The organism is Candidatus Glomeribacter gigasporarum BEG34 (assembly GCF_000227585.1).
GTDB lineage: Bacteria > Pseudomonadota > Gammaproteobacteria > Burkholderiales > Burkholderiaceae > Glomeribacter > Glomeribacter gigasporarum_B.
Genome location: NZ_CAFB01000047.1, coordinates 1 through 49770, shown reverse-complemented (window position 1 = coordinate 49770; position 49770 = coordinate 1). Strand labels below are relative to the sequence as shown.

Below are 49770 nucleotides of genomic sequence, written 5' to 3'. Positions count from 1 at the left end.
GCGGGCGGCGCAGTCCCATTGCCGCATTTGGCGAGTTCTGCAAGCTCATCTTCATTAAACACCGGGACGAGAAGGACCTGGAACGCGTAAATGGCGCGCCTTACGCCTTTCAGCGCGGCGGGAATGAAACCGCACAGCAGTTGGCCGCGCGTATCCANAGACTCTATCAAGCTGAGCAGGCACGGGAGCCTGGCGTGTTCACTGAGCAAATTAACACCGACCCGCCTGTTCTTGCCCAGTGTGTGGAACATCTGGAAGGCATTTCCCTTGACCGCACCGAACTCGACACCAAGGGCGTGGCTTTTGAGGAATTCATGGGCGGCTTTTTTAAAGGCGATTTCGGTCAATACTTTACGCCGCGCGAATTGATCGCTTTCGCGGTGGAAGTGCTTAACCCTGAACGCACGCATGTCGTGCTGGATCCCGCCTGCGGCTCCGGCGGGTTTCTGCTGTATGCGCTTGATCACGTGCGCCGCGAGGCAGATCACAAGAAGCAGGAGGACATCCTCGAGCATTACCGGTATTGGCATGAGTTCGCCCAAAATAATCTGTTCGGCCTGGAAATTAATGAAGAGCTAGCCCGCGTCGCCAAGATGAATATGATTATCCACGATGACGGCCATACGAATATTGTCGGTCATGATGCGCTGGATTTTTTCCCCAAGCTCACACATGAAAACCCTGGACTGGCTGAAGGCAAGTTTGACCTGGTGCTGACCAACCCGCCCTTTGGCGCCGCAGTCAAGCGCGTAGAAAAAAACGAAGGCTACTTGGAGCAGTTTGAATTAAGGCACTTCCTATCCAAAAACGCCACTGGAATCGAATCAAATGAATCCATCCCAGGCGAAGGAGGCGCTAAACGGAGGAGCAAGAGTATCAAACTCCGCGCTAGCATCAAGACCGAAATCGTGTTTCTGGAACGGGTACATGCTTCCCTTAAACCCGGCACGGGCCGAGTCGCCATTGTGTTGCCCGACGGCATCCTCAGCAATGCCTCACTGCAAGGGGTACGCAACTGGCTGTTGACCCATTTTCAGTTGCTGGCTGTGGTCTCGCTGCCGCAATTCGCTTTCGCGCATTATGACGCTGGCGTAAAGGCCAGCCTCGTCTTCATGCGCCGCCTGGCTGAAGGCGAGACTGTTCCCGACGATGCGCCTATTTTTATGGCATTGGCTGAGAATATCGGCTATGACGCTACCGGACGCAAAACCTTTAGCGTGACGGTGGAAAGCGAGACGCCTGAAAAAGAGAAGGTAGAAATCCAGCGGTGCGATTTGTTTGACTACCGCGTCTTTTACGAATGGAGCGCGGCCAACCCGAAGAAGCCTGACTGGAGCGAGCGGCATCGGGAAATCATCCCCGATACTGGCCTCGTTGCGCAGTGGCGGGCATTTCAGAAGGACCCCACGCCTTTTTTCGTCTAGGCCCTGCTGAAAACGGCCAAGCACAATGTTTTGCTGTGCAGCGGGGCAGTATCTCAGGCAGAGTAAATGCTGACTATTTTCATCCGGAACGCCTCCTCGCGCTGCGCGCCCTTCGACAGCTAGCCCAGGCGCTGGATTGCCCACGGCTGGCGCAGCTCGTCGATTTCATTCGCCACCCGATCCAGTCGCCTGGCCCCGGCTGCCTGAGCCTTGCCCATGTGCAAAGCCATACGGGCGAACTCGTGCCGACCAATAGGAAGGTAACGGGAAGCTGTTTTGTTTTCCAGCGCGGCGATGTGCTGTTTGCTCGGTTGGGAGCCTACTTGAATAAGGTTCACGCGGCGGAAAGCGACGGGGGGTGTTCGCCGGAGTTTCATGTTCTGCGTGTCAAGAATCACGAAGCGCTGCATCCTGATTACCTCGCGGCTATCCTCCGCAGCAACCTGACGCTTGCACAAACCCGACACATGATGACCGGTAACACTCACCCGCGTCTCACCTACGAGGACGTGGTGAATTTGGTGATTCCCTTACCCGATATCGGCAAACAGGCAAGACTCGTTTCAGAAATGGACGCCGCACGCGCAGAACGCCGTGCCAAGCTCGCAGAAGCTAACGCTCTGCTCGCTGACTTCGACAGTTATCTTCTTGCGACGCTCGGCCTTGCCCTACCCCCTAAGGATGAACGCAAGGTTTTTGCGGTGCGAAAGTTGGACTGCGGCAGCCAGGCGCGGCTCAATGCGGACTATTTCCATCCAGAACGCATCCTCGCGCTGCACGCCCTTGAACATTCAGCACAGGCGCTGGATTGTCCACGGCTGGCGCAGCTCGTCGATTTCATTCGCCACCCGATCCAGTCGCCTGGCCCCGGCTGCCTGAGTCTCGCTCATGTGCAAAGCCATACGGGCGAACTCGTGCTAACCAATAAGAAGGTAACGGGAACCTGTTTCGTTTTCCAGCGTGGCGATGTGCTGTTCGCACGGTTGGGGGCCTACCTGAACAAGGTGCATGCAGCGGAAAGCGGTGGGTGTTGTTCACCGGAGTTTTACGTTCTACGCATCAAGGACAGTAAAGCCCTGCATCCTGATTACCTTGCGGCCATCCTCCGCAGCAGCCTGACGCTTGCACAAACCCAGTATATGATGACGGGAAACACCCACCCGCGTCTCACCCACGAGGACGTCACGAATTTAGTGTTCCCAGTCCCAACCCCCGCCGTACAAGAAACCATTGCCGCCGAAGCGCGCCGCCGCCGCGAAGAAGCGCGCCGTCTACGTGCCGGAGCGGAAGCAGGCTGGCAGGCGGCGAAGTGCTGGTTTGAAGCGCAACTGCTCGGACCCGCTCCGCCATGATGAGCGGATTTACAATGGTCTGCCACTAGGCAGATGATACGAAATCGTTGATATCATTCCTCATTAGCTTACAGACGGTCTGAGCACTGATCAGTGACCATGCCAGGATGCCTCGGTACACTGTCTGTCGCTGCTTTATGAGGAGTAGAGCAGGTGCCCCTTTAGGCAAACTTTTTTTGTGGGGTCGTTAAAGCACACTGCTGGCGAAAGAGGGTAGTTGCGGGGGGATGGGGGCGAATGAGGGTGTTTGCGAATATCTAAGAAGCTGTTTTTAAGACAGTTTCTTAGAGAATTCAAACATACTGTTCACGTCTCTGAAGCGCTTTTCCAGCCTGAGTCAATGTGTTCTCGTGTACAATACGCTTAGCCCGCTTTATAGATGTTTGCACCTTGGCCTCGGCTTTCGGTGTCACAGGTTTATAAAGCGTGAAGTCGGTAATTGAAGTGTGCAATGGAAGCCCTATTTTCTCTTTAGGGTTTACAAAGTCACCCACGCGTTTGGTTCCTAGCTTGAAGCGGCGCAGAGTGGTTTTAATAGCTTCATTGCTACAATCAACACCAATCCACTGACGTTTAAGGTTAGATGCCACCGCAAGTGTGGTACCCGACCCAGCGTAGCAGTCCATAATAAGATCGCCTGGATTTGATGATGCCTTAATAATCCGAGCTAATAGTGCAAAGTTCTTCTCGGTTGGATAGCCAGTGATGCACATGTTCTGGTTGTGCGCATCGCGCATATCCATCCAGATATTCTGTAGCGGAATACCTGCACTGTTTTCAAGATAGATTTTTCGGCGTGGATTTCCAGTTGGTGACCAGTAAATTTCACCATGAGTATCCATCTCGTCTAGTACAGTTGGTGGGTACTGCCAATGTTTGCCGAGGGGCGGCATTTTCCCCCGCCACGCTTTTCCAGTCTCGCCGCTGTGCACGCCAGGGGCATGCACTGGCACCTTCTTGTACCGGCGCCCCTGCTCATCAATGTATTGATATTCTTTAGCTGCTCGGACATCATCCCAAAGTTCGACTGGACGATTCCAGATATAGGTGTCCGTCTTCGAGTAAAAGAGGATATAGTCAGCTACTCTGCCATAGGTCTTGCGAGTGTAGTTTTTCGGGTTGCATTTCTTCCGCGTAATGCAGCTGCGAAAATTTTTTACTCCGAATATCTCATCAAGGATGACACGCATGTGGAACATCATGCGATCATCAAGATGCAGGTAGAGTGATCCGTCATCGGCTAGCAGGCGGTGAATTAAAATTAGACGCTCTCGCAGGGCTTCAACAAATGCCGAGCCAATAAGATGGTCATCGTAAGCATGCTTTTGCTCACGCGACTCAAAGGTGGCTGAAGTGGCAAAGGGTGGATCAATATAAACCAGCTTGACCTTACCAGCCACAGTCTCATCCTGCATCAGTGCCGCGAGCACGTCCAGGTTTTCGCCATGATAAAGGCGGCTTTTGCCAGAATTATAGGCGGCACTCGGCTTATAGTGACCAGGTGGAGTCTCCAGAATGACCTCAGCTGGCTTCTTACCAGGGTATTCGAGGCGCATACCCTGCTCAGCAGGTTGCTTCTGCGCCCTAATAAAACAATTAACTTTACTGGGGAGGGGCACTGCCATATCAGGATCTCACCCATTCTGCGGTAGTGCGGTCTGGTATCATCCGCAGTGTCACTACCTTCACACGTCCCGGCCATTGGTCTTCGATATAAGCCTAGTCGTTCCACATTGAGCCAAGTAGGAGTCCAGGCCCATCGTTCACGCAGATGACTTTAATGCGTGGCATCCTATGGCGATCAGCATAACCGAGAATTTCTTGAGCAACCTCCCGGTACTGGCCAATACGGTCATCTTCCTGTGCACCGCCTCGGTCTGAGTCGTATCGAGCCAAACCGATAGCAAGTACCTTACCGTTGTCGATAATAACGAAATCAACAGGTCGATCCGGTTTCGGGTAGTCTTTGAATACCTTACCCATAAGCACGTCTTTCCCAGCTCGCTCCGGGCCAGCGATAACATATCCGATGTGCTGGCTACGCAGAATGTCAAACAGCCGTTCGGTCATGTCGTAGCCCTTCTTATCACGATCCTTGTACTCCTATAACACAGCGCATAACACCTCATCAGGCATGGAGCGACTCTCGAACTTTTGCTGTACCTCAACTATATTTCGAAAAGCATTGCCAAACTGCGTACAAATCTTGGCTACATCACTCTTGCGCTTTAGCATCTCAACTGGTATTTGCGGACTCACGTATTTCTTGAATATTCGGCAAAGTTGTGTCCTCATCCACTGATTCTGAATCTCCATGATTGATGTAAAAAAGAAGGTCGAGGAGTGAGCTGCCTTTAGCAGCCGTTCGAATTCAAGCAATACTGGCTCATAGAGTCGGCAGGCATCAGACAATATGTCCGGGTAATACTCGCCAGTCGCAAGGGTGATCCACGCTTCAGCCTCAGCTTTGTAGTCACGAAAGCTTTCTTTTGTTGTGATCATGTTCTGCTTTGTTGAGTGACTAAATTCCGTTGCTGCGCTAATACAACTTTTAATAGAGTGTCGTTACGACATCTTACAATTGACCGTGGATCGGCTCTCTAAACCTATCTTTCTGCGAAGGGTGAAATGACGTGGTTTGAGCGTCTTTTTTGAGAACGGAGAGTAAAGGAAATTATAAATCCCTCCGTTACGACGCCCTCAAAAAGGATCGCGCAGTCATCGCAGAATTGCTCGAATTCCCGCGCTGTTTGACGTTTCAAACATACTCAAAAACCAACAAGAGCAGTTGGCCTTGAATGAAGGGGGCAGAGTACATTCTTTTATCATAGCAAATTTCTCTGCAAAGACTGCAGACGTTTGCGGGCGCTTGGAGGTGAATGGCGGCACATGCGGGTCCTATCGGGAAATGCAGCGCCAGAGACCGTGAAGGATTTACAAGCGGCTTGTAATGCTTAGGCTATCCATAAGCGCATACGCGCCCCCTGTCTGGAAGAGGCGAGGTATCGGCACCGTGGATTTCAACACGCCCCAACTGCAGGATCATTACGTCTCTGTGCTGAAGCGGATTCGGAAGTGGATCGCATTGCTGGTCGGCTGGCTCGAAGACGCCACCTCCCACAACACGCCCGTGGGGACCAAGCGCTGGAGTGAAGCGAACCAGCGCTTCGAGCGCTTCGACGGCGCGGTCTGGCAGCCCTTGGCGAACCAGTACTGTAAAGTTCAGTTGAAAAATGTCCCCCTAGTGGAGTGACCCCCTGAGACTGGACAGCTTAGAGGAGAAAAATTGACCCACTTGCCGAGCGCGTTTTACTTCAAATGGATGGGGAGATAAATAGCCTAGAGCTGAATGTAAGCGCTTGGTATTGTAGACCTCCTCAATAAATATCGGCCGCCGCGTGGTTACGTCTACAAAGGACTCATAACCAGATAAATAGACTTCTTCCACCTTAAGGGTTTTCATAAAACTTTCTGCTTGCGCATTGTCGTAAGGGTTAGCCACTGAACTCATCGAACCCATCAAGCCATATTCATGCAGGGCGCGCCGATATTCTGCACTGGCATACTGACTTCCACGGTCACTATGGTGGATACAAGTCCCTGGCACCGGCTGGCGTTGACAACAGCTGCTTTCAGAGCGGCTAGAGTCAACTGGGTGTCAATCTGCCGTCCGATGGCATATCCAACCACTTTTCGACTACAGGCATCCAGAATCACTGCCAAATAGACAAATCCTGTGTCGATACGGTGAACGTAATATCAGCCACCCAAACCTGATCCGGTCGAGCAGGAACCTGATTGCAATACAGATTAGGAAATATTGGCCAATCATGCTGGCTATCTGTAGTACGAACAAATCGGCGTTTAGGTTTAATTCCCAAACCGTACTGCTTCATGATTCGAGCTATCCGCTTGTGGTTGACACTATAGCCTTGCGCTTGTAAAGCACGGGTGATGCGTCGATAGCCGTAGCCCGATAGCTCGTCCTGAATAGCCTCTATCCGCTCTACAAGCGGTTCATCGTTCAAGTTGGGCGCTTGCGTCTGGGCGCGATAATAAAAGGTACTGCGCGGAAGTTGAATCATTCGACACCCCCGCTGGATGGAGAGGCCAAGGGGCCGCTGACGATGGATGAGATGACGCTGTTGGTATCGAGAGGTCGCCGTGGCGTTTTTTTAAACCAGTCAATCTCCATCGTGAGTGGACCGACTTTGCGCTCCAACGCCGCAATTTGGGCTTCATATTCCGAAATCGTGGTGGCGGTCGCTTCTTCAGCGTTGAGTTCACCTCGATCATACTGGCTCAGCCACAACTGGATCAGATTGGCTGAAATCTGGTCAGTACGTCGCGCTTCGCGCCGCCCAATCTTGCCATTACGAATATCTGTGCACAGTGGCAACTTGAACTGCGCACTGTGCCGACGGTAGAGGCTTCTCGATGACATTATGCTGTTCCTTATAATAGGCTCAGCAAGCGTATCAATTTTTCTCCTCTAAGCTGTCCAGTCTCAGGGGTTCACTCCACACGGCGATAGCCGTAGCCTGACAGCTCGTCCTGAATGGCATCTATCCGCTCTACAACCTGTTCATCACTCAAACGAGGCGCTTGCGGCTGAGTACAATGAAAAAGTGCTCCGTGGGAGCTGAATCATCCGACACCCCCATTGGACTGAACAGGCAGCGGGCCGCTGACGATGGATGAGGTCTCGCTGCTGCTTTCGGATCGCAACCGTGGCATCTTTTTGAGCAGGTCGATCTCCATCGTGAGTTGCCCGGCTTTGCGCTCCAATGCTGCGATTTGGGTTTCGTATTCCGAGATCGTTGTGGCAGCCGCTTCTTCAGCATTCAGTTCGCCCGATCATATTGGCTCAGCCACAACTGAATGAGATTGGCTGAAATTGGGTAAGTGCTTCGCGCTTCGCGCCCTCCAATCTTGCCGTTCCGAATATCTGTGCACAGGGTCACTTGAACTGTGGACTGTGCCGATGATACGAGCCTGTCATGAATTTTGTGTGTCGAGGTCATGAGAAGATGAAACCCAAAAGGAATGCTCATGATCGAAATGAAGAAGCGCACAGCGGACAAAAAATATCCAGACAAAATATTTTCAGATGAACGGATAGACCCATTGCTCGCTCAAGTACAGAAATCACCGCAACGTCAATGGGAACAGGTCATTCCTTCTTCTCCTATCCGCTTGAAGTCCGGAAAATGATTTATACGGCCCATGCGATTGAAAGCCTGCATAGGCAACTGCGCAAAATCGTCAAAAACCGCGGCCATTTCCCCAATGATCAGGCCGCTAAACCACTCATTGCGCAAGCTCCGAAGATGCCTCTATTGTTTGCAGATCAGGAATATGACTCTGATGAATTCATCGCCTGGCTCAACAAATACGTCATACAGGCGCTCATCCCTCCCCAAACAATCGTCTATGCCCAAGAACAATTGACCGGCATCTGTATAAAGCCAGAAATCTGCTCGAGCGCACTTTTAACTGGATCAAGCACTTTCTATGCGTTGCAACACGTTTTGAAACGCTTGATTTTCATGATGCGGCTATCGTCAGTATCTCCTGTATTTGTATGCCTCGCCTAATTGAGAACACGACCTAATGAATATCTGGCGCAACCGTGCCCAGGCGGTTTTGCAGTGAGCCAGCGCGGCCTTCAAATAAAGCGGCGTAATACATCATGTTTGCCATCACCTTCTTCACATAGTCACGCGTTTCACTGAATGGGATGGCTTCCGTGAAGATTGCGCCTTCGACCGGGCGCGCCAGCGCCGCGCGCCAGCGCCGCACGCGCGCTGGCCCGGCATTGTAAGCGGCGGATGCCAGCGCCTCGGAGCCGCCGAACTGCGCCTTCATCATGGCAAGATATTGCGTGCCGAGCAGGATATTGGTATCGGCTGCATCGACCGTGGACGAGGGCAATGTGCCGAGTCCGATTTTGCGCGCCACCAGTTGCGCGGTTGCGGGCATGAGCTGCATCAGCCCGCCGGCGCCCGCGCTCGAACGCGCGTTCATGATAAAGCGCGACTCTTGCCGGATCAAACCGTAAATCCAGTGGAGGCCGAGCTGGGTCGAGCGCGCATAGCGCACCGTGAGTTCGCGCAGCGGCGCAAGATAGCGCAGGCTAAAGTCGTGCTGAACGCGGGTCCGGTCGGCGGTATTGATGGCGCGATGATAAAGCTGGATTCGCTTTGCATATTCCGCAGCCGCGAGCAGCTGGCGGTCATTCATTCCGCGCAGCGTCCAGTTCCATTCCCGATGGCCTTCAAAATACAGATTCAGCGCATAAAAACGCTGCGCCAGCGCAAATCCAGGCAGTGCGCGTATCGGTGCGATTTCGTCTTCGGTCACGGAGACGCGCGCCGGCAGCGTGACGGTACGGCCCAGCGCTTCAGTGGCCAGCTGTCCGTAAAAATCAAAATCTGAGGCAATCCGCTCAAAGCTCTGCGTCGCGCGCTCTTTATCGCTTGCCGCATCAAGCGCGCGGCCATACCAATAGACCCACGCGGATTGAGTGCGCAGTGAGTCCGGCATGGATTCAATCGCCCAGCGCACCATTGGCCAGTCGCCCGCCAGCAAGGCGGTGCGTATTCGCCATTCAAGGGCCGTGTTTGAAAGTTGTGCGTCTTTGGACAAGCGATACCAGCCAAGCGCATCTGGCATCTGTTCAAGCGCGGCACGCCAGGCAATGCCGCCCCAGCCGGCGGCGCGCAATGGCGGCGGCAATTGCGGCGCGATGCGGGAGAACGCCTGCGCCGCCTCGCCAGGCGAGGTGCGCGCCAGACGCGCAACGGCGAGCAGCGCAAGCTGCGCCTCGGAGGGATGGGTATCCGGTTGAATCCGCTCCAGCAAACGCGCGGGCTGCGATGCGGCCAGGCTTAAATACTCCGAATCCGGCTGTTGCGCGCCGAGTGCAGCGGCCATCCGGTTGCCGATTGCAATTTCGCCCATCTCATAGGCGAAGCGCAGGTACGGCCACACATCTTCTGGCGCGAACTGGCCCTGCTGCGCTAGGGTCATCACCAAGTCCGTGCAGCCTTCGCCGTATTTTTTAGGCGCGATACGCAATAGTGCATGCGCTTTCTGCGCAATATCTTCACCGCGCATAGCGCGGGGAATCAGCGCATAGCATTTGACCTGCGGATCGTCGTCGAGCGCGAATTGGGGATAATGCGCCTCAAAGTCGCGCCAGGCGCGGCGCGCGCCGAGTACGAGCAGATAATCGTTACGCATCCGGTCGGCGATTGCCGTGCCGGCGTATTTCTTCAGAAAAGCCAGCACCGGCGCATCGGGCGCGTCCAGACGCGCGCGTCCGGAAGCATCAAACAGCCGCGGCTTGATCGTAAAATAATCCAGATAAGAAGGCACGGGATAGTCCGGAATTTGCGCCGCCAGTTCGAGCGCGCGCCCGGCGTCATTTTTGTGCGCCGCAGCGCGCAGCGCGATAAAAATCTGGTCAGGATTCTGCGCGCCGGCGCGCAGCCGGCTATGCGCCGCGTGGCACGCAGGCAGTACATAAAGCGCAGCAACCGCCATCAAAAGCTGAATAAGGCGAAGGCGTCTGGACATAGGCGGGAACCCGGTGAAAGGAGTATTGAACTTTAAATAACGCATCGCATGCAAGTCTGCTATGTTTCAGGAGTTTCGCACCAAGGCCGCATTGCGCACTGCTTTACTGGCAATCCGTAAAAGGCGCGGCGAAGATGCTGGCCGGGATGCGGCGCTCTCGGCGCGTCTTGCGCAGCTTCTCATTGAATATGCGCCGCGCTGCGCGGCTTTTTACTGGCCAGTGGCCGGCGAATTCGATGCGCGCGCCGTGATTCAGCATTGGTTGCAGCAGGCGTCGGAGCGCAGCGCGGCGCTGCCGGCGGTGAGCAGCGTGCATGCGCCGTTGAGTTTTTATCGCTGGACACCGGCATCAAAAATGAAAAAAGGACGCTTCCAGATTCCGGCGCCCGCTGACGGGATGCCCGCCTATCCCGATCTGCTATTGATTCCGTGCCTTGGCTTTGACGCGGCGCGCATCCGGCTCGGCTACGGCGGCGGTTATTATGACCGCACCCTTGCCGCTTTGCAGCCGCGTCCGGTTGCAGTCGGAATCAGCTATGAATGCGGGCGCGTCAAGCAGTTGCCGCGCGAGGCGCACGATATTCCGCTGGACGTGATATTAAGCGAATGCGCACGCTATGAGTAAGACCGGCGTTTCACACAGCCGCGCTCGTCGGCGCAGCGCTCCTTGCCTACTCATTGGCTGGCAGCAAAGGCGCGCCTTGCCTAATTGAGAACACAGCCTAGAGCATCTTGCAAAAATGACGGTAGATCAGAATCAAAAGATCGATGCAGAAGTGAATGCCTGCGGACTGCACTGCCCGCTGCCAGTCCTGCGCCTTAAAAAGGCGCTCTCAAGCTTGCAGAGCGGACAGATTGTAAAAGTGCGCGTGACCGATCCGCAGTCTGTGCGCGATTTCGCGGCCTTTGCCAAACAGGCGGGGCATCAGATGATCGAAGTGCGCGCGCAGGATGGGGAGTGGAGTGTGTTGATTCAAAAATCATGATGCAGATCACCGCCTGGTTACCGTGGTTGCAGACGCTGGCCTTGTGCATGATGCGTCCTTTTGGAGTGATGGTTTTGCTGCCGGTGATGAGCGCTCGCTCCCTGGGCGGCGCGCTCGCCAGGAATGCGCTCGCTTTGTTGATCGCAACGCCGGTATTGCCCCATGCCTGGGTGGCCGCGCCGGAAGGTTTGGGCGCTTACAATGCTTCCGCGTTTCTAATCACGGGCATCAGCGAGCTATCCGCGGGCCTGGCGATTGGACTGATGGCGGCGGTTCCATTCTGGGCGATGAATGTGGCCGGCGAATTGATTGACACAGTGCGCGGCTCTGGTTTGTCTGAAATTATCAATCCGACGACCGGCGGGCAAGTCTCTTTATTTTCTCTGTTGTTAACGCAGTTGATCACTGCGCTTTTTTTTGTAGACGGCGGTTTTAACCAGTTGCTTGAGGCGATTTATCGTTCATATACGATATTGCCGATAGGCGCGCCTTTATCGCTCAGCCGCGCTACCGCGGCTTTCATCATTGCGCAGTGGCAGTTGATGGTGGATTTGGGCGTTCGTTTTGCGCTCCCTGCGGTTGCAGTGATGATGATGGTGGACTTCTCGCTCGGCTTGATCAATCAGACTGCCGAGCGTCTGGACGTGTTTTTTATCGCAATGCCCGTCAAGTCGTTGCTTGCCTGTCTGGCGCTGAGCATGAGTATGCGGCTGGCGCTGGAAGATTATTTTGAGTGGTTTAGCGCTATTGGGATGTTAATTCATCAGTTATTCACTTAGAACATTTTTCACTGATTTTCCCTATGTCGCTTCTTTGCTCCGTGTATTCGGGATCGCTGCGGGGTCGCCTCCATCGCTTTGCGATGGAGACCTGCTCCGCCCGCATCGATCCCCATACTGTCTTCGCGCTCGCTCCTCGGGCAAATCGACTGAAAAATGCTCTAAAGCTTCCCTCTCAGGCGCGGCAATGCAGCCGGTTCATTGCCTGTGCAGTATTGCCAGCCGCAATATCGGGCAATACTGAAAGCGCGCGGCGGATTGCATCGTGGATGAGCGCCTGTTCTTCAGGAGGCGGCGGACTGAGTACAAAATCGGCGACTTTGCTCTGGGCCTCTTTGGATAAGGAAGCACGCGGATGGCCAATACCGATGCGCAGCCGCCAGTAATCCGGCGTGGATAAGCGCAGCGTGATGTCCTTTAAACCATTGTGTCCGCCGCTGCCACCGCCCCGCTTGAGTTTGACCGCGCCGGGCGGAAGCTCAAGCTCATCATGCGCAATCAGAATTTCTTCGGGCAGGATTTTGTAGAACTGCGCCAGCGCGCACACAGAGAGGCCGGAACGGTTCATAAAAGTCTGAGGCTGCAGCAAGCGCAAACTCAGGCCGCAAAAGCTGATATGCGCGACATCGCTGTGAAAACGCGCTTCCGGGCGCAATATAGCGCCTGCGTTGCGCGCGATTGCGTGGATGACCCAGAAACCGGCGTTATGGCGCGTTGCCGCATATTCCCCGCCTGGATTGCCAAGACCGGCGATCAGCTTGATCACATCACTTCTCTAGAGCCTTTTTCAGCGGCTTGCCCTGTATCGCCAAGCGACTTTAGTTCGATACGGCGTCATCGCCGCTCACCGTATTACTCATACTGTCTTCGCGGCTGCTTCCTTGTCTCAAACTAAAGTCGCTTGGCTATATCGCTTCGCGCCCGCCGTATTGCTCATCCAAAAAGGCTCCCGCCAGTCATCTCTATGCAGCGGCTGACGTGTCATTTCCTTCGCTGGTTGCGCTCTCCGCGCCAGCCTCTTCTGTTGCAGAGGGCACGGTGGCGGACAGGATCACAGGATTTTCCTGAGACAGATAGAGCGCGAGTTCAACATGAGACGGCAGCGATACGTCCTTGATATGCAGAGATTGACCTGCGCTCAGTTCCGACAAATCCACTTCAATAAATTCAGGCAAATGCGCGGGCAGACAGATGATTTCAATTTCAGTCATCACATGGGTAATGATGGCTCCGCCCAGCTTAACCGCTTTTGAGATTTCTTGATTCAAATAGTGAAGCGGCACTTTTTTGTGAATTTTCTTCTCCGCCTCAACGCGCTGAAAATCGATATGGAGCACCGCCGGTTTGAACGGATGGCGTTGAACATCTCGCAAGAGTACCGGTTGCGATGCGCCGTCCAGTTCAAGGTCGAGAATCGAAGCATGGAACGCCTCTTTCTCAAGCGCATGAAAAAGCGCGTTTTGGTCCAGTGCGATCAGTTGCGGCGCGCTGCCCGCGCCATAAATAATGCCAGGCGTTTTTCCGCTGCGACGCAGACGGCGGCTCGCGCCCGTACCCTGCTGGCTGCGCGATTGCGCGATCACTTTCATCATACTCTCCCGTTAAAGATAGACCCGCTCGCTACAATTTGTGGACAGGCTCTAGCTGTCCGCAAACAACGACATCAACGACCCGCCATAGCAAATCCGCGAAAATGTTTCAGCGAATAGCGTCGCGCTCGATAGTTGACGGATTTTCTGGCAATGACGCGCGTCTTCGCGCAGCGCAATCGTGTCAGTCACAATCAGTTCATCCAGTTCCGAAGCAATGATGCGGCGAATCGCATCTCCGGATAATACCGGATGCGTGGCCGCCGCGAAAACGCGGCGCGCGCCGCGCTGCTTTAAGGCGTGCGCGGCTTTGCACAGCGTTCCCGCCGTGTCAACGATATCATCGATGATCATGCATGTACGCTCTTTGGTTTCCCCAATTACATTCATGACTTCGGTCTCGTTGGGTTGAGGACGGCGTTTGTCGATAATCGCAAGCTCAGCGCCCAGTTGTTTGGCAAGCGCGCGCGCGCGCACGACACCGCCCACATCGGGCGAGACGGCGAGCAGATTGTCATCGTTCTGGGTGCGCAGATGGCTCAGTAAAAGAGGGGTTGCATAGATATTGTCCACCGGAATATCGAAGAAGCCCTGAATCTGATCGGAGTGCAAATCCATCGTCACAATCCGGTCCACTCCGGCAATCTGCAGCATATTCGCAACGACTTTGGCGGAAATGGCAACGCGCGCGGAACGCGGCCGCCGGTCCTGGCGCGCATAACCAAAGTAGGGAATGGCCGCAGTAATGCGGCCTGCCGATGCGCGTTTCAGTGCGTCGGCCATAATCACCAGCTCCATTAGATGATCGTTTGCCGGGGCGCTGGTGGACTGCAACACAAAGACTTCCTTGCCGCGCACGTTTTCCTGGATTTCAACGCGGACTTCACCGTCCGAAAAGCGGTTGACAGCGGCTTTGCCGATTGGAAGATCCAGAATTCCGGCAACAGCGCGGGCAAGCTCAGGGTTGGCATTGCCTGTGAATATCATCAGGCGATTATTATTCATTAGAGTCCCGGCAACAGGGCAAGCCGCTAAAAAAACAGGAAAAATGGAGTTTGGCAGGGGAGGAAGGATTCGAACCCTCGAATGCCGGAATCAAAATCCGGTGCCTTAACCGACTTGGCGACTCCCCTAGAGCATTTTTCAGTCGATTTTCCACTGGCGCAAGCGCGAAGACAGTATAGCAATACGGCGCGCGCGAAGCGACACAGGGAAAATCACTGAAAAATGTCTAATATGAGAAAGTAAACAAAGGATGTATAGCCAGGCCCGATGCCACAATGCTGTGCATGCCTTGCGGTAGTTTGGACTGCACGGAGTCAGCGCGCTCTTTATCTTTAAAGGCGGCGAATACGCTTGACCCCGTTCCCGTCATCCGCGCTGGCGCGATGCGTCCGAACCGGTCCAGGAGATGCGCAACTTCCGCATATTTTTGGGCGACAAGCGGTTGCATATCGTTGCGTCCAAAATGATCTGGCCAAAGCGGATTGCGCCGCTGCTCAAGGAAATCTGCAATTTTGATGATTTTCGTATTGCGTGTCAATTCTGGCGCTGCAAAAATATCGGCGCTTGCCGCCTGTACATCCGGCGTGACGATCAAGAAATAACGGTTGGGCAGATCGATAGCGTGCAGGCGTTCGCCAATGCCTTCGGCAAATGCATTGCGTCCAAACACAAAAAAAGGCACGTCCGCGCCCAGAGATAATGCGAGACGCTGCAATTGCACGCGCGGCAGATTCAGTCTCCAAAGCCGGTTGAGCGCAAGCAATACGCAAGCCGCATCCGAACTGCCGCCGCCCAGTCCGGCGCCGATGGGCACGCGCTTGTCAATGCCGATCTCAACGCCCAAAGGGCAGCGCGACTGTGTTTGCAGCAGGCGCGCGGCCCGGATGGCCAGATCATTTTCCTCCGGCACCTCCAGAGAAGCAGTGGCGCGCCGGATGACGGCATCGTCACGCACCCGGAAATGCAGCGTATCGCCATAATCCAGCAATTGGAAGACCGTCTGAAGGGTGTGATAACCGTCGGGCCGGCGGCCTGTAATATGCAGAAACAGGTTCAATTTTGCCGGCGCCAGGCAGGATAGATGCGGTGTCATCTCAGTCATTGAGCGTTCACGGCGCAGTCCGCGAGCGCGCTGCGCATCGCCTGAATCGCGGCGCGATAGTCGGGCTGCCTGAAAATTGCTGAACCCGCAACAAAAGTATCGGCGCCGGCGGTCGCGATGGCGGCGATATTGTCCGCGTTGACCCCGCCATCGATTTCGAGGCGAATTTCCCGGCCGGTGCGCTGGGTATAGGCATCGATACGCGCGCGCGCCGCGCGCAGTTTGTTCAGCGCTTCCGGAATAAACGCCTGGCCGCCGAAGCCGGGGTTGACCGACATGATCAAAATCAAATCAAGCCGTTCCATCACGTGGTCCAGTGCATGCAGCGGGGTCGCTGGATTGAAGGCAAGGCCCGCTTTGCATCCGTGCGCATGGATCAATGCCAGCGTGCGGTCGATATGCTCAGAGGCTTCGGGATGAAAACTGATGATATGCGCACCTGCCTTGGCAAATTCGATGGCGATTTGATCCACTGGACGCACCATTAAATGCACGTCGAGCGGTAACTCTGAATATTTGCGCAGCGCTGCGCAGACCATCGGGCCGGCAGTCAGATTCGGCACATAATGGTTATCCATGACATCGAAATGGATCCAGTCCGCGCCCGCGTCCGCCACTTGACGCGCTTCCTCGCCCAGGCGGGCAAAATCGGCGGACAAAATACTCGCGGCGATGCGATGGCGCGTCATGATACGATCTTCCTGTTTTTTTTCCGATTCTTTCCGATCACCCAATGAAAGTGAAAGCCCACCTTCATCACGCTTTATTCCGCGTTATAGCGCTCTCAACGATTGCAGGCCTTGCCGCTTCGGGGTGCAGCCTGCCCAATACAACGCAGATTGACTACAAGAGTACCGGAAAATCGAAGATATCCGCGCTGGAAATGCCGCCCGATATTGTGAATGCGCCGGAAAATCCGGCTGAGGTATCGAGCCGCGTACTTACGCCTGTGTCTGGCATGCATATTGAGCGCGCCGATCATGCGCGCTGGCTGGTGGTGGAACATAAAACGCCGGAGCAACTTTGGCCTCAACTGCGTGCATTCTGGCAGGCGCAGGGTTTTAGGCTGCTGGCGGATGCTGCCCCGCGCGGCGTTCTTGAAACAGACTGGAAGATATCCCGCGCCCGTCTTGACCAGGGCATCCTCCGTAATACCCTGTCGAAAGTAGACCGGCTTGGCGGCGCTTATATGGCTTCTGAAAAGCATCAATTCCGTACTCGGCTTCTCGCCAAGGCGAACGGCCAGACCTGGATTTCGATTCATCATCAGGCTCAGCGCGAGGCGCTGGGCCTCGCAAAGGAAACGGCGCAATGGCAGGCCGCGCCGAATGATTCGGGTCTGGAAGCGGAATATCTGCAGCGTTTGATGTATGCGCTGGCGGGCGAGGGCATGCCCCGGACATTGACGGGCGAAGGCGCGCACGGAGAACAGCGGCCGCTTAAGGAAGAGGAGGAGGAGCGTGCAATGACGCCTTCCATGCAAGCGCTAGAGCATTTTTCAGCGAGATTGCACAAGGAGCGAGCGCGAAGACAGTATGGGGATCGATACGGGCAGAGCAGGTCTCCATCGCGCAGCGATGGAGGCGACCCCGTAGCGATCCCGGATACCGAAAACGCAGAAGCGACACAGGGCAAGCCGATGAAAAATGCTCTAGCGCCTGCGCAACTCAATCTGAATGCGCCATTTGATCAGGTCTGGCCGCAAACAGGCCTGGCGCTGGAGCGCGCAAACCTGACCATCGCTGAGCGCAACCGTCTGCAAGGCATTTACATCCTGCGTTATGACGCTGGGCCTTCCAAGCCAGCGCAGCCCAGGCGAACCCGCGTGTGGCGCCGGATCTTCCCGAAAAAAGAAGACAAACAGGCGCAGCGGTACCTACTAAAAGTCCAGTCGCTGGATGCCGGCACAACACGGATTTTTATTGAGAATGCGCAGGCAGACGCGGATACATCAGCGCCCGCGCGGCATATTCTGCAATTGCTGCGCCAGCAATTGCATTAGAGCATTTTTCAGCGGCGTGCACTGCGCCGCTTCGCGCTCGCGAAAGTGCACTCTCACTGAAAAATGCTCTAGCTCGCGGCGGACTCTACCGTGATTTCCCGGTAACGCTCTGGACTGCCTGCTTTTTTGGGAATTTCAATCCAGAGCATGCCCTTTTTAAAAGTGGCTTTCACTTTTTCAGTATCCGCGGATTCCGGCAAGGGGATATTCCGCTGGTAGGAACCGTAAGCGATCTCGCGCATCGCGTAATTCTGGCCCTTATCTTTCTGGGAGACGGTTTTTTCGCCTTTGATCGTGAGTACATGGTCGCTGATTGAAATTTTCAAGTCTTCGGGGCCCATGCCTGGCACTTCCGCTTCCACTTTAAACGCATTTTGAGTATCGATGATATCCACGCATGGATGAAGCATCAGATTTTCCCAGTCTCCGAAAGAAGCGGAGGGGCGTTCAAAATCACGATAGAAGTCTTCCATCATCCGTTCAAAAATGGAATCAAATGGCGAAAACAGGTTCCGGCGAACTTGAACGGGAACCGGCAACGGTCGTTTCCAATGCGCTAAAGGATTTTTCATCGTTCTATCTCCAAAAATGTGTATATATGAAAAATCAAAATAATCAGTATATTCTGATTGCATACTCACTACATTGATATGGATCAATGACTATTGAATTCAGATATCGGAGAATCAAATTTTTGAATGATGGATTCGCAATGCCGATATTTCCGTTGGACAAACAAAGCTGTGGTTAAAAACTCATGCAGCGATTGTGCAGCCTATCGCGTTTGCGCGTTCAAAGGCGGAACGGCTCCAGTGTGCAGCGTTCTCGATTCGATGATCGAGGAAGAGTTGTACTTAGAAAAAGGCAGCGTAGTCTGCAATTCAAGCCAGCCGGCGCGTGATTTATATGCGGTGCGCTCCGGCGCGCTGAAAGAATGCACGATTGACCGAGCGGGCAAGGAAAGAGTGATTGAGTTCTATTTTCCAGGCGAAACGGTTGGATTGTATGCGCTCAGTCAGCATACTTACCGCTATTGCGCGATCTCCATTGAAAAAAGCACTGTGTGCCGGATACCGTTTGACAGTCTGCTTGAACGGATCAAACACATGCCGAGGCTGCAACAGAATCTTCTGAACATGATGAGCAGGCAATTATTCAACCGGACCTTGCTGAATCATTTTCAATCCGCCGAGCAGCAACTGGCGGCTTTTCTGATTACTGTATCGCAACGTTGCGCGCAACTTGGACAGTCTAGCGTCCCTCACTGGCTCGGTATATCTCGTCACGACATTGCCGGTTATTTGCAGCTCACGACCGAAACGGTTTGCCGCGTTTTGACCCGTTTTAGGCAGCGAGGGCTGATTACTACCGATAAAAAACAGATTGTGATTCACAAAACCGCAGAATTGGCCGAGTTGGCTTCCTGAGCGCGCACAGTCTTTTGATGGCAGCGCGCGGGCAACCGCTCTGATCCAGATCAATGACCCGCCTGAAAAAGCGCCCTACACTTTTTAAATAAAGCAAATCACTTCAAGTCATTTATGAAATAACTTCTTAAAAGGAGGGATCAGTATGAAAAGCGAGCAACTCTATACGGATGTGATGGACAAACTCACATTCGAACCCAGCGTCGATGCGTCCGATATCACCCTCCGGGTCGATGGCGCAGTCGTCACCCTAGGCGGCGAAGTCGGCAGCTTATTTGAAAAACATGCCGCTGAGCGGGCCGTGCAAAGCGTCTCTGGCGTGAAAGGCATTGCCAATGAACTCAGAATCAAACTCACGCCTGAATGGCAACGGTCCGATACGGACATCGCCACCGCCGCGCTGAATGCGCTGAAATGGAATAGTGCGGTACCCAGGGACCGGATTCAGGTCAGCGTTGAAAGCGGATGCGTCACCTTGAGCGGTACGGTGGATTGGTGGTACCAGTGCGAAGCGGCGGCGAAAGCCGTTCAATGGCTCTCCGGCGTCAAAAGCATTGAAAACCACATCACTTTACAAAGCCATATCCTGCCGCGCGACGTGCAGTCGCAAATCCATCGGGAATTTCATCGGCATGCACAACTGGATGCCGACCGGATTCAGGTGGACGCATCAGGCAGCCGCGTCACTCTCAAAGGCGAAGTACGCTCTTGGTTTGAGCTGGAAGAAGCGAGCCGCGGCGCTTGGTCAGTACCGGGCGTGACGCATGTCGACAATCAGTTGGTGATCCATTATGCAACTTAGAAAAATGCAACTTAGAAAATAGAAAAGGCCAACCTCAGTCACCGGGAGAGCTCAATGATGATGCATGAAGTGTGTCAAATGATGCTAAGCGATATCAGTAAAAAACAGATCGCAACGCTTGCTGGCGAAGATTCCGTTCAAAAGGCGGCGCAGAAAATGCGTGATAGGAATGTTGGCAGTATTGTGGTTGTGAATGCGCAGCAACATCCGGTCGGCATCGTGACGGATCGGGACATTGTCGTTCAGGTCGTGGCAAAAAGCGCGGATCCATCGAGCCAGACGGTCGCTGATATCATGAGCCGGGATTTGTTGATTCTGCGCGCTTCAGATTCATTACAGGAAGCGGCGCGCCGCATGGATGAGAAATGCGTGCGGCGCGCGCCAGTGGTGGACGAGCAGGGCGCTTTATGCGGTCTGATCGCGCTGGATGATGTGCTGATTCTGCTCAGTCAATGCTTGAGCGAATGCGCTGAACTCATTAAAAAACAGGCGAAGTGCGAGGGCGTAGAAACAGAAGGCGCATAAGCAGCGCTTCGTGGTGCGGGCGAAGGTAAAATGATAGAGTTTGTCTATTTTGCATGCTAGCCTTCGCCCATGATGAATCGAATTCACCCGCAGACGGTATTAAGCGTCCATCATTGGACAGATACACTCTTCAGTTTTACCTGCACCCGCGATCCTTCTTTCCAGTTTGAAAACGGACAATTTACGCTGGTTGGGATTGAAGTCGAAGGCAAACTGCTGATGCGCGCCTACAGCATGGTCAGCGCAAATGATGAGGAAAGTTTAGAATTCTTGTCAATCAAGGTGCCGGGCGGGCGCTTAACGTCGCATTTACAATATATCCAGGCAGGCGATTCAGTCTATGTGGGCAAGAAGCCGGTCGGCACTTTAGTGATTGACCATCTGTTGCCCGGCGCAACGCTCTGGCTGCTGGCAACTGGCACGGGTCTTGCGCCCTTTCTCAGCATTATTAAGGATGCCCGTATCTATCAGCGCTACCAGCGCATCATACTGACGCATACGTGCCGGCTCGCCGCCGAGCTGGCGTATCGGGAATATATCACGCAAACCTTGCCGCAACATGAACGCCTCGGCCAATGGGTGCGGGAAAAGCTGGTTTACTACCCGAGCGTGACGCGGGAGCCCTTTATCCATCAAGGGCGAATGACCGATTTGATTGAAAGTGGAACCTTATTTAAAGACTTAAGGCTCTCGCCCTTTACGCCTGAGCAGGACCGACTCATGCTCTGCGGCAGCCCGCAAATGGTCAAAGATACGCGCGCGCTGCTTCAAGCGAGAGGCTTTCAGGAGAGCAGCGCCGCGCAGCCAGGGCATTATGTGGTTGAAAAAGCGTTCGTGGATTGACCAGGAGTGACGTTAATCATTTTTTATATTCCAGCGAGCTCATGCACGCCGCCGAAATTCGCGCCCGGTTTTTAGACTTTTTCGCATCGAAGGGCCATACGGTGGTGCGTTCCTCGCCTTTAATCCCAGGCAACGATCCAACGCTGCTGTTTACGAATGCCGGCATGGTGCAGTTCAAAGACGTGTTCACCGGCCGCGATGCCCGTCCGTATACGCGAGCGGTGAGCGTCCAGCGTTGTGTGCGCGCAGGCGGCAAGCATAACGATCTTGAAAACGTCGGTTATACCGCGCGGCATCATACCTTTTTCGAGATGCTCGGTAATTTTTCGTTCGGCGATTACTTCAAGCGTGAAGCGATTCATTACGCCTGGGAATTATTAACGGACGTGTACCGGCTGCCGCCAGAAAAATTGTGGGTAACGGTCTATCACGAAGACGATGAGGCGTACGCCATCTGGCAGCAACAGATCGGCGTGCCCGCCACGCGCATTGTGCGGATCGGCGACCATAAAGGCGCGCGCTACAGTTCCGACAACTTCTGGCAAATGGCCGAAACCGGGCCTTGCGGGCCGTGCTCGGAAATTTTTTACGATCACGGCCCGCATGTTCCGGGCGGGCCGCCCGGTTCGCCAGACGCCGATGGCGACCGCTATATCGAGATATGGAATCTCGTTTTTATGCAATACAACCGCAGCGCCGACGGCGCGCTCACGCCGCTCCCCAAGCCGTGCGTCGATACGGGCATGGGGCTGGAACGGATTGCCGCGGTGCTGCAACATGTGCAGAGCAGTTACGACATCGATCTGTTTCAGGCGCTGATTCGCGCCGCCACGCGCGCGACCGGCATGACCGCCGCGCCGCCGCGCAAGCCGCTAGAGCATTTTTCAGTGAGATTGCCACTGGCGCGAGCGCGAAGACAGTATGGGGATCGATGCGGGCGGAGCAGGTCTCCATCGCGCAGCGATGGAGGCGACCCCGCAGCGATCCCGAATACACAGAACGGCGAAGCGACACAGGGCAAGCCGATGAAAAATGCTCTAGAAACGGCACTAAAGGTGATTGCCGACCATATCCGCGCCTGTGCTTTTTTGATTACAGACGGTGTAATACCCAGTAACGAAGGCCGCGGTTATGTGCTGCGCCGGATTATCCGCCGCGCTATCCGGCATGGCTATCAGCTCGGCTGCAAAACGCCGTTCTTTCACGCCCTCGTTGTGGATTTGGCGCGCGAGATGGGCAGCGCCTATCCGGAACTCGCGGCAGCGCAGCGGCGGACAACGGATATCCTGCATCAGGAAGAAGCGCGCTTTTTCGAAACGATTGCCAGCGGAATGGCAATGCTTGAAGCGGAGCTGAGCAGCATTGCGCCGCGCGTTCACGCGCGTAGCGATATGGTTTCTCCGCTTTTATCCGGCGAGCTCGCATTCAAACTGCACGATACCTATGGCTTTCCGCTTGATCTGACGGCGGATATTTGCCGTGCGCGCGGTGTGGGCGTCCACGAAGCCGCATTTAACGCCGCAATGGCGCGCCAAAAAGAGCGCGCGCGCTCGGCCGGAAAATTCAATCCGGAACAGGGAAAAATCGAATATCGCGGCGGTAAGACCGCCTTTACTGGATACGAGAGTTTGCGCGCCGACGCCTCAAAAATCGTTGCACTCTATGCGGAAGGCGAAGCAGTTGAACGCTTATACGCTGGCCAGCGCGGCGTTGTGGTTCTGGATACCACGCCGTTCTATGCGGAGTCGGGCGGGCAAGTCGGAGATCAAGGTATGCTCAGCGCGCGTGACGCGCGCTTTGCCGTCACCGGCACATTTAAAATACAGGCAAACGCCGCGGGACATCATGGCACGCTCGAATATGGAGAACTGAGCGTCGGCGATGCGGTGCGCGCCGAAGTGGAGCAGGCGCGGCGCGCGCGCACGATGCGCAATCATTCGGCCACTCATTTAATGCATCACGCATTGCGCGAGGTGCTGGGCGCGCATGTGCAGCAAAAAGGCTCGCGCGTCGATGCAGATAAAACGCGCTTCGATTTTTCTCATTCCGCGCCGCTGAATCGCGCACAAATCCAGCGCGTTGAAGCGCTGGTCAACGCCGAAATTCTGCGCAACGCGCCCACAAAAGCGCGCACGATGCCGTATGACGAAGCCATTCGCAGCGGTGCGGTGGCGTTGTTCGGCGAGAAATATGGCGACTCCGTGCGCGTGCTGGACATCGGTTTTTCGCGCGAATTGTGCGGCGGCACGCATGTGGCGCGCACCGGCGATATTGGTCTGTTCAGGATTGTGTCTGAAAGCGGCGTAGCGGCGGGCATCCGGCGCATTGAAGCGGTCACCGGAGAAGCCGCATTGCGCCATGTACAAATGCTTGAAACACAATTGTTAGCCGCAGCCGGCGCGCTGAAAACCATGCCTGAAGCGCTCTGCGCGCGGATTGAACAATTGCAGCAGCAACTGAAAACTCTTGAAAAAGAGCGCACTCAATGGCAGGCCGCGCAGGCGGCGCGCCAGCGCGACGCGCTCGCCGCGCAGGTGGTTGAGATTGGCGGCGTCCAGGTGCTCGCTGCGCAGGTGGACAATGCGGACGCGCGCGCGCTGCGCGCCGCGGTTGACGCACTGAAAGACCAGCTCAAACATGCAGTTGTCGTGCTCGCCAGCGTTCATGATGGGAAAGTGAATCTGATTGGCGGCGTGACCTCGCCTTGCAATCAGACCATACACGCCGGAGAACTGGTCAATTTCGTCGCGCAAAGAATCGGCGGCAAAGGCGGCGGGCGCGCTGATCTGGCGCAGGCCGGCGGAACGCAGCCCGCGCAATTGTCCAGCGCGCTTCACACTGTCAAAGCGTGGGTGGAAAATCAGCTCAATCTCACTGAGAGATATAGCCCCGCAAAGTAATGGGTGGGTGCTAAACCTGATAAAATGCCCCGCTTGATTTTTACGAATCTGTTCCGGAGGAGTGCATGGATGATATTGAACAGCGCGTCAAGAAGATTGTCGCCGAACAGCTTGGCGTAGCCGTTACGGAAATCAAAGACGAATCCAGCTTTGTCGGAGACCTGGGCGCGGATTCCTTGGACACCGTTGAACTCGTCATGTCTCTTGAAGACGAATTCGGCATGGAAATCCCGGACAAGGACGCGGAATCGATTACGACAGTGCAGCAAGCCGTTGAATATGCGCGCGCCAACGTGAAAGTTTGAGTGATTCCATTTTTACAGTCAGTATCGGCCATAGCGCTTGAGGTGGGATTCTCGCAGGCGCTGTGGCTTTTAATATTTAGAAGAGAGGAAAAGGGCGTGAATCGCCGCCGTGTTGTGATTACAGGTCTTGGACATATTTCTCCGGTTGGAAATACAGTGGAGGCGGGCTGGGCGAATCTGCTCGCTGGCCGTTCGGGGATTGCCGCGATTACCCGTTTCGATGCATCCGGTTTTCCGTCCCGTTTCGCCGGAGAGGTGAAAGGCTTTGATCTCAGCCCTTATTTATCTTCCAAAGAAGCGCGTCATATGGATACCTTCATCCATTACGGGCTGGCGGCCGGTATTCAAGCGATACATGATAGCGGCATCGAAGTCAACGTGGAGAATGCGCACCGGATTGGCGTGATTGCCGGTTCGGGCATTGGCGGTTTGCCCTTGATCGAAGAAACGCATGCCGGATTGCTGCAGCGCGGACCGCGGCGCATTTCGCCGTTTTTCGTGCCCGCCTCCATCATCAATATGATTTCAGGGCATTTATCGATCCGTTTTGGCTTTAAAGGGCCGAATCTCGCGATTGCAACCGCTTGTACGTCCGGCACGCATTCGATTGGCGAAGCGATGCGAATGATTGAATACGGCGATGCTGACGTGATGATCGCGGGCGGCGCCGAATCGACGATTTCCCCGCTTGGAATCGGCGGCTTTGCAGCCGTGCGTGCGCTCTCACAGCGCAACGATGACCCGGCAGGAGCGAGCCGCCCCTGGGACAAAGAACGCGACGGCTTTGTGCTGGGCGAAGGCGCAGGCATGCTAGCGCTCGAAGCGTATGAACACGCGCGCGCGCGCGGCGCGCGCATCTATTGCGCGCTCGCCGGTTATGGCCGCAGCAGCGATGCCTATCATATGACTGCGCCGTGCGAAGACGGCGCGGGCGCTTCCTTATGTATGGCGAATGCGCTGCAAAACGCCGGCCTAAATCCTGATCAGATTGACTATATCAATGCGCACGGCACGTCAACGCCGCTCGGCGATTTAAGCGAAACGCTCGCTGTCAAGCGGACATTCGGCGCGCATGCAGAAAAAATCGTCGTGAATTCAACCAAATCGATGACCGGTCATCTACTGGGCGCTGCCGGCGGCGTCGAAGCCGTATTTACGGTATTGGCGATGCAGCATCAAATCTCTCCGCCGACCATCAACCTGCTGAACCCGGACGCGCAATGCGATCTTGATTATTGTGCGAATGCCGCGCGCGACATGAAAATCGACTACGCCTTATCAAATTCATTTGGCTTTGGGGGAACCAATGGCACGCTTGTGTTTGCACGGATTTAGAGCATTTGCAAAATACTCTAAGGCAGCGGTTTTAAGCGCCGTTTTAATGGCTCTGCCGGCGGCGCGCGCCTCGGCGCTGCCGTTGAGCGCGCCAAGCGCGTTACCCGCTGCGGGTCTGCCCGATTTTTCCACGCTCGTCGAAAAGGTCGGGCCGGCGGTGGTGAATATCCGCACCACGGGGCGCGTTCAGATGATGCAGGGCAACCCTTTCCTGCTGCCGCCCGGTTTTGACGACGATGATGAATTTTCTGATCTGCTGCGCCGTTTCTTTGGCATTCCAATGCCCCGCAGCCCGCAGCCGGATTCCCGGAACAGACGCGCGCCGCGGGATGCGCCGCCCCCGGTTGAGCGCCCGCGCGGCATCGGCTCCGGATTTATTCTGTCCTCCGATGGCGATGTGATGACCAATGCGCATGTGGTCGAAGACGCCGATACGATTTATGTCACCCTGCCCGATAAACGCGAATTCAAGGCGAAACTGATCGGCGCGGATAAACCGACCGATGTCGCGCTGCTCAAAATCAATGCCAGTCAGTTGCCGACTGTGAAAATTGGCGCATCGAGCAGAGTGCGGGTCGGCGAATGGGTGGTGGCCATTGGTTCGCCGTTTGGACTGGAAAGTACGGTGACCGCTGGCATTGTCAGCGCCAAGGGGCGGAATACCGGAGACTATCTGCCCTTTATCCAGACCGATGTCGCGATTAATCCAGGAAATTCGGGCGGTCCGCTGATCAATCTGCAAGGCGAGGTCATCGGCATCAATTCACAAATCTACAGCCGTACCGGCTCTTTTGCAGGTATTTCTTTTTCCATTCCGATTGATGAGGCGATGTCCGTCGTTGAGCAGTTAAAACGCACTGGCAAAGTGGTGCGCGGCCGGATCGGCGTCTATATCGGACCGGTCACGCAAGAGGTGGCGACTTCGCTCGGTCTGCCGCGCGCACAGGGCGCGCTGGTGAGCAGCGTTGAACTTGGCGGACCGGCTGAAAGAGCAGGTCTGCAGGCGGGCGATATTATTCTGAGCTTTAATGGCCAGGCGATTGAGAGCGCAACGGATTTGCCGCGCCTGGTCGGACAGATGAAACCAGGCGCGCGTGCAACGATGACCGTCTGGCGTAAAGGAAAACAACAGCGCTTTGCAATCGCGATTGACGAACTGGCTTCTAAATCCGCGCGCGCCAGCCGCGCGCCGGAGTCGTCATATGAAAACGCTTTGGGCTTGACAGTCAGCGATATTCCAGCGGAACAGCGGGGGGCATTGAAATTAACGCAAGGCGTCCGCGTGGAAGCGGTGGATGGGCCAGCCGCGCGCGCGGGCATACAGCGCGGCGATATTGTCCTGCGCGTAGGCGATACGGATATCCGCAATGCGCGGCAATTTGAATCTATTGTCCGCGCGCTTGAGTCCAACAAAATGGTGGCTGTGCTGATTCGCCGCGGCGATCTGACGCAGTTTGTACCGCTGCGTCCAGTCAGTCCGCGCAAACGCTAAAGCGCGTGGCCCATTCATCGATGCGCCAGATCCGGAACTTTTCCATCATCGCGCATATTGATCACGGTAAATCGACGCTTGCGGACCGGATCATCCAGCATTGCGGCGGCCTTTCCGAGCGGGAAATGTCCGCCCAGGTGCTTGACTCAATGGCGCTTGAGCGCGAACGCGGGATTACGATCAAAGCGCAAACCGCGGCGCTCGTCTATCGCGCCCTTAACGGCGAACCGTATCAGCTCAACCTGATCGACACGCCTGGGCACGTCGATTTTTCATACGAAGTCAGCCGTTCCTTATCGGCATGCGAAGGCGCGTTATTGGTTGTGGATGCGAGTCAGGGCGTGGAAGCGCAAACGGTTGCGAACTGCTATACCGCAATCGATCTGGGACTTGAAATTGTGCCCGTGCTCAACAAGATCGATCTGCCGAGCGCAAATCCGCAGCAAGCCGGCAAAGAAATTGAGGACATCATTGGACTGGATGCGTCGGGCGCGGTGCAATGCAGCGCTAAAACCGGCGCGGGCCTCATTGATCTGCTTGAAACCCTGATTGCCCGCATTCCGCCGCCGTCCGGCGATCCAGATGCGCCGCTGCAGGCGCTCATCATTGATTCATGGTTCGATCATTACGTGGGCGTCGTGGTGCTGGTGCGCATTGTCAACGGCACGCTGGGCGTGAAAGACCGCATGATGTTCATGGCGAGCGGCGCGCAATTCTCAGTCGAACAAATCGGCGTCTTTACGCCCAAATCGCAATTGCGAGAAAGCCTGTCTGCCGGTCAAGTCGGCTTTGTGATCGCGGGCATCAAAACGCTCACCGCAGCGAAAGTCGGCGATACGGTCACGCTGGCGGGCCATCCTGCTTCCGCTCCTCTGCCGGGCTTTAAGGAAGCCAAGCCGCAGGTGTTCGCCGGGCTGTATCCGATTGAAGCAAACCAATATGAGGCGCTGCGCGAATCGCTGGAAAAATTAAAACTGAACGATGCCGCGCTCCAGTACGAGCCGGAATCATCGCAAGCGCTCGGTTCTGGTTTCCGCTGCGGTTTTCTCGGCCTGTTGCATATGGACATTGTGCAGGAACGGCTGGAACGCGAGTTCGGCATGGAGCTATTGACCACCGCGCCGACAGTGGTCTATCAAGTGTTGCAGCGCGACGGCGCGCGCGTCTGGGTTGAAAATCCAGCGCGATTGCCAGAGTCCGCAAAGATAGAAGAGATCCGCGAACCGATGGTGAACGTCCAACTCTATGCGCCGCACGAATATGTAGGCGCAGTCATCACCTTGTGCACGCAGCGGCGTGGCATTCAGACGGATTTGTCCTATCACGGCCGGCAAGCGCACTTAAGCTATCAAATGCCGATGGCCGAAATTGTGCTTGATTTTTTTGACCGGCTGAAATCCGTCTCGCGCGGTTATGCATCGATGGATTATGAATTCAGCGAGTACCGCGCCTCCGACGTTGTTAAAATTGATCTGTTGATCAATGGCGACAAGGTCGATGCACTCTCTATCATCGCGCACCGTTCGCAAAGCCAGGCGCGCGGCCGCGCCTTAGCGGCCAGAATGCGCGAGCTGATTCCGCGTCAAATGTACAATGTGGCGATTCAGGCCGCGATCGGCGCACAGATCATTGCGCGCGAAAACGTCAAGGCATTGCGCAAGAATGTGCTCGCCAAATGCTACGGCGGCGATATCACGCGCAAAAAGAAATTGCTGGAAAAACAGAAGGCCGGTAAAAAACGGATGAAGCAGGTGGGCCGCGTGGAGATTCCTCAGGATGCTTTTTTGGCGGTTTTGCAGGTTGAAGATAAATAGAGATAGGCGTTTCGTACAGCCGCGCTGGCAAGACGCGCCGACGCAGACAGTACAAACTAGTACGGCAAGGAGGCGCAACGCCGCCAGCGCGGCTGTACGAAACGCCCGAAAAAGGTAAAAATATGAACTTTACGCTGATCTTTTCCATTCTGGTACTCGTTACAGGGAGTGTGTGGTGCGCGGACAAGCTATTTTTCCTGCCGCGCCGGCGCCGCCTGGCAGCCGGCCATGCCGATGCGCAGACTCAAAAGGAAGCCTTGCGGCGGCCTGTCTGGCTTGAATATTCAGCGGGTTTTTTTCCGGTTCTGCTGGCCGTATTCATTGTGCGCTCCTTTATCGTTGAGCCCTTCAAAATCCCGTCCAGTTCAATGTTGCCGACGCTCGATATTGGCGATCTCATTCTGGTGAATAAATTTGATTATGGCCTGCGCTTGCCGGTGCTGAACATCAAACTGGTCCAGAACCGCAATCCGCGGCGCGGTGAAGTCGCCGTATTCCGTTATCCCAAAGATGAAAGCATCGATTACGTCAAGCGCATTATCGGCGTGCCCGGCGATGCCGTTGCATATCTGAACAAACAGTTGACGATCAATGGCCAGCCGGTGCCGGAGATCGCCTTGCCTGATTATTTTGACGAGGAGCGGATGGCGTATACGCGGCAATACCGTGAAACCGTGGATGCGCGCAGCCATGTCCTGCTGAAAAATCCGGCTGCGCCAGGCGTTATTATCAATACATACGATTTCCCGTTCAAAGATCATTGCGCCTACACACTGGAGGGCGTGATCTGTACCGTACCGCCAGGCCAGTATTTTGTCATGGGGGATAACCGCGATAACAGCTCCGATAGCCGCTATTGGGGATTCGTCCCGGATCGGAACCTGATCGGCCGCGCGTTTTTTATCTGGATGAATTTTTCAAAGCTGAAGCGGATTGGCCAGTTTGACTGACGCATCCTAGAGTATTTTTCAGTGAGATTGCACTGGCGCGAGCGCGAAGACAGTATAGAGATCGATGCGGGCAGAGCAGGTCTCCATCGCGCAGCGATGGAGGCGACCCTGCAGCGATCTCGAATACCGACTGCGGAGAAGCGACGCAGTGCAAGCCTCTGAAAAATGCTCTAAGTGCGCGGAAAAGTCAATTTCACCTCCAGACCTGGCTCCGGGCTGCAGTTACGCAGTTGGAGCGCGCCCTGACAGCGGCTAACCAGACGCTGTACCATCGCCATCCCAAGCCCCGCGCCATCGCTCTGACTACGCGCCGCAACGCCGCGGTAAAAGGGTCTGGTCACGCGCTCAAGCTGATCCTGCGCAATGCCTGGCCCGCAGTCCCGGATCAATAATTCCATCTGATTCTGCTGTCTGCGCAGCGCGATCTGTACATGCACAATCGCGTCTTCCGCGCTGCGCCCGTATTTGCGCGCATTCTCAAGCACATTATCGAGAATTCGGCGCAGATCGGCAGCATCCGCCTGAATCATGGCGGGTTCGGCCAGTTGCAGCGCGATCTCCATCGAATCTTTGCGCGCAAAGCGGGCAGCCGCCTGACGCACCAGCAGCGCCAGATCGACTTTAGCGAGCGGGCGCGGCAGCGGGCGCGCGTATTCCAGAAAAGAGGCAAGAATGGCATCTATCTGCTCGATATCGGCAATCATCGCGCTCTGCGCCGCCGCATCCGTTGAATTCATTTCAACTTCAAGCCGAAGACGGGTCAGCGGCGTGCGCAGATCATGCGAAATCCCGGCCAGCATTAAGGTGCGATCTTCCTCCAGTTGCCGCAAATCGCGCGCCATTTGATTGAAACTGCGATTCGTCTGGGCAATCACGCCTGAGCCCTGTTCAGCTAATTGCTCTGGCATCCGGCCCGCGCCGATCTGGCGCGCTGCGCGCGCCAGTCGCGCAAACGGGCGATTTACAAAATACGTCATCAGCATCGCGCCCAGCAGCGACAATCCCAATGCAATCAGCGCCCAATCGAGCCAGCGCAGGCCCGTGACAATATCGAGATGCGCGCGGTCAAGCGCGGCCCAGTAGTGAGTATTTCCAATCCTGAAACTGATCCAGATGCCGGGCTTCGCATTCACTGAACGCGCAATCACCGTATCCGCGCCCAAATACTGGCGGACATCGGCTTCGATCATCCGGCTTAATGGCCGCCGCGCCGCGGTTCCAAGCGCCACATCGTCCGGCGTGCGCGGATAGAGACTGACGCCTTCGTTCCGTTCAATATCCCGCAGCAGCGCCGCGCGCAAATCGGGATGCGCATACTGCACCGCCGCGCGGGTCAGTTTGACGATGGACGCCAATTGCAATGCGACGCGCTGCGCATGCGGTTCGCGTTCAAGAATGCGCACGCCTTCAACCCACGCCGCCAGACTCGCCGAAAGCAACAGCGCAATCAGCAAAAAGGTGCGCCGGAACAGTCCGCCGCAGATGATCTCTAGGAATTTAATTCGGGATAAATACATATCCCAGTCCCCACACCGTCTGAATAAAGCGGGGATTGCCCGAATCCTGTTCAATCAATTTGCGCAGCCGCGAGATTTGCACATCCAGGCTGCGGTCGAACACTTCATATTCGCGTCCGCGCGCGAGTTCCGTCAATTTGTCGCGCGACAACGGTTGACGCGGCGCTCGCGCAAAGACTTTAAGCAATGCAAATTCGCTGGTTGTCAACGGCACTTCCTGACCGTTTTTAGTCAAGGCGCGCGTTGCAAGGTTGAGCGTAAAATCGCCGAACTTGAAGATTTCAGTCTGTTCAGAAGGCGCGCTCGGCAACTCTGGCGGCGCGCGGCGGCGCAGCACCGCATGAATGCGCGCAACCAGCTCGCGCGGATTGAACGGCTTGGGCAAATAATCATCCGCGCCCATCTCAAGCCCAATAATCCGGTCTACATCCGCGCCTTTGGCGGTCAACATAATGATCGGCGTGCGGTCCGGGACGGCGCGCAGCCGGCGGCAAATCGCCAGTCCATCCTCGCCGGGCAACATTAAATCCAGCACCAGCAGATCAAAGCGCTCGCGCATGCGCATCCTGTCCATCGCCAGCGCATGCTCGGCGAGCTGCACATTGAACCCCTGCTCCGTCAGATAACGACCCAATAAATCACGCAGCCGGGCATCATCATCCACGATCAATATTTTTGGAGGTTTAGGCGCGTCCATATTCAGTTATCCTCGAGGATTACAATGGTATGGGAGACAAGTCCCTTATGTTATGGATTAAAGCCTTTCATGTTATTTTCGTCACCGCATGGTTTGCGGGCCTGATTTATCTGCCGCGCTTCTATATTAATCTGGCGCTTGAAACGGAGCCAGCGGCGCGTGCGCGCCTGCTGCTGATGGCCCGCAAACTCTTCCGTTTTGCAACTCTGATCTCGGTTCCGGCCATCAGTTTCGGACTGTGGCTATGGCTGATCGCTGGCATTGGGCGCGGTCCGGGCAGTGGCTGGCTGCATGCCAAATTGGGGCTGGTCTTTTTATTGATCGCCTATCACACGGCGTGCGGCATATTGCTTATCCGCTTTGAACAAGGGCGCGCGCCGCGGCATGCGCCTGGCTATCGAATATTCAATGAGCTGCCAATGTTGATTTTCTCAGCCATCGTGGTGTTGGTTGTTGTCAAGCCATTTTAAGCATCCGGGCGCGCAACTGTTCAATCACCGGTGCACTGTCCGGACGTTGGCCGCGCCACACAAAAAAGGATTCCGCCGCCTGCTAGTCTGCCCGCCGCGCGCAGGCGGCAAAGCCGTCCAGAGGCGCTTGAAGGGGCGCATAATCGATGTGTTCACCCAACTGAGCGGCAAAGCAGCGATGAATCCAGGGGGATTGGCTATGTTCAATTGGAGTGCCGATCACCGCATAACGCATAGTAAATGCTCTAGCCCGGTGTTTCATGATGATGCGGCAGCGCCTGAACCAGCCGGCATGACACATCGAGCATGACTTCATCCACCGCAATGATTTCCAGCAGCAACCGCGCGCCTGGCGCGTGCGCGCCTAGTCCGGGAATATGCGCGTGCAGCGGAATCTCATCGAAGCGGACCAGATTTTCCTTGATCAGCGTTGCATAAACGCGGGTGCGCTGTTCCTGTCTGAGCCAGCGTAAACACCAGAAGCGCTCCATGCGGCGCTGGTAATCCAGATAGGCAGAATAGGTTTCATCAAAATTCTGCACAATTGCATATAAATCCGCATCCTTGGGCTTAAACGGCGCTACCAGTTTTGCGGTCACGCCATTGCGCACGCAGGCGAGTAATTGCCACTGATTGACCAGATCGACATAACGCCGCAGCGGCGAAGTGCTCCATGCATATTGCGCAACGCCCAATCCTTCATGCGGGGCCGGGGTGATCTGCATCCGCGTCCGAACCGGTCCAAACGCGCGCTGCTGCGCGCGGTAAATGCCAGGGACGCCATATTCAGCCAACAGCTTGCCCCACAGGCTGTTGGCAAGAATCGCCAGTTCAGCGACGATTCGGTTAAGAGGCGAATCCCGCCGACGCGGCGTAATAATGACCCGTTCTGCTTCGATGGTGAAATTGAAATCGACGATTCCCGGCGCTTCACGCTTCAACCCATAGCCGATACGTGCCTGCTGGCGCAGCTCATGCCGTTTTTGCGCAAAGGGCCAGAGCGCGGCGATCCCGTCCCGATGCGGATAGTCGTTGTCCTCTAAGGCTAAAGTTTCTTCCGTCACCGCCGTATCCAGCGTGTTATGACGCAGATTGTGCGCTACATACACGCGCTCAATGCGCGTTTCAGTCGCAATCACCTCATACGAGGTTCCATCGACAATCAGATATAACGATAACGCTGGCCGGTCGCCCCCTTCCTTGAGCGTAAACTGCTCCACCACGGTCTCTGGCAGCATCGTGATTTTTTCGCCGGGCGCGTAAACGGTCGATAAACGCACGCGCGCTTGAGAATCGATGAAATCGCCGCGCGCAATGCCCAACGCGGGCGCGGCAATATGAATCCCGATCCGCAACCGGCCATTCGTCAATGCTTCGACTGAAAAAGCGTCGTCAATCTCCGTCGTCGATAGATCGTCAATTGAGAATGCGCGCGCGCCGCTTTGCGGCAATTCATCCAGCGGCGCGTTCGCGATGTACGGGGCCGCCGTTCCAAAACCCGCGCCATGCGGAAAATATTCCGCCAGAAAATATGCGTGATGCAGCGCGCGCGCCGACGCAATCGCGCCGCAATCGATCATCAATTGTCCGGCGGAAATACCCAGCGCTGCTGCTGCGGCATTCAGTGCTTTGGACTCGATGGCGTTTTTATCCGGCTTGGTCAGAAGCGTTAGCGCTTTGCCGTCGAACGCCGCCGGCCAGCGGCGCGCTTTGAGTTCCGCTTCATAGATCGCCTGCTGCTCGGCCTGTTGCTGGCGCCGTTCCAGCCCGGCCAGCGCCGCCTTCAGTTGCGCCTCCGGCGCGCGCTGATATTGGCCCCGCCCCTTGCGCCGGAAATAAATGGGCGCGTGATGCACGCGCAGCGCGAGCGCGGCGCGGTTTTCGGAGGTTGCGCCCGCGCCAAAATATTCATTCGCGAGCGCGTTGAAATGAAAGATCTCATCGCTCGCGCATTGCCATAAGAAATCAAGATCGATGTTCTGCGCCTGCATATGGGCTGTCTGCATCAGATCCACCGCCGCAGGCGTTGCGAACTCAAGAAACACATCCCGCTCTTTGACCTTCAGACGCCGCCCGCCCGGCAATTCAACCTGAAATGCAGCGTCCTGACGGGATAAAACCGCTCCCGCCTTGAGAGCCCCAGATTCCTCAAAAAAGATATTCACTCTGTCTCCACAGATGAGAACCTGTTCACGATCTATGGCGCGCGCCTGTGCGGGTTCTTAACCGCTCCATCAGTTTCGCATGCACATTGGCGAAACTGCCGTTACTCATAATGAGCACATGATCGCCCGGTCGGGCGGCGGCGCTCACGGCGCAGACCAGCGCATCTATTTCATCAAAGGCTTGGGCGCGTCCGGCGAGCGGCGCGAGCGCCGCCTGCAAATCCCAGCCGAGCGCATGGCGGCCCGTTGCCGCGCCATACCCGAAAATCAGGTCGGCGCCTTCAAGACTGGCGGGCAATTGCGCCTTCATCACGCCCAGCTTCATCGTATTCGAGCGCGGCTCAAGCACGGCCAGAATCCGCGCCTGTGCGCCCACGCGCGCGCGCAAGGCCACGATGGTGGCAAGAATGGCGCTCGGATGATGCGCAAAATCATCGTACACGGTGACGCCGTCCGCAATGCCATATTGTTCCATCCGGCGTTTAACGCCCGCAAAATGGGCCATTGAACGCGCGCCCCGCGCAGGCATCACGCCTGCGTGCCGGGCCGCTGCGAGCGCCGCGAGCGCATTGAGCTGGTTATGCACGCCCGACATTGGCCAATCAATGTCGCCTGCGTGCTGTTTCCGCCAATAGACGACGCCGCGCGTCCGGGACGCCTGCGTGTCGCCAGCGCGCGCATGCCAGCCTTCTTCGATGCCGAAATATTCGACTTCGCTCCAGCAACCCCGTTCCAGCACCCGTTTCAGCGCGGCATCTTCGCCATTCACAATCAATTTTCCGGTGCGCGGCACCGTACGCACCAAATGGTGAAATTGCGTCTCTATCGCCGCCAGATCGCAGAAGATATCGGCATGATCGTACTCAAGATTATTGAGAATCACCGTCCTGGGACGGTAATGAACAAATTTGGAGCGCTTATCAAAGAATGCCGTATCGTATTCATCGGCTTCAATCACGAAAAAATTCGACTCCGTCCACCGCGCCGAGGCGCCAAAGTTCAGCGGAACGCCGCCAACCAGAAAACCAGGGTTCAACTGCGCATCGTCGAGCAGCCAGGCGAGCATTGCAGCGGTCGTCGTTTTCCCATGCGTACCCGCGACAGCGAGCACCCATTTCCCGGACAGCACATGTTCAGCCAGCCATTGCGGGCCTGAAATATAGGGCAAGCCCTGGTCAAGAATCGCTTCCATCAGCGCATTCCCGCGCGTAATCGCATTGCCCACGATATAAAGATCCGCTTTTACGGACAGTTGAGCGGGATCGTGGCCGCTGAGCAACTCAATACCCTGCGCTTGCAACTGCGTACTCATCGGCGGATAAACGTCCGCGTCACATCCCGTGACATGATGGCCAGCCGCGCGCGCAAGCGCCGCCAGCCCGCCCATAAAGGCGCCGCAAATACCCAAGATGTGAATGTGCATGGAAACTGGAAAGCAGGAAATTTGCTGAAAAAATGTTTTGGACCGACTAGCGCGGCTGCGCGAAACGCCTGAAGGATAGCGCAAACAGATTGCTCCCCCTTATTGCTCCCCCTTATAATACGCAGCTTTAGGCGCCCATTTTGCGCCGGCATTCAGCGGATAAGACTTGCTTTGGGAATGATAACGGTATGAGCGATTATGTTACTGTGCACAATTCCTATCTTGAGAGCGTTTTATTGAAAAACCGCGACGCCGCCTCCCTTCGGCGCGTTGCGCTCAGACACAAAGGCGCGTGCGAACGCAAAGCGCGCTCCCCTTTTTCATTCGATGAAACAGCAACGAGTCTTTTTAAGACTGTACGGCCCAATATTGTGCAGTCGATTCGCGCATTCCGCGTAGCCGATCTGGCTGAGGAGGCGGGCCGGCTCAAGCAGCATTTCTTATATACATCCTGCGCCGCTGCGCAAACAAAAGCGGCCGTGCTCGAAACCATCGTGTCCGCTTTTTTGCTCCCCCAATCTGCGGGCAAGAATTATGAATCCCTGTACAAGAGTTTGACAGAGCTGATTGATAAAGCCGGCCCTCAACCTGGCTTCGTGATTGTGCTCGAGGCTCTGCCAGCCACGCCCAAATTTGATAAAGAAGCGCGGGAGTCCCTATTAGACGTGTTCCGGGATGCGGCGGAATTCTGGGCCGACCGGCAAGTGCAGTTTCGGGCTTTTTTCTCATTCGAGCAATAAGCCATTTGTAAGAACCTGTTTACGATCTGTCACGAGCGCCCGTCAGACAGGGAAGGACGGAGCGCAGGAAGCGGAGCATATTTGATATATGTGAGGATTCCGAGCACCGCCCGACCCTGTATCACGGGTGCGCAGTAAGATCGTAAACAGGTTCTAAGATATGCATGCGTTTTATGACAGTAAACGCGCCCATCTTGCAGCAGTTTCTATGGCGTGAATGGCAGCGCCGCGGGGTCTTTGCCTGGATACTGTGGCCGTTGTCGCGGATATTCTGGATTGTAATGACGGCGCGGCGCGCCAGTTTTTCGGCTGGCTGGCGCCGGACTTTTAGAAGCGCTCAGCCCGTGATGATCGTCGGCAATCTCACGGTCGGCGGCGCCGGCAAAACCCCCGTTGTTATTGCGCTGGTTGAAGCATTACGCAAGCAGGGCTTTAGGCCGGGCGTCATTTCGCGCGGTTATGGCGCGCGCATCAAAGCGCCGCGGGCTGTGACACTCAACGCGGACGCCCGCGAAGTCGGCGATGAGCCGCTGCTGATTGCGCAGCGCACCGGCGCGCCGGTATGGGTGTGTCCGGACCGCGCCGCCGCTGCCCGCGCGCTATGCGACGCGCATCCGGAAATCAATTTGATCATCAGCGATGATGGTTTGCAGCATTACCAGCTTGCGCGTGATGTTGAACTGGCGGTGTTCGACGAGCGCCTGGGCGGTAATGGCTGGCTTTTGCCTGCCGGGCCGCTGCGTGAGCCGCTTGCGCGCGCGCGCGATGCGACGCTGGTTCACGCGCACGCTGCGCGACCGTCCTGGCCGAATACCTTTGCATTCCAACTGCGCTTTGGCGATGCCTGGCAAATCAGCCATCCAGACCGGCGGCGGCCTTTGGCTGAATTTATCGGAGCGCGCATTCTGGCAGCCGCTGGAATTGGCGCGCCCGAACGCTTTTTTTCGATGCTGCGCGGCATTGGCTTGACACTGCAAACCCAGGCGCTCCCGGACCATTTCGCCTGGCAGTGCAATCCCTTTATCAAAGTAAGCGCGGATATCATCTTGGTCACTGAAAAGGATGCGGTCAAATGCCGCGCCGGGGGCGATGCGCGCTTCTGGGCGGTGCCTGTTCACACAACGCTCGATCCACGCCTGCTGACGCTTATTATGGAGAAAATTCGTGGATAAACGTTTGCTTGAAATTCTGGTATGTCCGCTCTGCAAAGGGCCGCTCACCCATGTGCGCGCCGACCAGGAATTGATCTGCACGGTCGATAAGCTGGCTTACCCGATTCGGGATGGCATTCCGGCGCTGCTGGTTGAGGAAGCGCGGCGCATAGTCGAAGGGTAAACGTGGCGCCGCCTTTTATTGTGGTCATTCCGGCCCGTCTGGCTGCATCCCGTTTGCCTCACAAAGCGCTGGCGGATATTGGCGGCCTCCCGATGGTCGTGCGCGTCGCCATGCAGGCGCGCGCATCGGGGGCGGCGCGCGTCCTGATTGCGGCGGATGCGCAATGCATCTGCGATGCGGCGCACGCGCATGGGTATGAAGCCCTGTTGACGCGCAGCGATCACCAGTCGGGCACAGACCGGATTGCTGAAGCTGCGCGCTATTTCGGCTGGAGCGATGACACGCTCATTGTCAACGTACAGGGCGATGAACCGCTGATTGAGCCCGCGCTGATAGGCGAGGTTGCCGCGCATCTGGCCAGCCGCAGCGATAGCGCGATGGCCACCGCTGTTCACCCGGTGACTGAAACCGCCGAAATATTAAATCCGAATATTGTCAAGGCGGTGCTCGACGCGCGCGGTCATGCCCTGTATTTTTCGCGCGCGCCAATCCCTTGGAATCTCCAGGCATGGCCCGCATGCTGGAACGGACAATATGCGTCTTTCCCTGTGCCTCATACAGTGTATCGCCACATTGGCTTGTACGCTTGCCGCGCATCATTCCTGCGCCGCTTCGTGCAATTACCGCCCGCGCCAATAGAAACCATTGAGGCGCTCGAACAATTACGCGCACTCTGGTACGGAGAACGCATTGCAGTGCTCGTCACCCATCAGGCGCCCGCGCCGGGCGTCGATACATGCGCCGACCTTGCCCGCGTCCGCGCTCTGTTTGCCGAGCGCGACGGCATGGCATAATGGGTATTCGATTTTCAGCGCGCTCTTACTCAGCGTGCTTTTTATTTATGACGGATACAAGAATAAACACATTGCCTGAAAATACAACAATGCGCTTGATCCTGCTCGGTCCTCCTGGCGCGGGTAAGGGCACACAGGCAGACTTCATCCGGAAAAAATTTTCAGTCGCCCAGATTTCAACCGGTGATATGTTGCGCGCAGCCGTCCATGAAGGCACGCCGCTTGGAATCAAGGCGTGTCAATACATGGGCGCGGGAGAACTGGTTCCCGATCCGCTGATCATTGATCTGGTGAAAGAAAGGCTTCAGAAGCCGGATTGCGCTCATGGCTATCTTTTCGATGGTTTTCCGCGCACGCTTCCACAAGCGGAAGCGATACGGCGCGCCGGGATTGCGATTGATCATGTACTTGAAATCGATGTGCCGGGCGATGAGATTATCCGGCGAATTGGCGGACGCCGCCTGCATACCGCGTCCGGACGCAGCTATCACGTCATTCTGAATCCGCCCCAGATCGATGGACGGGACAATCTCACTGGAGAGCCGCTTGTGCAGCGCGACGATGACCGGGAAGAAACGGTCCGCAAACGTCTGGCCATTTATGAAGCGCAGACAAAACCGCTGATGGATTATTTTGCTAAATGGTCAAACCAACAAGAAGGCGCGCTCACCGCTCCCAAATACCAGCGTATTTGCGGACAAGGCAGCGTTGAGGAAGTGCGGGCGCGCATTGAGCGGGCATTATCAACCTAGAGCATTTTTCAGCGAGATTGCTACTTTCGCGAGCGCGAAGTGACGCAGTGCAAGCCGCTGAAAAATGCTCTAGTTCAACCTAGCGCGGATTGAATGATCTGGTACAATGCGCTGAAATCAGGTATCCCAATATAACGCTTCAGAATACGTCCATCCCTGCTGACCACAAAGGTGGTGGGCGTTAACTGAACATCGCCGAATTGACGCGCAGCGCTGCCATCGTCAATGGCGACCTTAAAAGGCAGGCGCATCTCCTGAGCATAGTGTCTGACATGCGCGGGCGGGTCGTAAGCCATTGCAACCGCAATCAGTTCCACGCCCTGATTCTTGAAAGTCTCGTAAGTTTCGATCATTTGAGGCATTTCTCGTCTGCAAGCACTGCAACTCGTCGCCCAGAAATTCACAAGATACACTTTTCCAGTCAGCTGCGCTGTTGAGATTTTCTGGCCAGAGAGCAACGTGAACCTTGTTTTTGGCGCGCGCTGATTCGCATTGAACGCGAACCAGGCGGCCACACCCAGCGCTAACGCCGTAATGCCAAAAATCAGGCGTTTGACGGTTAGAGCATGTTTCAGTCGATTTACCCGAGGAGCGAGCGCGAAGACAGTATGGGGATCGATGCGGGCGGAGCAGGTCTCCATCGCAAAGCGATGGAGGCGACCCCGCAGCGATCCCGAATACACAGAGCAGAGAAGCGACATAGGGAAAATCAGTGAAAAATGCTCTAAAACCTGGAAAAGAGGGCGCGGCTGCTTACTCATGCGAATAAAAAAAGCGATTTAAGATCATTGCGCTAACTGGCGGCGCGCACTCTGCGCCGCCTCAGTATCATGATACCGGTCAATAATCTGCTGCAAGGTTTTACGTGCAGCGCTTTTCTGTCCCTGCTCAAGCTGGATTTGCGCAATCGCAAGCAATGCTTCAGGTGCGCGCGGATGCGCTGGATACCGCTTTACGACGCGCTCAAGTATTGCAATCGCGCTTTTGTATTCGCGCTGTGCATATAGCGCATTTCCCAGCCAATATTGGGCCGTAGGCTGGTAAGGGCTGGCAGGATATTGCGCGATAAAATTTTTGAACAGCGCTTCTGCACGTTTGAAATCACCCTTCCGGAAAAGCTGCAACGCGGTATCAAAGGCTTCAGCCTCGCCCGGCTGCACCGTGCCCTGGATACCATCCACCGTGCGCTGCTGCGGCTCAAGCGGTTGCAGACGGCGATCAAGCTCCGCGTAGGCGTCCTTGGTTCTTTGCTGCATCGAGTCAAACTGGTGACTCAGCGCTTCCATTTGGCCGCGCAGCTCCGCAATCTGCTGCTGCAGTTGTTCAAGCCGGTTTGACTGCTCGAGCAGGGCGCGCGGCGCGGCGGACAGTTGGCTCTCCAGCGCATCCAGACGGGATTGAAGGTCTAGAATCGCGCGGCGCGCCTCATGATCATCGAACAATCCGGCATGAGAGGAAGCGGCGCCCAACAGTGCAGCGCATAGCGCGCTGGCCGTGAGCGCCGCCCGAAACTTCAACCCAAACATGCCGCTCACTGGCGCTTATTGATACACAATATCCGCGCGTCGGTTCTGGCTCCACGCGGCCTCATCGTGACCAAATGCTTGCGGTTTTTCCTTGCCCAGACTGACGGCTTCCATTTGCTCACCGTTGACGCCCATCAACGCCAAAGCGCGGCGCACCGCTTCGGCCCGCTTCTGCCCCAGCGCGAGATTGTATTCAGAAGTGCCGCGCTCATCGGTATTGCCTTGAATCAAGATACGGCGTTGCGAATGCTCTTTCAGGTAACGTGCGTGCTGCAGCAGCAGAGATTGATCTTCCTCCGCGAGATCATAGCGGTTGAACCCAAAATAAATGCTGCGCTGCGCCAATGGACTATTGGGATCATTGAGCGGATCGGGCGCTGCCTCCTGTCCGCGATCCGCGCCTATCGCGCCTGTTTGCGCACCTGTTTGTGCGCCGCTATTGTCCAAATCCCTGCGAGCGGCCGTATTTTGATCGACTTTCGGACTGCTGCACGCGGCCAGCGCACCCATCAGGAGAACCCCAAAAATAAAACGCAGTTTTGACAACATTTATTTCTCCTTATATCTTTGATCGCCAAATCATTCAATTGACTCAATTTACAAAAGGCCCCCAGGAAGGCTCGCGCACATCGCCGCCGCTGACCGAAAGCGTCTGGCGTATGCGGCCATCGGTCGAAACGATGGCAAGTACGCTGCGCCCATTCAGATGCGTTGCATAGAGAATATACTGGCTGTTTGCAGCGAAACTGGGCGCTTCATCGCGTTGAGTCTGCGTCAGGGCCGCTGTCTCTCCGCTTTGCAAATCCCGAATGAGCAGCCTGTATGCCCCGCCTGCGCGTGAAATATAGGCGAGTAAACGGCCATCCGGACTGATCCGCGGCGTTGTATTGTAGCCGCCATTAAAGGTGACGCGCTGCGCGCCGCCCGCGCGCGCTTCCCCCTGGCTCGACATCCGGTAGATTTGCGGCATTCCGCCGCGGTCGCTGGTGAAGTAAATCCATTGCCCATCCGGAGAAAATTGGGGCTCGGTATCGATGTGACTGTTATTCGACAAACGCCGCAGACCGCTTCCATCCGCATTGACGAGATAGATTTGCGTGTTGCCGGATAGGGAAAGCGCCAGCGCCAGCCGTTTTCCATCCGGAGACCAGGCAGGCGCGCTATTATTTCCCTTCTGGTTCGATACGACCCGGCGTTGTCCGCTCGTCAGATATTGGACATAGACCACCGGTTTTTTGTGTTCAAATGAAACATAGGCCAGTTGGTTCCCATTGGGCGACCAGGCGGGTGAAATAATGGGTTCGGCGCTGCTCAGCGCAATCTGCGCGTTTTGGCCGTCTGAATCCGAAATCTGTAATTGATAGCGATTGCCGCTACGGATGATATACGCCATGCGCGTTGCAAATACGCCGCGTTCGCCGAGCAGTCTAAAACAAATCTCGTCGGCGATCCGGTGCGCATTCATGCGCAGTGCGCTGGCCGGGCCGGTCAGGGAAAGCCCGCCCAGGTCCGCCTGTTTGACTGTGTCGTACAGACGGAAATGGAGCGCGTACCGGCCATTGGCAAGGCGTGTGACGCGGCCCGTCACAAAGGCGTCCGCGCCTTTTATTTTCCAGCCGCTCCAGTCGATTGGCCCGGCATCCGGAACCGGCGCCGGCCCCGCGTCGATATTCGTAAAATGGCCGCTGCGCGCGAGATCGGCGCGAATAATATCGCTTACTTTCTGAGGCGCGGCATCCTCATGATTAAACGGCGCGATGGCAATCGGGAACAGGCGGGAGCCAACGCCGGAGATATCAATATTGAGTTGCGCATGTGCAAATAAGCTAAAAGCGCTCAAACAAAATGCGATAGCCGCTTTAAAATTGAACCGCTTGATCATGCTGGCTTTTGAAAAAAATTTGAGTGTACCCCACTTCATGTCACATTTCTCTGCAATAGCAATGCTTATTTGCACATTTTGATTACATTATCCATGCATCGTAAAAATCTGACCGAACTGCGCGCCGCGCTTGACGCCAAAGCCTTTTCCGCTGTTGAACTGGCGCAACATTTTCTGACCCGCATCCAGGCGGCGCAAAGCCTGAATGCCTTTATCGACCTCAATCCGGAACACACACTGGCGCAAGCCGCACGCGCCGATGCACTTATTTCATCCGGCGTAGCAGGGCCGCTTACCGGCATTCCCATTGCCCATAAGGACAATTTTGTCACGTGCCACTGGAAAACCACGGCGGCGTCAAAAATATTGTCTCAATACATCAGCCCGTTCGATGCCACCATTGTCGAAAAGCTCGCCGATGCGGGCATGGTCTGCATCGGAAAAACCAATATGGACGAGTTCGCGATGGGTTCGTCGAATGAGCATTCTTTCTTTGGCGCAGTCAGGAATCCGTGGGATATCAAAGCCGTGCCGGGCGGCTCTTCCGGCGGCTCAGCCGCCGCGGTTGCGGCGCGCCTGACGCCCGCCGCAACCGGCAGCGATACGGGCGGCTCAATCCGCCAGCCGGCGGCATTGACGGGCATCACTGGCATCAAACCTACTTATGGCCGCGTCTCGCGCTACGGCATGATTGCCTTTGCTTCATCGCTTGATCAGGCCGGGCCGATGGCCGCCTGCGCGACGGATTGCGCGCTGCTGCTCAGCGCGCTCGCCGATTTCGATGCGCGCGATTCCACCAGTCTTGCGCGCGCGCCAGAAGACTTCACGCGCAAGCTGGGCTGCGCGTGGCTGGAGGAGGCGCCTTCTGCTGAAAATCAGCCTGGGCGGCCGTTGCACGGCCTGCGAATTGGCTTGCCCAAAGAGTATTGCGTCAGTGGTCTGGCCGCAGACGTGCAGCGCGCGCTCGATGCAGCGCTTAACACCTATCAGACGCTCGGCGCAACGCTGATCAACGTCTCCTTACCCAGTACAGAATTATCGATTCCGGTGTATTACGTCATTGCGTCGGCTGAAGCATCGTCGAATCTGGCGCGTTTTGACGGCGTTCGGTACGGATACCGCGCCGCCGCTTACCGCAATCTAACGGATATGTACAAAAAAACGCGCAGCGAAGGCTTTGGCGCTGAAGTCAAACGACGCATTCTGACCGGCACCTTTGTGCTTTCGCATGGCTATTACGACGCCTATTACAAACAGGCGCAGAAAATCCGCCGCCTGATTGCGCAGGATTTCCAGCGCGCCTTTATGCAATGCGATGTGCTGGTCGGCCCGACTGCACCGACGGCGGCCTGGAATCTGGGCGAAAAAATGAATCATCCGCTCCAAATGTACTTGGCCGATATCTATACTTTATCGGCCAATCTGGCGGGCTTGCCGGCAATGAGTCTGCCCTGCGGTTTTAGCGCAGGCGCACAGCAAAACCGTCCGGTCGGGATGCAGCTTATCGGCAATTATTTTGATGAGGCGCGCATGCTCCAGATTGCGGACGCATTTCAGCGCGCGACGGATTGGCATCGCCAAGCGCCGGCGCAATTCGCCTAGAGCTTTTTCAGTGGCTTGCACGGCGTCGCTTCGCGCTCGCCGTATTGCTCATACTGTCTTCGCGCTTGCTCCTTGTGCAATCTCACTGAAAAATGCTCTAGATGTATGGCCCTATCTCACCGGACTCTGGAGAATGTATTGCCATGCGCATCTTTAACAGGCGATGCGTCTATTTGATTTTTGTCCAGTTTTTGATCATCTATCACTTTATGACCCGTGTAGAGACCGAGTACGATCTCCGCGCTCTCTGGGCCAGATAACTCAAAACGATTATTTTTGACGCCCTTAAAGTTCAGAGATCCAGTGATGCCAAATACACGCCCTCCCGTTTCCCGCATTGTTTTGAGCAGGAATCGATTGTCTGCGATTGCATGCGCCACGCCGCCCTGCGCCCGGAGGCCAAAGCTATGTTTAGCTGTTACCGCAAAGGCGCTGCCATTGATACTCAGCGGCGCTTTGCCATAGGCTTTTACGCCGGTTCCATTGAGCGCTGAGTAGATATTGAAGGTGTTATTGCTATCCAGGTTCAGCGATGCGTTTCCTATTGTCACGGCCCCAATAGCATCCCGAATCACGCCGCTGCTTCCTTCCTCCAGGCGAAGGTCAAAGGCATTGCCGCTGAGGGTTAAGGAGGCTTCGCCTTGCGCATGCAGACCGCCTACATCAGCGATAAGATGCGCCGCATTTCCTTTTGAGAAGACCTTGAAATGGTTGCCCATCAAGCTCAAGGAGGCTTTGTTTGCGGCCAGCACGCCATACGCTTCCTGCCCTTCCGAGCGCACATCGAATATATTCGCGTTCAGCTTGAGAGAAGCGGCGTCTTTTGCATACACAGCGCGCGCATAATGTCCCGGCGCGCGGACATCAAAGCGGTTTGCGCGGACTTCAATATTGGAGGATATTGGAGGCGTTTCCTTCCACAAAAAGACCATACCCGTCCAGAACGGTCGAACTGGCATAAATAGAGGAATTCTGTATCTGGATATCAGTACTGCCGCTGATTTGGATTCCTCTTGCAAAGTTTTTTTCAAAATCGCGCTGGCCAATGCGCACATCCTCAATTCGGACATCCCGGGCCTTTTCAATATCCACTCCAAACCGCTGGACCTCTGCCCCATTGACCAGTTGAAGGGCCTGCAAGATGACAGGTTGCGCATGATTCTTGCCCTGAATCGTGAGCCCGCCGATCAGTTCTGGCCGCTCATTGCCCGCGCTGACCTTTTTGAAGTCCTGAGTGCGGCCAAACAGGGATTGACCTTGACTCAGGACTAAGCGCCCCCCTAAATCGTAGCGATGCCCGCCCGCAAGATAAAATCGGGCATTCTTGCCCGCCTGCTCGACGAGTTTTTGATTCAGGCTTCCGCAAGGTTCTTCAAGAGTACATTTAGAACCGGCGGCGCCCGACCGGATAAAATAGGTATTGCTATTGAGCGCTTTATAGGCGGGAAAGCTGGCGTAAGCTGTTATCATCACAAACAGACTGGCTGCGCTTAAGAATCGGCAGCAAAAAAACCGCATCGTAGTCTCCTCCTTTGTTTTTCAGGATCAGGTAAAGCGTGAGTATAAAGTAAGCATCAACACAGGATGATATTGAGCCCGAATGATGGAAACCACACGTCTTGAGCACGATACCTTTGGAGAAATCGCCGTCCCCGCGGCGCGCCTGTGGGGCGCGCAAACGCAGCGCTCGCTGCGGAATTTCAGTATTTCCACCGAAAAACCATCGCCCGAGCTGATTCGCGCGCTGGCGCTGGTCAAGCGCGCCGCCGCCGCGGTGAATCGCGCGCTGGGCGTATTGCCGGAAGAAAAGGCGCGCGTGATTATGGCCGCCGCCGATGAAATCATTGCCGGGCGGCATGCTGAAGAATTTCCGCTCGCGATTTGGCAAACCGGCTCTGGCACGCAGACTCATATGAATCTGAATGAGGTCATTGCGAACCGCGCCAGTGAACTTGCCGGGGGCGGGCGCGGCAGCGCGCGCGCGATTCATCCGAACGACGATGTCAACCGCGGCCAATCCTCAAACGATGTATTTCCAACCGCAATGCATATCGCGAGCGCGGAAGGCATTGTCAATCGCGTATTGCCCGCGCTGCAGGCGCTGCGCCGGACGCTGGACGATAAAGCGCGCGACTTCGCCGACATTGTGAAAATTGGCCGCACGCATTTGCAGGACGCAACGCCGTTGACGTTGGGGCAAGAATTTTCCGGTTATGTCACGCAACTGGATCATGGCATTCGCCATCTGGAAGCCGCATTGCCGCATGTGTACGAGTTAGCACTCGGCGGCACCGCGGTCGGCACCGGACTCAATGCGCATTCGGAGTTCGCAACGCGTGCGGCGCAGGAAATCAGCCAGTTCACCGGTCTGCCCTTTGTCAGCGCGCTGAATAAATTTGAAGCGCTCGCTGCCGCCGATGCATTGGTGCACGCGCATGGCGCATTGAAGACGGTTGCCGCCAGCCTGATGAAAATCGCCAACGATGTGCGCTGGCTGGCAAGCGGCCCCAGATGCGGGCTAGGCGAATTATCGATCCCTGCAAATGAACCGGGTAGTTCGATCATGCCGGGCAAGGTGAACCCGACCCAATCCGAGGCGATGACGATGCTATGCGCGCAGGTGTTTGGCAACGATGTGGCGGTGAACTTCGGCGGCGCGAGCGGCCATTTTGAATTGAACGTATTTCGCCCGATGATCATCCACAATATATTGCAGTCAATCCGTTTATTGGCCGACGGCGCGCGCAGCTTTAATGACCATTGCGCGGCTGGAATTACGCCGAACCGCGCGCGGATTGAGACCTTGTTAAATGAGTCCCTGATGCTGATCACGGCCCTGAATCCGCATATTGGTTATGACAAGGCCGCGCAGATCGCCAAAAAAGCGCACCAGGAAGGCACGACTTTAAAAGCCGCCGCGCTGGCGCTTGCTTATGTCAGCGAAGCGCAGTTCGACGCCTGGGTAAAGCCGCGCGATATGGTCGGCGCGCAGCTCTAGGGCCTGTGTAGCCTGTGTTTGTTATAATTTGATTTTTGTGGCTCGGTAGCTCAGTCGGTAGAGCAGCGGCCTGAAGAGCCGTGTGTCGATGGTTCGATTCCTTCCCGAGCCGCCGCTTTTTCGAGGCTGCCTCATGATCATTTGAGGCGGCTTTTTTTATGCGCCGGTTCCCCGCGCTTCGTCCTCCAATCCTTCCAGGCGCTTGTGACAGAGCGTAAACAGGTTCTGAGAAGTTAGCTTAGATAAGCGCCCTAAGTTCTTAATATTGCTAATTTTTAATTGTTTCATTACACTTCTCAGAAATTTTCCCTGCTTCCGCTTTCTGATCCAATTTTCCGCTCCCATCGTGTGCGCCCAAAAGACTCCCATCCGTTCCATGTGGCACCGCTTTATTTTCTCCGTGCACTTTCTGGGCTGTGCGGCGGCTTTTGCAGCCACAGACCTCAATGCCCGTCCAGCTTCCGCGCACGCGCAGCGCGCGACGTCCGCAGCCGCTCACGCCAAACCGGCGGCGCATAAACGCAAAGCGGCCTCACACGCTTCTCGCGCTTCTTCCAGAACCCGCGCCCGCCGGCCAAGCAAATTCAGGGCAAAGGCTTTAGTATCCCGCCGCACATCCGGCGCGCATCGCTCAGTGCGCGCGCGCCGTCCGGCGCCTCACATCATCGCGCAGCATGCTGCGATCCGCAAAGCGGCATTTATGCCGGCGCGGCCTTCTTTCGGTCAGGCATTCGGCCTGCATGAAACGCCAGACGCACTGGCGTTACGCTCTAGCGTCGCATATGTGATCGACCAGAATACTCAACAGTCCTTATTTGAAAAAAATTCACGGGCGGTGTTGCCCATTGCATCCATTACCAAATTAATGACGGCAATGGTCGCGCTCGATATGTATTTGCCTTTGAACGAAATACTCGAAGTGACCGACAGAGATCGCGATTATGAAAAAGGAACAGGCTCTCGTCTGACAGTGGGTTCGCGCCTGTCGCGCGAGGATATGCTGCATATTGCGCTGATGGCTTCTGAAAACCGCGCCGCAGCAGCATTATCGCGCTATTATCCAGGCGGCCGCTCGGCCTTTATCGCCGCGATGAATCGAAAGGCGCGCGCACTCGGCATGGCTGACACCTATTTTTCCGATTCCACGGGCTTGACAAGCCGTAACGTTTCGAGCGCGCGCGATCTGGCCAGAATGGTGCGCGCTGCATATCGATATCCACTGATTCGCGCGTTCTCAACGGATCGGGAACATAGCGTATTTACTGGCCGCAAAACATTGACCTACCATAATACCAACGCGCTGACGGCTAGCAATGCGTGGGAGATTGGCGTACAAAAAACCGGCTTCATTAATGAGGCCGGCAGATGTATGGTGATGCAGGCAACGCTCCAGAACCGTCCATTGATTATTGTATTGCTTGATTCATCCGGAAAATATTCCAGAATAGGCGATGCGCAGCGCATCCGAAGCTGGCTCATCCATATGCCGGATGTGAAACAGATGACTCAGACAGGTATCCCTGCTCCATACCCAGGCACTTAGAGCCTTTTTCAGCGGCTTGCACTGCGTCGCTTCGCGCTCGCCGTATTGGCTCATACTGTCTGCGCGCTCGCTCCTTGTGCAATCTCACTGAAAAAGGCTCTAGACAGGCGTTT

52 protein-coding genes, 2 tRNA genes and 2 pseudogenes are annotated in these 49770 nt (G+C 55.7%); 29 read left to right on the top strand and 27 right to left on the bottom strand.

The genetic code is table 11. The features are described 5' to 3' along the window. The first annotated feature begins 314 nt into the window (after positions 1–314). A complete protein-coding gene (locus tag CAGGBEG34_RS06260) occupies positions 315–1424 on the top strand; it encodes an HsdM family class I SAM-dependent methyltransferase (protein ID WP_478210143.1) in 1110 nt (369 codons plus the stop codon). Beyond that, positions 1382–2776, top strand: coding sequence for a restriction endonuclease subunit S domain-containing protein (locus tag CAGGBEG34_RS06255; protein WP_158641818.1), 1395 nt, complete (start codon positions 1382–1384; stop codon positions 2774–2776). Before CAGGBEG34_RS06260 ends, CAGGBEG34_RS06255 begins: the two co-directional genes overlap by 43 nt. Before the next feature lie 293 nt (positions 2777–3069). Here the strand turns inward: CAGGBEG34_RS06255 and CAGGBEG34_RS06250 are convergent, their stop codons facing one another. The 3 genes from CAGGBEG34_RS06250 to CAGGBEG34_RS11335 all read right to left on the bottom strand — a co-directional run bounded on the left by CAGGBEG34_RS06250 (position 3070) and on the right by CAGGBEG34_RS11335 (position 5278). Beyond that, on the bottom strand, positions 3070–4332 hold the full coding sequence (locus tag CAGGBEG34_RS06250) for a site-specific DNA-methyltransferase (protein WP_238985000.1): 1263 nt from the start codon (positions 4330–4332) through the stop codon (positions 3070–3072). A 163-nt stretch (positions 4333–4495) separates the two neighbouring features. Further along, positions 4496–4846: a hypothetical protein gene (locus tag CAGGBEG34_RS11340; protein WP_203224842.1), complete on the bottom strand. Its 351-nt coding sequence runs from the start codon at positions 4844–4846 to the stop codon at positions 4496–4498. Positions 4847–4879: 33 nt separating this feature from the next. Next, positions 4880–5278, bottom strand: a complete 399-nt coding sequence (locus tag CAGGBEG34_RS11335) for a hypothetical protein (protein ID WP_203224841.1) — start codon at positions 5276–5278, stop codon at positions 4880–4882. A 448-nt stretch (positions 5279–5726) separates the two neighbouring features. Here CAGGBEG34_RS11335 and CAGGBEG34_RS06240 point away from each other — a divergent pair, with 448 nt between their 5' ends. Further along, positions 5727–6029, top strand: coding sequence for a hypothetical protein (locus CAGGBEG34_RS06240; RefSeq protein WP_042688235.1), 303 nt, complete (start codon positions 5727–5729; stop codon positions 6027–6029). Here CAGGBEG34_RS06240 and CAGGBEG34_RS10690 read toward each other — a convergent pair. The 4 genes from CAGGBEG34_RS10690 to CAGGBEG34_RS06230 are packed head-to-tail and all read right to left on the bottom strand — an operon-like array spanning position 6018 to position 7220. Further along, entirely contained in the window at positions 6018–6383 is a 366-nt protein-coding gene (locus tag CAGGBEG34_RS10690; protein WP_102033292.1) for an integrase core domain-containing protein, read from the bottom strand. The genes CAGGBEG34_RS06240 and CAGGBEG34_RS10690 overlap by 12 nt on opposite strands. Next, the gene (locus CAGGBEG34_RS12190; RefSeq protein WP_420885892.1) at positions 6296–6493 is read right to left on the bottom strand and encodes a hypothetical protein; all 198 of its coding nucleotides are present in this window, start codon (positions 6491–6493) and stop codon (positions 6296–6298) included. The genes CAGGBEG34_RS10690 and CAGGBEG34_RS12190 overlap by 88 nt, the downstream gene beginning before the upstream one ends. Further along, a complete protein-coding gene (locus CAGGBEG34_RS10685; protein WP_102033291.1) occupies positions 6490–6861 on the bottom strand; it encodes an IS3 family transposase in 372 nt (123 codons plus the stop codon). The genes CAGGBEG34_RS12190 and CAGGBEG34_RS10685 overlap by 4 nt, the downstream gene beginning before the upstream one ends. After that, entirely contained in the window at positions 6858–7220 is a 363-nt protein-coding gene (locus CAGGBEG34_RS06230) for a hypothetical protein (protein WP_042688234.1), read from the bottom strand. Before CAGGBEG34_RS06230 ends, CAGGBEG34_RS10685 begins: the two co-directional genes overlap by 4 nt. A 608-nt stretch (positions 7221–7828) precedes the next feature. Here CAGGBEG34_RS06230 and CAGGBEG34_RS11750 point away from each other — a divergent pair. Together CAGGBEG34_RS11750 and CAGGBEG34_RS10680 are read left to right on the top strand one after the other, a co-directional pair. After that, positions 7829–7990 (top strand): hypothetical protein, encoded by a 162-nt coding sequence (locus CAGGBEG34_RS11750; RefSeq protein WP_238985003.1) that lies wholly within the window; start codon positions 7829–7831, stop codon positions 7988–7990. After that, a pseudogene (locus tag CAGGBEG34_RS10680) lies at positions 7957–8091 on the top strand (transposase); the annotation flags it as partial. The gene CAGGBEG34_RS11750 and the pseudogene CAGGBEG34_RS10680, both read left to right, overlap by 34 nt. 295 nt (positions 8092–8386) lie before the next feature. Here CAGGBEG34_RS10680 and CAGGBEG34_RS06215 read toward each other — a convergent pair. Further along, complete coding sequence (locus CAGGBEG34_RS06215; protein WP_006682928.1) at positions 8387–10357, bottom strand: lytic transglycosylase domain-containing protein; 1971 nt, start codon at positions 10355–10357, stop codon at positions 8387–8389. Between the two features lie 61 nt (positions 10358–10418). Between CAGGBEG34_RS06215 and CAGGBEG34_RS06210 the strand changes: the two genes are divergently transcribed. The 3 genes from CAGGBEG34_RS06210 (at position 10419) to sctT (ending at position 12122) form a co-directional block, all read left to right on the top strand. Next, positions 10419–10982 carry a 5-formyltetrahydrofolate cyclo-ligase gene (locus CAGGBEG34_RS06210; protein WP_006682927.1) on the top strand — a complete coding sequence of 188 codons (564 nt, stop codon included), beginning with the start codon at positions 10419–10421 and terminating at the stop codon, positions 10980–10982. A gap of 115 nt (positions 10983–11097) precedes the next feature. Further along, entirely contained in the window at positions 11098–11343 is a 246-nt protein-coding gene (locus CAGGBEG34_RS06205; protein WP_006682926.1) for a sulfurtransferase TusA family protein, read from the top strand. Beyond that, complete coding sequence (gene sctT / locus CAGGBEG34_RS06200; protein WP_006682925.1) at positions 11340–12122, top strand: type III secretion system export apparatus subunit SctT; 783 nt, start codon at positions 11340–11342, stop codon at positions 12120–12122. Before CAGGBEG34_RS06205 ends, sctT begins: the two co-directional genes overlap by 4 nt. A gap of 21 nt (positions 12123–12143) precedes the next feature. On the opposite strand, the gene CAGGBEG34_RS11950 is transcribed toward sctT, so the two are convergent. The 7 genes from CAGGBEG34_RS11950 to rpe form a co-directional block, all read right to left on the bottom strand. Then, entirely contained in the window at positions 12144–12266 is a 123-nt protein-coding gene (locus CAGGBEG34_RS11950) for a hypothetical protein (protein WP_275226162.1), read from the bottom strand. 31 nt (positions 12267–12297) lie between these two features. After that, positions 12298–12888, bottom strand: a complete 591-nt coding sequence (pth, locus tag CAGGBEG34_RS06195; protein ID WP_006682924.1) for an aminoacyl-tRNA hydrolase — start codon at positions 12886–12888, stop codon at positions 12298–12300. Between the two features lie 196 nt (positions 12889–13084). Further along, the gene (locus CAGGBEG34_RS06190) at positions 13085–13711 is read right to left on the bottom strand and encodes a 50S ribosomal protein L25/general stress protein Ctc (protein ID WP_006682923.1); all 627 of its coding nucleotides are present in this window, start codon (positions 13709–13711) and stop codon (positions 13085–13087) included. Between the two features lie 51 nt (positions 13712–13762). Continuing rightward, positions 13763–14716, bottom strand: coding sequence for a ribose-phosphate pyrophosphokinase (locus tag CAGGBEG34_RS06185; protein WP_006682922.1), 954 nt, complete (start codon positions 14714–14716; stop codon positions 13763–13765). Between the two features lie 51 nt (positions 14717–14767). After that, positions 14768–14844, bottom strand: a tRNA-Gln gene (locus CAGGBEG34_RS06180). Positions 14845–14942: 98 nt separating this feature from the next. Then, positions 14943–15818 carry a 4-(cytidine 5'-diphospho)-2-C-methyl-D-erythritol kinase gene (ispE, locus tag CAGGBEG34_RS06175; protein ID WP_006682921.1) on the bottom strand — a complete coding sequence of 292 codons (876 nt, stop codon included), beginning with the start codon at positions 15816–15818 and terminating at the stop codon, positions 14943–14945. After that, on the bottom strand, positions 15815–16507 hold the full coding sequence (gene rpe / locus CAGGBEG34_RS06170; protein ID WP_006682920.1) for a ribulose-phosphate 3-epimerase: 693 nt from the start codon (positions 16505–16507) through the stop codon (positions 15815–15817). The genes ispE and rpe overlap by 4 nt, the downstream gene beginning before the upstream one ends. Before the next feature lie 50 nt (positions 16508–16557). On the opposite strand from rpe, the gene bamC reads away from it, so the two are divergent. Beyond that, positions 16558–17820 (top strand): outer membrane protein assembly factor BamC, encoded by a 1263-nt coding sequence (bamC, locus tag CAGGBEG34_RS06165; protein ID WP_203224840.1) that lies wholly within the window; start codon positions 16558–16560, stop codon positions 17818–17820. 68 nt (positions 17821–17888) lie between these two features. Here the strand turns inward: bamC and CAGGBEG34_RS06160 are convergent, their stop codons facing one another. Beyond that, entirely contained in the window at positions 17889–18392 is a 504-nt protein-coding gene (locus CAGGBEG34_RS06160) for an Hsp20/alpha crystallin family protein (protein ID WP_006682918.1), read from the bottom strand. A 126-nt stretch (positions 18393–18518) separates the two neighbouring features. Between CAGGBEG34_RS06160 and CAGGBEG34_RS06155 the strand changes: the two genes are divergently transcribed. From CAGGBEG34_RS06155 to lepB, 10 genes are all read left to right on the top strand, one after another. Beyond that, a complete protein-coding gene (locus CAGGBEG34_RS06155) occupies positions 18519–19247 on the top strand; it encodes a cyclic nucleotide-binding domain-containing protein (RefSeq protein ID WP_050009339.1) in 729 nt (242 codons plus the stop codon). 145 nt (positions 19248–19392) lie between these two features. After that, positions 19393–20049: a BON domain-containing protein gene (locus tag CAGGBEG34_RS06150; RefSeq protein ID WP_006682916.1), complete on the top strand. Its 657-nt coding sequence runs from the start codon at positions 19393–19395 to the stop codon at positions 20047–20049. Between the two features lie 54 nt (positions 20050–20103). Next, positions 20104–20574 carry a CBS domain-containing protein gene (locus CAGGBEG34_RS06145; RefSeq protein ID WP_006682915.1) on the top strand — a complete coding sequence of 157 codons (471 nt, stop codon included), beginning with the start codon at positions 20104–20106 and terminating at the stop codon, positions 20572–20574. 72 nt (positions 20575–20646) lie between these two features. After that, positions 20647–21417: a ferredoxin--NADP reductase gene (locus CAGGBEG34_RS06140; RefSeq protein WP_006682914.1), complete on the top strand. Its 771-nt coding sequence runs from the start codon at positions 20647–20649 to the stop codon at positions 21415–21417. A 41-nt stretch (positions 21418–21458) separates the two neighbouring features. Continuing rightward, positions 21459–24317 (top strand): alanine--tRNA ligase, encoded by a 2859-nt coding sequence (gene alaS, locus CAGGBEG34_RS06135; protein WP_006682913.1) that lies wholly within the window; start codon positions 21459–21461, stop codon positions 24315–24317. A 65-nt stretch (positions 24318–24382) separates the two neighbouring features. Further along, the gene (gene acpP / locus CAGGBEG34_RS06130; protein WP_006682912.1) at positions 24383–24622 is read left to right on the top strand and encodes an acyl carrier protein; all 240 of its coding nucleotides are present in this window, start codon (positions 24383–24385) and stop codon (positions 24620–24622) included. Between the two features lie 96 nt (positions 24623–24718). Next, positions 24719–25957, top strand: a complete 1239-nt coding sequence (gene fabF, locus CAGGBEG34_RS06125) for a beta-ketoacyl-ACP synthase II (protein WP_006682911.1) — start codon at positions 24719–24721, stop codon at positions 25955–25957. Beyond that, the gene (locus CAGGBEG34_RS06120) at positions 25929–27449 is read left to right on the top strand and encodes a DegQ family serine endoprotease (protein ID WP_042688231.1); all 1521 of its coding nucleotides are present in this window, start codon (positions 25929–25931) and stop codon (positions 27447–27449) included. The genes fabF and CAGGBEG34_RS06120 overlap by 29 nt, the downstream gene beginning before the upstream one ends. A 20-nt stretch (positions 27450–27469) precedes the next feature. Then, positions 27470–29263, top strand: a complete 1794-nt coding sequence (gene lepA / locus CAGGBEG34_RS06115; RefSeq protein ID WP_006682909.1) for a translation elongation factor 4 — start codon at positions 27470–27472, stop codon at positions 29261–29263. Between the two features lie 122 nt (positions 29264–29385). Further along, positions 29386–30213, top strand: a complete 828-nt coding sequence (lepB, locus tag CAGGBEG34_RS06110) for a signal peptidase I (protein ID WP_006682908.1) — start codon at positions 29386–29388, stop codon at positions 30211–30213. A gap of 170 nt (positions 30214–30383) precedes the next feature. Here the strand turns inward: lepB and CAGGBEG34_RS06105 are convergent, their stop codons facing one another. After that, positions 30384–31730: an ATP-binding protein gene (locus tag CAGGBEG34_RS06105; RefSeq protein WP_006682907.1), complete on the bottom strand. Its 1347-nt coding sequence runs from the start codon at positions 31728–31730 to the stop codon at positions 30384–30386. Next, the gene (gene ompR, locus CAGGBEG34_RS06100) at positions 31711–32427 is read right to left on the bottom strand and encodes an osmolarity response regulator transcription factor OmpR (protein ID WP_006682906.1); all 717 of its coding nucleotides are present in this window, start codon (positions 32425–32427) and stop codon (positions 31711–31713) included. The genes CAGGBEG34_RS06105 and ompR overlap by 20 nt, the downstream gene beginning before the upstream one ends. Positions 32428–32474: 47 nt before the next feature. On the opposite strand from ompR, the gene CAGGBEG34_RS06095 reads away from it, so the two are divergent. Next, complete coding sequence (locus CAGGBEG34_RS06095) at positions 32475–32897, top strand: CopD family protein (protein ID WP_006682905.1); 423 nt, start codon at positions 32475–32477, stop codon at positions 32895–32897. A gap of 82 nt (positions 32898–32979) precedes the next feature. Here the strand turns inward: CAGGBEG34_RS06095 and CAGGBEG34_RS10205 are convergent, their stop codons facing one another. From CAGGBEG34_RS10205 to mpl, 3 genes are read right to left on the bottom strand one after another with little or no spacing between them, the layout of a single operon-like run. Continuing rightward, positions 32980–33159, bottom strand: coding sequence for a hypothetical protein (locus CAGGBEG34_RS10205; protein ID WP_081463768.1), 180 nt, complete (start codon positions 33157–33159; stop codon positions 32980–32982). Beyond that, entirely contained in the window at positions 33143–35062 is a 1920-nt protein-coding gene (locus CAGGBEG34_RS06090; protein WP_006682904.1) for a ribonuclease catalytic domain-containing protein, read from the bottom strand. The genes CAGGBEG34_RS10205 and CAGGBEG34_RS06090 overlap by 17 nt, the downstream gene beginning before the upstream one ends. A 25-nt stretch (positions 35063–35087) precedes the next feature. Continuing rightward, complete coding sequence (gene mpl, locus CAGGBEG34_RS06085; protein ID WP_006682903.1) at positions 35088–36485, bottom strand: UDP-N-acetylmuramate:L-alanyl-gamma-D-glutamyl-meso-diaminopimelate ligase; 1398 nt, start codon at positions 36483–36485, stop codon at positions 35088–35090. 188 nt (positions 36486–36673) lie between these two features. Between mpl and CAGGBEG34_RS06080 the strand changes: the two genes are divergently transcribed. The 5 genes from CAGGBEG34_RS06080 (at position 36674) to adk (ending at position 40106) form a co-directional block, all read left to right on the top strand. Further along, the gene (locus CAGGBEG34_RS06080; protein ID WP_006682902.1) at positions 36674–37225 is read left to right on the top strand and encodes a barstar family protein; all 552 of its coding nucleotides are present in this window, start codon (positions 36674–36676) and stop codon (positions 37223–37225) included. Positions 37226–37398: 173 nt separating this feature from the next. Continuing rightward, positions 37399–38397, top strand: a complete 999-nt coding sequence (lpxK, locus tag CAGGBEG34_RS06075) for a tetraacyldisaccharide 4'-kinase (protein ID WP_042688240.1) — start codon at positions 37399–37401, stop codon at positions 38395–38397. After that, complete coding sequence (locus tag CAGGBEG34_RS10200; RefSeq protein WP_006682900.1) at positions 38390–38560, top strand: Trm112 family protein; 171 nt, start codon at positions 38390–38392, stop codon at positions 38558–38560. Before lpxK ends, CAGGBEG34_RS10200 begins: the two co-directional genes overlap by 8 nt. A gap of 2 nt (positions 38561–38562) precedes the next feature. After that, on the top strand, positions 38563–39354 hold the full coding sequence (kdsB, locus tag CAGGBEG34_RS06070; protein WP_006682899.1) for a 3-deoxy-manno-octulosonate cytidylyltransferase: 792 nt from the start codon (positions 38563–38565) through the stop codon (positions 39352–39354). Positions 39355–39443: 89 nt separating this feature from the next. After that, on the top strand, positions 39444–40106 hold the full coding sequence (gene adk / locus CAGGBEG34_RS06065; RefSeq protein WP_006682898.1) for an adenylate kinase: 663 nt from the start codon (positions 39444–39446) through the stop codon (positions 40104–40106). Between the two features lie 74 nt (positions 40107–40180). On the opposite strand, the gene CAGGBEG34_RS06060 is transcribed toward adk, so the two are convergent. The 4 genes and pseudogenes from CAGGBEG34_RS06060 to tolB all read right to left on the bottom strand — a co-directional run bounded on the left by CAGGBEG34_RS06060 (position 40181) and on the right by tolB (position 43553). Continuing rightward, positions 40181–40747 carry a TlpA disulfide reductase family protein gene (locus CAGGBEG34_RS06060; protein ID WP_006682897.1) on the bottom strand — a complete coding sequence of 189 codons (567 nt, stop codon included), beginning with the start codon at positions 40745–40747 and terminating at the stop codon, positions 40181–40183. A 144-nt stretch (positions 40748–40891) separates the two neighbouring features. After that, positions 40892–41632, bottom strand: a complete 741-nt coding sequence (gene ybgF / locus CAGGBEG34_RS06055) for a tol-pal system protein YbgF (RefSeq protein ID WP_006682896.1) — start codon at positions 41630–41632, stop codon at positions 40892–40894. A gap of 15 nt (positions 41633–41647) precedes the next feature. Next, a pseudogene (pal, locus tag CAGGBEG34_RS06050) lies at positions 41648–42007 on the bottom strand (peptidoglycan-associated lipoprotein Pal); the annotation flags it as partial. Between the two features lie 217 nt (positions 42008–42224). Beyond that, on the bottom strand, positions 42225–43553 hold the full coding sequence (gene tolB, locus CAGGBEG34_RS06045; protein WP_006682894.1) for a Tol-Pal system beta propeller repeat protein TolB: 1329 nt from the start codon (positions 43551–43553) through the stop codon (positions 42225–42227). A 54-nt stretch (positions 43554–43607) separates the two neighbouring features. On the opposite strand from tolB, the gene gatA reads away from it, so the two are divergent. Next, positions 43608–45116 (top strand): Asp-tRNA(Asn)/Glu-tRNA(Gln) amidotransferase subunit GatA, encoded by a 1509-nt coding sequence (gene gatA, locus CAGGBEG34_RS06040; protein ID WP_006682893.1) that lies wholly within the window; start codon positions 43608–43610, stop codon positions 45114–45116. A 116-nt stretch (positions 45117–45232) separates the two neighbouring features. Here gatA and CAGGBEG34_RS06035 read toward each other — a convergent pair whose 3' ends face one another. Further along, positions 45233–46075 carry a hypothetical protein gene (locus tag CAGGBEG34_RS06035; RefSeq protein WP_158641817.1) on the bottom strand — a complete coding sequence of 281 codons (843 nt, stop codon included), beginning with the start codon at positions 46073–46075 and terminating at the stop codon, positions 45233–45235. Continuing rightward, entirely contained in the window at positions 46002–46586 is a 585-nt protein-coding gene (locus CAGGBEG34_RS06030; protein ID WP_042688229.1) for a hypothetical protein, read from the bottom strand. Before CAGGBEG34_RS06030 ends, CAGGBEG34_RS06035 begins: the two co-directional genes overlap by 74 nt. A gap of 130 nt (positions 46587–46716) precedes the next feature. On the opposite strand from CAGGBEG34_RS06030, the gene fumC reads away from it, so the two are divergent. From fumC to pbpG, 3 genes are all read left to right on the top strand, one after another. Continuing rightward, positions 46717–48114, top strand: coding sequence for a class II fumarate hydratase (gene fumC / locus CAGGBEG34_RS06025; RefSeq protein ID WP_006682892.1), 1398 nt, complete (start codon positions 46717–46719; stop codon positions 48112–48114). 39 nt (positions 48115–48153) lie between these two features. After that, positions 48154–48226 (top strand) — tRNA-Phe (locus CAGGBEG34_RS06020). Between the two features lie 264 nt (positions 48227–48490). Continuing rightward, positions 48491–49657 (top strand): D-alanyl-D-alanine endopeptidase, encoded by a 1167-nt coding sequence (gene pbpG, locus CAGGBEG34_RS06010; RefSeq protein WP_006682891.1) that lies wholly within the window; start codon positions 48491–48493, stop codon positions 49655–49657. The last annotated feature ends 113 nt before the right edge of the window (positions 49658–49770 follow it).

Bases quoted from the DNA above. Each gene is read 5' to 3' on its own strand.
- CAGGBEG34_RS06260 (WP_478210143.1), top strand. From the start codon at position 315: ATGGGCGGCTTTTTTAAAGGCGATTTCGGTCAATACTTTACGCCGCGC.
- CAGGBEG34_RS06250 (WP_238985000.1), bottom strand. From the start codon at position 4,332: ATGCGCCTCGAATACCCTGGTAAGAAGCCAGCTGAGGTCATTCTGGAG.
- CAGGBEG34_RS11340 (WP_203224842.1), bottom strand. From the start codon at position 4,846: ATGACCGAACGGCTGTTTGACATTCTGCGTAGCCAGCACATCGGATAT.
- CAGGBEG34_RS11335 (WP_203224841.1), bottom strand. From the start codon at position 5,278: ATGATCACAACAAAAGAAAGCTTTCGTGACTACAAAGCTGAGGCTGAA.
- CAGGBEG34_RS06240 (WP_042688235.1), top strand. From the start codon at position 5,727: ATGCTTAGGCTATCCATAAGCGCATACGCGCCCCCTGTCTGGAAGAGG.
- CAGGBEG34_RS10685 (WP_102033291.1), bottom strand. From the start codon at position 6,861: ATGATTCAACTTCCGCGCAGTACCTTTTATTATCGCGCCCAGACGCAA.
- CAGGBEG34_RS06230 (WP_042688234.1), bottom strand. From the start codon at position 7,220: ATGTCATCGAGAAGCCTCTACCGTCGGCACAGTGCGCAGTTCAAGTTG.
- CAGGBEG34_RS11750 (WP_238985003.1), top strand. From the start codon at position 7,829: ATGATCGAAATGAAGAAGCGCACAGCGGACAAAAAATATCCAGACAAA.
- CAGGBEG34_RS06215 (WP_006682928.1), bottom strand. From the start codon at position 10,357: ATGTCCAGACGCCTTCGCCTTATTCAGCTTTTGATGGCGGTTGCTGCG.
- CAGGBEG34_RS06210 (WP_006682927.1), top strand. From the start codon at position 10,419: ATGTTTCAGGAGTTTCGCACCAAGGCCGCATTGCGCACTGCTTTACTG.
- CAGGBEG34_RS06205 (WP_006682926.1), top strand. From the start codon at position 11,098: ATGACGGTAGATCAGAATCAAAAGATCGATGCAGAAGTGAATGCCTGC.
- sctT (WP_006682925.1), top strand. From the start codon at position 11,340: ATGATGCAGATCACCGCCTGGTTACCGTGGTTGCAGACGCTGGCCTTG.
- CAGGBEG34_RS06190 (WP_006682923.1), bottom strand. From the start codon at position 13,711: ATGAAAGTGATCGCGCAATCGCGCAGCCAGCAGGGTACGGGCGCGAGC.
- CAGGBEG34_RS06185 (WP_006682922.1), bottom strand. From the start codon at position 14,716: ATGAATAATAATCGCCTGATGATATTCACAGGCAATGCCAACCCTGAG.
- ispE (WP_006682921.1), bottom strand. From the start codon at position 15,818: ATGACTGAGATGACACCGCATCTATCCTGCCTGGCGCCGGCAAAATTG.
- rpe (WP_006682920.1), bottom strand. From the start codon at position 16,507: ATGACGCGCCATCGCATCGCCGCGAGTATTTTGTCCGCCGATTTTGCC.
- CAGGBEG34_RS06160 (WP_006682918.1), bottom strand. From the start codon at position 18,392: ATGAAAAATCCTTTAGCGCATTGGAAACGACCGTTGCCGGTTCCCGTT.
- CAGGBEG34_RS06155 (WP_050009339.1), top strand. From the start codon at position 18,519: ATGATGGATTCGCAATGCCGATATTTCCGTTGGACAAACAAAGCTGTG.
- CAGGBEG34_RS06150 (WP_006682916.1), top strand. From the start codon at position 19,393: ATGAAAAGCGAGCAACTCTATACGGATGTGATGGACAAACTCACATTC.
- CAGGBEG34_RS06145 (WP_006682915.1), top strand. From the start codon at position 20,104: ATGATGATGCATGAAGTGTGTCAAATGATGCTAAGCGATATCAGTAAA.
- CAGGBEG34_RS06140 (WP_006682914.1), top strand. From the start codon at position 20,647: ATGAATCGAATTCACCCGCAGACGGTATTAAGCGTCCATCATTGGACA.
- alaS (WP_006682913.1), top strand. From the start codon at position 21,459: ATGCACGCCGCCGAAATTCGCGCCCGGTTTTTAGACTTTTTCGCATCG.
- acpP (WP_006682912.1), top strand. From the start codon at position 24,383: ATGGATGATATTGAACAGCGCGTCAAGAAGATTGTCGCCGAACAGCTT.
- CAGGBEG34_RS06120 (WP_042688231.1), top strand. From the start codon at position 25,929: ATGGCACGCTTGTGTTTGCACGGATTTAGAGCATTTGCAAAATACTCT.
- lepA (WP_006682909.1), top strand. From the start codon at position 27,470: ATGCGCCAGATCCGGAACTTTTCCATCATCGCGCATATTGATCACGGT.
- lepB (WP_006682908.1), top strand. From the start codon at position 29,386: ATGAACTTTACGCTGATCTTTTCCATTCTGGTACTCGTTACAGGGAGT.
- CAGGBEG34_RS06105 (WP_006682907.1), bottom strand. From the start codon at position 31,730: ATGTATTTATCCCGAATTAAATTCCTAGAGATCATCTGCGGCGGACTG.
- ompR (WP_006682906.1), bottom strand. From the start codon at position 32,427: ATGGACGCGCCTAAACCTCCAAAAATATTGATCGTGGATGATGATGCC.
- CAGGBEG34_RS06095 (WP_006682905.1), top strand. From the start codon at position 32,475: ATGTTATGGATTAAAGCCTTTCATGTTATTTTCGTCACCGCATGGTTT.
- CAGGBEG34_RS10205 (WP_081463768.1), bottom strand. From the start codon at position 33,159: ATGAAACACCGGGCTAGAGCATTTACTATGCGTTATGCGGTGATCGGC.
- mpl (WP_006682903.1), bottom strand. From the start codon at position 36,485: ATGCACATTCACATCTTGGGTATTTGCGGCGCCTTTATGGGCGGGCTG.
- CAGGBEG34_RS06080 (WP_006682902.1), top strand. From the start codon at position 36,674: ATGAGCGATTATGTTACTGTGCACAATTCCTATCTTGAGAGCGTTTTA.
- lpxK (WP_042688240.1), top strand. From the start codon at position 37,399: ATGACAGTAAACGCGCCCATCTTGCAGCAGTTTCTATGGCGTGAATGG.
- adk (WP_006682898.1), top strand. From the start codon at position 39,444: ATGCGCTTGATCCTGCTCGGTCCTCCTGGCGCGGGTAAGGGCACACAG.
- CAGGBEG34_RS06060 (WP_006682897.1), bottom strand. From the start codon at position 40,747: ATGGAGACCTGCTCCGCCCGCATCGATCCCCATACTGTCTTCGCGCTC.
- ybgF (WP_006682896.1), bottom strand. From the start codon at position 41,632: ATGTTTGGGTTGAAGTTTCGGGCGGCGCTCACGGCCAGCGCGCTATGC.
- tolB (WP_006682894.1), bottom strand. From the start codon at position 43,553: ATGAAGTGGGGTACACTCAAATTTTTTTCAAAAGCCAGCATGATCAAG.
- gatA (WP_006682893.1), top strand. From the start codon at position 43,608: ATGCATCGTAAAAATCTGACCGAACTGCGCGCCGCGCTTGACGCCAAA.
- CAGGBEG34_RS06035 (WP_158641817.1), bottom strand. From the start codon at position 46,075: ATGCCAGTTCGACCGTTCTGGACGGGTATGGTCTTTTTGTGGAAGGAA.
- CAGGBEG34_RS06030 (WP_042688229.1), bottom strand. From the start codon at position 46,586: ATGATAACAGCTTACGCCAGCTTTCCCGCCTATAAAGCGCTCAATAGC.
- fumC (WP_006682892.1), top strand. From the start codon at position 46,717: ATGATGGAAACCACACGTCTTGAGCACGATACCTTTGGAGAAATCGCC.
- pbpG (WP_006682891.1), top strand. From the start codon at position 48,491: ATGTGGCACCGCTTTATTTTCTCCGTGCACTTTCTGGGCTGTGCGGCG.